This window comes from Mycobacterium colombiense, from assembly GCF_001665835.1.
GTDB classification, from domain to species: Bacteria; Actinomycetota; Actinomycetes; order Mycobacteriales; family Mycobacteriaceae; genus Mycobacterium; species Mycobacterium colombiense_A.
The window spans coordinates 57,672-111,786 of record NZ_LZSX01000085.1 but is presented as its reverse complement, the minus strand read 5'-3'; the positions used below and the strand labels follow the sequence as shown (position 1 = coordinate 111,786).

At 67.1% G+C, this 54,115-nt stretch carries 63 protein-coding genes and 1 pseudogene (2 of these 64 only partly in view); 25 read left to right on the top strand and 39 right to left on the bottom strand.

Annotated elements, in window-relative coordinates:
* Positions 1-182: the end of a winged helix-turn-helix transcriptional regulator gene (locus A5760_RS20755; protein WP_064884236.1), read on the top strand. 307 nt of this gene lie to the left of the window's left edge; 182 of the gene's 489 nt are visible here — the last part of the coding sequence; its start codon lies off the left edge, out of view; it ends in the stop codon at positions 180-182.
* Positions 183-218: 36 nt separating this feature from the next.
* Positions 219-905, top strand: coding sequence for a DUF427 domain-containing protein (locus tag A5760_RS20750; protein ID WP_064884234.1), 687 nt, complete (start codon positions 219-221; stop codon positions 903-905).
* Here A5760_RS20750 and A5760_RS20745 read toward each other — a convergent pair.
* The 3 genes from A5760_RS20745 to A5760_RS20735 are packed head-to-tail and all read right to left on the bottom strand — an operon-like array spanning position 889 to position 3,908.
* A complete protein-coding gene (locus A5760_RS20745) occupies positions 889-2,073 on the bottom strand; it encodes an acyl-CoA dehydrogenase family protein (RefSeq protein ID WP_064884233.1) in 1,185 nt (394 codons plus the stop codon). The two genes, A5760_RS20750 and A5760_RS20745, sit on opposite strands and share 17 nt — an antisense overlap.
* A gap of 18 nt (positions 2,074-2,091) precedes the next feature.
* On the bottom strand, positions 2,092-3,012 hold the full coding sequence (locus A5760_RS20740) for an LLM class F420-dependent oxidoreductase (RefSeq protein ID WP_064884231.1): 921 nt from the start codon (positions 3,010-3,012) through the stop codon (positions 2,092-2,094).
* 5 nt (positions 3,013-3,017) lie between these two features.
* The gene (locus A5760_RS20735; RefSeq protein ID WP_064884229.1) at positions 3,018-3,908 is read right to left on the bottom strand and encodes an acyl-CoA thioesterase; all 891 of its coding nucleotides are present in this window, start codon (positions 3,906-3,908) and stop codon (positions 3,018-3,020) included.
* 131 nt (positions 3,909-4,039) lie between these two features.
* On the opposite strand from A5760_RS20735, the gene A5760_RS20730 reads away from it, so the two are divergent.
* The 4 genes from A5760_RS20730 to A5760_RS20715 all read left to right on the top strand — a co-directional run bounded on the left by A5760_RS20730 (position 4,040) and on the right by A5760_RS20715 (position 6,861).
* A complete protein-coding gene (locus A5760_RS20730) occupies positions 4,040-4,525 on the top strand; it encodes an SRPBCC family protein (RefSeq protein WP_064884227.1) in 486 nt (161 codons plus the stop codon).
* Between the two features lie 73 nt (positions 4,526-4,598).
* Positions 4,599-5,417 (top strand): SMP-30/gluconolactonase/LRE family protein, encoded by an 819-nt coding sequence (locus A5760_RS20725; protein ID WP_064884225.1) that lies wholly within the window; start codon positions 4,599-4,601, stop codon positions 5,415-5,417.
* Between the two features lie 15 nt (positions 5,418-5,432).
* Positions 5,433-6,263 (top strand): thioesterase family protein, encoded by an 831-nt coding sequence (locus tag A5760_RS20720; RefSeq protein ID WP_064884223.1) that lies wholly within the window; start codon positions 5,433-5,435, stop codon positions 6,261-6,263.
* 52 nt (positions 6,264-6,315) lie between these two features.
* Complete coding sequence (locus A5760_RS20715) at positions 6,316-6,861, top strand: TetR/AcrR family transcriptional regulator (RefSeq protein ID WP_064884221.1); 546 nt, start codon at positions 6,316-6,318, stop codon at positions 6,859-6,861.
* Here A5760_RS20715 and A5760_RS20710 read toward each other — a convergent pair.
* Genes A5760_RS20710 through A5760_RS20700 form a run of 3 tightly spaced genes read right to left on the bottom strand, consistent with a single transcriptional unit; the run spans position 6,858 to position 10,078 of the window.
* On the bottom strand, positions 6,858-8,198 hold the full coding sequence (locus A5760_RS20710; RefSeq protein ID WP_064884220.1) for an FAD-binding oxidoreductase: 1,341 nt from the start codon (positions 8,196-8,198) through the stop codon (positions 6,858-6,860). The two genes, A5760_RS20715 and A5760_RS20710, sit on opposite strands and share 4 nt — an antisense overlap.
* Before the next feature lie 21 nt (positions 8,199-8,219).
* Positions 8,220-8,960: a glucose 1-dehydrogenase gene (locus A5760_RS20705; RefSeq protein WP_064884218.1), complete on the bottom strand. Its 741-nt coding sequence runs from the start codon at positions 8,958-8,960 to the stop codon at positions 8,220-8,222.
* Positions 8,961-8,977: 17 nt separating this feature from the next.
* Positions 8,978-10,078 (bottom strand): hypothetical protein, encoded by a 1,101-nt coding sequence (locus A5760_RS20700; protein WP_064884216.1) that lies wholly within the window; start codon positions 10,076-10,078, stop codon positions 8,978-8,980.
* A gap of 112 nt (positions 10,079-10,190) precedes the next feature.
* Between A5760_RS20700 and A5760_RS20695 the strand changes: the two genes are divergently transcribed.
* Positions 10,191-11,081 carry an alpha/beta hydrolase gene (locus tag A5760_RS20695; protein WP_064884214.1) on the top strand — a complete coding sequence of 297 codons (891 nt, stop codon included), beginning with the start codon at positions 10,191-10,193 and terminating at the stop codon, positions 11,079-11,081.
* Here the strand turns inward: A5760_RS20695 and A5760_RS20690 are convergent.
* Positions 11,078-11,713, bottom strand: a complete 636-nt coding sequence (locus tag A5760_RS20690) for a TetR/AcrR family transcriptional regulator (RefSeq protein WP_064884211.1) — start codon at positions 11,711-11,713, stop codon at positions 11,078-11,080. The genes A5760_RS20695 and A5760_RS20690 overlap by 4 nt on opposite strands.
* A gap of 159 nt (positions 11,714-11,872) precedes the next feature.
* Between A5760_RS20690 and A5760_RS26760 the strand changes: the two genes are divergently transcribed.
* Positions 11,873-11,998 (top strand): hypothetical protein, encoded by a 126-nt coding sequence (locus tag A5760_RS26760; protein ID WP_003874194.1) that lies wholly within the window; start codon positions 11,873-11,875, stop codon positions 11,996-11,998.
* A gap of 27 nt (positions 11,999-12,025) precedes the next feature.
* Here A5760_RS26760 and A5760_RS20685 read toward each other — a convergent pair whose 3' ends face one another.
* From A5760_RS20685 to A5760_RS20670, 4 genes are all read right to left on the bottom strand, one after another.
* Entirely contained in the window at positions 12,026-13,450 is a 1,425-nt protein-coding gene (locus tag A5760_RS20685; RefSeq protein ID WP_064884209.1) for an NAD(P)(+) transhydrogenase (Re/Si-specific) subunit beta, read from the bottom strand.
* Positions 13,447-13,785, bottom strand: a complete 339-nt coding sequence (locus tag A5760_RS20680; RefSeq protein WP_064884207.1) for an NAD(P) transhydrogenase subunit alpha — start codon at positions 13,783-13,785, stop codon at positions 13,447-13,449. Before A5760_RS20680 ends, A5760_RS20685 begins: the two co-directional genes overlap by 4 nt.
* Positions 13,786-14,880: a Re/Si-specific NAD(P)(+) transhydrogenase subunit alpha gene (locus A5760_RS20675; protein ID WP_064884205.1), complete on the bottom strand. Its 1,095-nt coding sequence runs from the start codon at positions 14,878-14,880 to the stop codon at positions 13,786-13,788.
* A gap of 368 nt (positions 14,881-15,248) precedes the next feature.
* Positions 15,249-15,710 carry a DUF1348 family protein gene (locus A5760_RS20670; protein ID WP_064884289.1) on the bottom strand — a complete coding sequence of 154 codons (462 nt, stop codon included), beginning with the start codon at positions 15,708-15,710 and terminating at the stop codon, positions 15,249-15,251.
* 116 nt (positions 15,711-15,826) lie between these two features.
* On the opposite strand from A5760_RS20670, the gene A5760_RS20665 reads away from it, so the two are divergent.
* Positions 15,827-17,047, top strand: a complete 1,221-nt coding sequence (locus A5760_RS20665) for an acyl-CoA dehydrogenase family protein (protein ID WP_064884287.1) — start codon at positions 15,827-15,829, stop codon at positions 17,045-17,047.
* Entirely contained in the window at positions 17,040-17,864 is an 825-nt protein-coding gene (locus A5760_RS20660; protein ID WP_064884204.1) for a tyrosine-protein phosphatase, read from the top strand. Before A5760_RS20665 ends, A5760_RS20660 begins: the two co-directional genes overlap by 8 nt.
* A 27-nt stretch (positions 17,865-17,891) precedes the next feature.
* On the opposite strand, the gene A5760_RS20655 is transcribed toward A5760_RS20660, so the two are convergent.
* The 7 genes from A5760_RS20655 to A5760_RS20625 form a co-directional block, all read right to left on the bottom strand.
* Positions 17,892-18,755: an SDR family oxidoreductase gene (locus tag A5760_RS20655; protein WP_064884201.1), complete on the bottom strand. Its 864-nt coding sequence runs from the start codon at positions 18,753-18,755 to the stop codon at positions 17,892-17,894.
* 56 nt (positions 18,756-18,811) lie between these two features.
* Positions 18,812-20,236, bottom strand: coding sequence for an aldehyde dehydrogenase family protein (locus A5760_RS20650; RefSeq protein WP_064884199.1), 1,425 nt, complete (start codon positions 20,234-20,236; stop codon positions 18,812-18,814).
* 162 nt (positions 20,237-20,398) lie between these two features.
* On the bottom strand, positions 20,399-21,964 hold the full coding sequence (locus tag A5760_RS20645; protein ID WP_064884197.1) for an LCP family protein: 1,566 nt from the start codon (positions 21,962-21,964) through the stop codon (positions 20,399-20,401).
* Between the two features lie 111 nt (positions 21,965-22,075).
* Positions 22,076-23,017 carry a class I SAM-dependent methyltransferase gene (locus A5760_RS20640; RefSeq protein WP_064884195.1) on the bottom strand — a complete coding sequence of 314 codons (942 nt, stop codon included), beginning with the start codon at positions 23,015-23,017 and terminating at the stop codon, positions 22,076-22,078.
* A gap of 27 nt (positions 23,018-23,044) precedes the next feature.
* Positions 23,045-23,986 carry a class I SAM-dependent methyltransferase gene (locus A5760_RS20635; RefSeq protein WP_064884193.1) on the bottom strand — a complete coding sequence of 314 codons (942 nt, stop codon included), beginning with the start codon at positions 23,984-23,986 and terminating at the stop codon, positions 23,045-23,047.
* A gap of 75 nt (positions 23,987-24,061) precedes the next feature.
* Positions 24,062-24,697 (bottom strand): TetR/AcrR family transcriptional regulator, encoded by a 636-nt coding sequence (locus A5760_RS20630; RefSeq protein ID WP_064884191.1) that lies wholly within the window; start codon positions 24,695-24,697, stop codon positions 24,062-24,064.
* 2 nt (positions 24,698-24,699) lie between these two features.
* Positions 24,700-25,692, bottom strand: a complete 993-nt coding sequence (locus A5760_RS20625) for a pirin family protein (protein ID WP_064884189.1) — start codon at positions 25,690-25,692, stop codon at positions 24,700-24,702.
* A gap of 451 nt (positions 25,693-26,143) precedes the next feature.
* Between A5760_RS20625 and A5760_RS20620 the strand changes: the two genes are divergently transcribed.
* Positions 26,144-28,039, top strand: a complete 1,896-nt coding sequence (locus tag A5760_RS20620) for a chloride channel protein (RefSeq protein WP_231122688.1) — start codon at positions 26,144-26,146, stop codon at positions 28,037-28,039.
* 9 nt (positions 28,040-28,048) lie between these two features.
* Here A5760_RS20620 and A5760_RS20615 read toward each other — a convergent pair whose 3' ends face one another.
* On the bottom strand, positions 28,049-28,597 hold the full coding sequence (locus A5760_RS20615; RefSeq protein WP_064884185.1) for a Dps family protein: 549 nt from the start codon (positions 28,595-28,597) through the stop codon (positions 28,049-28,051).
* 88 nt (positions 28,598-28,685) lie between these two features.
* A complete protein-coding gene (locus tag A5760_RS20610; protein WP_064884183.1) occupies positions 28,686-29,597 on the bottom strand; it encodes a DNA-3-methyladenine glycosylase family protein in 912 nt (303 codons plus the stop codon).
* 60 nt (positions 29,598-29,657) lie between these two features.
* Between A5760_RS20610 and A5760_RS20605 the strand changes: the two genes are divergently transcribed.
* Entirely contained in the window at positions 29,658-30,059 is a 402-nt protein-coding gene (locus A5760_RS20605; RefSeq protein ID WP_064884181.1) for a nuclear transport factor 2 family protein, read from the top strand.
* Here the strand turns inward: A5760_RS20605 and A5760_RS20600 are convergent.
* From A5760_RS20600 to A5760_RS20585, 4 genes are all read right to left on the bottom strand, one after another.
* Positions 30,053-30,433, bottom strand: a complete 381-nt coding sequence (locus A5760_RS20600) for a DUF427 domain-containing protein (RefSeq protein ID WP_064884179.1) — start codon at positions 30,431-30,433, stop codon at positions 30,053-30,055. The two genes, A5760_RS20605 and A5760_RS20600, sit on opposite strands and share 7 nt — an antisense overlap.
* Before the next feature lie 48 nt (positions 30,434-30,481).
* On the bottom strand, positions 30,482-31,309 hold the full coding sequence (locus tag A5760_RS20595; protein WP_064884285.1) for a class I SAM-dependent methyltransferase: 828 nt from the start codon (positions 31,307-31,309) through the stop codon (positions 30,482-30,484).
* Positions 31,310-31,387: 78 nt separating this feature from the next.
* Positions 31,388-32,407, bottom strand: a complete 1,020-nt coding sequence (locus A5760_RS20590; RefSeq protein WP_064884177.1) for an NAD-dependent epimerase/dehydratase family protein — start codon at positions 32,405-32,407, stop codon at positions 31,388-31,390.
* The gene (locus A5760_RS20585; protein WP_064884175.1) at positions 32,404-32,910 is read right to left on the bottom strand and encodes a nuclear transport factor 2 family protein; all 507 of its coding nucleotides are present in this window, start codon (positions 32,908-32,910) and stop codon (positions 32,404-32,406) included. The genes A5760_RS20590 and A5760_RS20585 overlap by 4 nt, the downstream gene beginning before the upstream one ends.
* Positions 32,911-32,985: 75 nt before the next feature.
* On the opposite strand from A5760_RS20585, the gene msrA reads away from it, so the two are divergent.
* Entirely contained in the window at positions 32,986-33,498 is a 513-nt protein-coding gene (gene msrA / locus A5760_RS20580; protein ID WP_064884173.1) for a peptide-methionine (S)-S-oxide reductase MsrA, read from the top strand.
* A gap of 36 nt (positions 33,499-33,534) precedes the next feature.
* Here the strand turns inward: msrA and A5760_RS20575 are convergent, their stop codons facing one another.
* Positions 33,535-34,854, bottom strand: a complete 1,320-nt coding sequence (locus tag A5760_RS20575) for a cytochrome P450 (protein WP_064884283.1) — start codon at positions 34,852-34,854, stop codon at positions 33,535-33,537.
* Positions 34,855-34,996: 142 nt separating this feature from the next.
* Here A5760_RS20575 and A5760_RS20570 point away from each other — a divergent pair, with 142 nt between their 5' ends.
* Both A5760_RS20570 and A5760_RS20565 read left to right on the top strand, forming a co-directional pair.
* Positions 34,997-35,614 (top strand): TetR/AcrR family transcriptional regulator, encoded by a 618-nt coding sequence (locus A5760_RS20570; protein WP_064884171.1) that lies wholly within the window; start codon positions 34,997-34,999, stop codon positions 35,612-35,614.
* A gap of 105 nt (positions 35,615-35,719) precedes the next feature.
* Positions 35,720-35,932, top strand: coding sequence for a TOBE domain-containing protein (locus A5760_RS20565; protein WP_064884169.1), 213 nt, complete (start codon positions 35,720-35,722; stop codon positions 35,930-35,932).
* A gap of 28 nt (positions 35,933-35,960) precedes the next feature.
* Here the strand turns inward: A5760_RS20565 and A5760_RS20560 are convergent, their stop codons facing one another.
* Positions 35,961-36,848: an alpha/beta fold hydrolase gene (locus A5760_RS20560; protein ID WP_064884167.1), complete on the bottom strand. Its 888-nt coding sequence runs from the start codon at positions 36,846-36,848 to the stop codon at positions 35,961-35,963.
* 29 nt (positions 36,849-36,877) lie between these two features.
* Complete coding sequence (locus tag A5760_RS20555; protein ID WP_064884165.1) at positions 36,878-38,107, bottom strand: sulfotransferase family protein; 1,230 nt, start codon at positions 38,105-38,107, stop codon at positions 36,878-36,880.
* Positions 38,108-38,135: 28 nt separating this feature from the next.
* Between A5760_RS20555 and A5760_RS20550 the strand changes: the two genes are divergently transcribed.
* Both A5760_RS20550 and A5760_RS20545 read left to right on the top strand, forming a co-directional pair.
* On the top strand, positions 38,136-38,711 hold the full coding sequence (locus A5760_RS20550; RefSeq protein WP_064884164.1) for a TetR/AcrR family transcriptional regulator: 576 nt from the start codon (positions 38,136-38,138) through the stop codon (positions 38,709-38,711).
* Entirely contained in the window at positions 38,708-39,811 is a 1,104-nt protein-coding gene (locus A5760_RS20545) for a DUF1214 domain-containing protein (protein WP_064884162.1), read from the top strand. Before A5760_RS20550 ends, A5760_RS20545 begins: the two co-directional genes overlap by 4 nt.
* Here A5760_RS20545 and A5760_RS20540 read toward each other — a convergent pair.
* From A5760_RS20540 to A5760_RS20525, 4 genes are read right to left on the bottom strand one after another with little or no spacing between them, the layout of a single operon-like run.
* The gene (locus A5760_RS20540; protein ID WP_064884160.1) at positions 39,808-40,857 is read right to left on the bottom strand and encodes an LLM class flavin-dependent oxidoreductase; all 1,050 of its coding nucleotides are present in this window, start codon (positions 40,855-40,857) and stop codon (positions 39,808-39,810) included. The genes A5760_RS20545 and A5760_RS20540 overlap by 4 nt on opposite strands.
* Entirely contained in the window at positions 40,857-41,381 is a 525-nt protein-coding gene (locus A5760_RS20535; protein WP_196772153.1) for an SRPBCC family protein, read from the bottom strand. The genes A5760_RS20540 and A5760_RS20535 overlap by 1 nt, the downstream gene beginning before the upstream one ends.
* A 44-nt stretch (positions 41,382-41,425) precedes the next feature.
* The gene (locus A5760_RS20530; protein ID WP_064884156.1) at positions 41,426-42,541 is read right to left on the bottom strand and encodes a fatty acid desaturase family protein; all 1,116 of its coding nucleotides are present in this window, start codon (positions 42,539-42,541) and stop codon (positions 41,426-41,428) included.
* A gap of 37 nt (positions 42,542-42,578) precedes the next feature.
* Entirely contained in the window at positions 42,579-43,682 is a 1,104-nt protein-coding gene (locus A5760_RS20525) for a ferredoxin reductase (RefSeq protein WP_064884154.1), read from the bottom strand.
* Between the two features lie 43 nt (positions 43,683-43,725).
* On the opposite strand from A5760_RS20525, the gene A5760_RS20520 reads away from it, so the two are divergent.
* Positions 43,726-44,427 (top strand): TetR family transcriptional regulator, encoded by a 702-nt coding sequence (locus tag A5760_RS20520; RefSeq protein WP_196772152.1) that lies wholly within the window; start codon positions 43,726-43,728, stop codon positions 44,425-44,427.
* A gap of 34 nt (positions 44,428-44,461) precedes the next feature.
* Here A5760_RS20520 and A5760_RS20515 read toward each other — a convergent pair whose 3' ends face one another.
* Positions 44,462-44,815, bottom strand: a complete 354-nt coding sequence (locus A5760_RS20515; RefSeq protein WP_064884150.1) for a hypothetical protein — start codon at positions 44,813-44,815, stop codon at positions 44,462-44,464.
* A gap of 64 nt (positions 44,816-44,879) precedes the next feature.
* Positions 44,880-45,485, bottom strand: a complete 606-nt coding sequence (locus A5760_RS20510) for a GNAT family N-acetyltransferase (RefSeq protein ID WP_064884281.1) — start codon at positions 45,483-45,485, stop codon at positions 44,880-44,882.
* A 51-nt stretch (positions 45,486-45,536) separates the two neighbouring features.
* Between A5760_RS20510 and A5760_RS20505 the strand changes: the two genes are divergently transcribed.
* Positions 45,537-46,631, top strand: a complete 1,095-nt coding sequence (locus tag A5760_RS20505) for a F420-dependent hydroxymycolic acid dehydrogenase (RefSeq protein WP_064884148.1) — start codon at positions 45,537-45,539, stop codon at positions 46,629-46,631.
* Between the two features lie 85 nt (positions 46,632-46,716).
* Positions 46,717-47,295, top strand: coding sequence for a hemerythrin domain-containing protein (locus A5760_RS20500; RefSeq protein WP_064884146.1), 579 nt, complete (start codon positions 46,717-46,719; stop codon positions 47,293-47,295).
* A gap of 52 nt (positions 47,296-47,347) precedes the next feature.
* Here A5760_RS20500 and A5760_RS20495 read toward each other — a convergent pair whose 3' ends face one another.
* A complete protein-coding gene (locus tag A5760_RS20495) occupies positions 47,348-48,247 on the bottom strand; it encodes a manganese catalase family protein (protein ID WP_064884144.1) in 900 nt (299 codons plus the stop codon).
* Between the two features lie 161 nt (positions 48,248-48,408).
* On the opposite strand from A5760_RS20495, the gene A5760_RS20490 reads away from it, so the two are divergent.
* A complete protein-coding gene (locus A5760_RS20490) occupies positions 48,409-49,110 on the top strand; it encodes a GAF and ANTAR domain-containing protein (protein WP_064884142.1) in 702 nt (233 codons plus the stop codon).
* A gap of 96 nt (positions 49,111-49,206) precedes the next feature.
* The gene (locus A5760_RS20485; protein ID WP_082279547.1) at positions 49,207-50,499 is read left to right on the top strand and encodes an acyl-CoA dehydrogenase family protein; all 1,293 of its coding nucleotides are present in this window, start codon (positions 49,207-49,209) and stop codon (positions 50,497-50,499) included.
* A 10-nt stretch (positions 50,500-50,509) separates the two neighbouring features.
* Here the strand turns inward: A5760_RS20485 and A5760_RS20480 are convergent, their stop codons facing one another.
* Complete coding sequence (locus tag A5760_RS20480) at positions 50,510-50,965, bottom strand: MaoC family dehydratase (protein WP_064884138.1); 456 nt, start codon at positions 50,963-50,965, stop codon at positions 50,510-50,512.
* A gap of 80 nt (positions 50,966-51,045) precedes the next feature.
* Here A5760_RS20480 and A5760_RS20475 point away from each other — a divergent pair, with 80 nt between their 5' ends.
* The gene (locus tag A5760_RS20475) at positions 51,046-51,225 is read left to right on the top strand and encodes an alpha/beta fold hydrolase (RefSeq protein WP_064884136.1); all 180 of its coding nucleotides are present in this window, start codon (positions 51,046-51,048) and stop codon (positions 51,223-51,225) included.
* A gap of 86 nt (positions 51,226-51,311) precedes the next feature.
* A complete protein-coding gene (locus A5760_RS27020; RefSeq protein ID WP_196772151.1) occupies positions 51,312-51,485 on the top strand; it encodes a hypothetical protein in 174 nt (57 codons plus the stop codon).
* Between the two features lie 47 nt (positions 51,486-51,532).
* Here the strand turns inward: A5760_RS27020 and A5760_RS20470 are convergent, their stop codons facing one another.
* The 4 genes from A5760_RS20470 to A5760_RS20455 all read right to left on the bottom strand — a co-directional run bounded on the left by A5760_RS20470 (position 51,533) and on the right by A5760_RS20455 (position 53,679).
* A complete protein-coding gene (locus A5760_RS20470) occupies positions 51,533-52,168 on the bottom strand; it encodes a GAP family protein (RefSeq protein ID WP_196772150.1) in 636 nt (211 codons plus the stop codon).
* Between the two features lie 93 nt (positions 52,169-52,261).
* Complete coding sequence (locus tag A5760_RS20465; RefSeq protein ID WP_064884132.1) at positions 52,262-52,663, bottom strand: DUF302 domain-containing protein; 402 nt, start codon at positions 52,661-52,663, stop codon at positions 52,262-52,264.
* A 48-nt stretch (positions 52,664-52,711) separates the two neighbouring features.
* On the bottom strand, positions 52,712-53,326 hold the full coding sequence (locus A5760_RS20460; protein ID WP_064884130.1) for a DsbA family protein: 615 nt from the start codon (positions 53,324-53,326) through the stop codon (positions 52,712-52,714).
* 32 nt (positions 53,327-53,358) lie between these two features.
* Complete coding sequence (locus tag A5760_RS20455) at positions 53,359-53,679, bottom strand: metal-sensitive transcriptional regulator (RefSeq protein WP_064884127.1); 321 nt, start codon at positions 53,677-53,679, stop codon at positions 53,359-53,361.
* A gap of 89 nt (positions 53,680-53,768) precedes the next feature.
* On the opposite strand from A5760_RS20455, the pseudogene A5760_RS20450 reads away from it, so the two are divergent.
* Positions 53,769-54,115, top strand: a pseudogene (locus A5760_RS20450) (MMPL family transporter); its annotated part runs 18 nt beyond the window's last position; the annotation flags it as partial.

Sequence of the window (54,115 nt, the reverse complement as noted above, 5' to 3'; positions counted from 1 at the left end):
TCATGTCGCTGGTGCAGTGGGGGGACGCCTACCTACAGGACGGTCCGGTCAAGCTGGCGTTCGTCGACGCCGACACCGGCCGGGCCGTCGGGGTGCGTGTGACCGCCGACACCGGTGCACCGGGAAAGCGCTCGGCGGACATCCGGATCCAACGCGCCGCCCCATCGCGGCGACGCACATGATTGGGTAGAGCGAGGGCAAGCAACCGGGAGGAACGCATGACTCTGGTGGCCGGGCGTGGTCCGCTCAGCAGCGATCCCGCGGGGCGCTTCTCGCCCCCGATACCCGACGACGTCGTGTACGTCGAACCGCATCCCCGGCGCGTGCAGGCCGTCAAGGACGGCCGCGTGGTGATCGACACCGAGCGGGCGCTGATGGTGCACCGGCGCGGCCGGCCGCTGAGCTACGTCTTCGCGGCCGACGAGGTCGGCGACCTACCCAGCGAGCCGGAACCCGCGGCGCCCGGTTTCGTCCAGGTGCCCTGGGACGCGGTCGACACCTGGCTGGAAGAGGGGCGCAGGCTCGTGCACTACCCGCCCAATCCCTATCACCGCGTCGATTGCCGTCCGACCCAACGCCGCCTGCGCGTCCGCGTCGCCGGCCACACGCTGGTAGACACCGACGACACGGTGATCGTGTTCGAGACCGCGCTCGCCCCACGGCTTTACGTCGATCCGGCACACGTGCGCACCGACCTGTTGCGGCGCTCCGAGACGGAGAGTTACTGCAACTACAAGGGCTTCGCGACGTATTGGTCGTTCGTCTCGGGCGAGGATGTCGTCTCCGACGTCGCGTGGTGCTATCCCGGCCCGCCGCCGGAAAGCCTGCCCATCAGGGGATTCCTGAGCTTCGACGACACCCGCGTCGAGATGACGGCCGAGCTGCCGGTCAGCGCCCGTAGCTAGGACGCCCGAGCCCCAGCTCGTGCTGGGCGATCATGTTGCGGAACACCTCCATGGTGCCGCCGTAGATGCCGGCGGGCACGCCGTGCCGGAAGATGAACTCGATGGCGCCATTATCAGCGAAGTCCGCGGAACCCGTTGCATCGGTGGGCAATGCCGATGCCGTCCCCAGCAGGTCCATCAGTTCCTGCGAGACCTCACGCATGGTCTGAATGAGCGCCACCCGCCCGTACATTCCCGGAGTCGACATGGCCGCCTCGATGCGGGCCATGCTGCGCCCGAGGCGGTATTTCGTGGCGTCGTCGTCGATCGGGCGCCGCCCGGTCGCATCGGGCGTGGCCAGCACCGCCGCGACCCCGTCGGCCGCCTCGGCCATCAGGTGGCCGTGCTCTGACAGCATCGAAATGTTCTGCAGGCCATGGTCTTCGGCGTCGGTGATGCCGTGTTCGGCGTCGAGGGCGAACCGCATCACCGTCCAGCCGCCGTTGACCTCACCGATCCGATAGAGGTCATCGACCCGCACGTCGCTGTAATACACGATGTTGGTGCGGTCACCGTCCACCGTGCGGATGCCCTGAATCTCGATGCCTGGCGAGTCCAGCGGCACCAGAAACATGGTCAGGTTCTTGTGTTTGCGTCCCTGCGGATCGGTGTTGGTCAGCAGAAAGACGTACTTGGCGTTCTGCGCGTTCGAGGTGAACATCTTGGAGCCGTTGATCACCCAGCCAGATCCGTCCCGCACGGCCCGGGTCTTGCAGGTGGCGACGTCGGAGCCGCCTTCGGGCTCGGTGTAGCCCAGGCAGAGCCGGATCTCGCCGGACAGCACGCCCGGCAGGATCGCGTCGGCGAGTTCGGCCGCCCCGAATTGCTTCACCAACCGCGCGACGACCGCCGTGGTGCCCCAGTGGAACCACGGCGTGTGCGCACGACCGATCTCGAGGTGGAAGATTCGCCGGCGCACCGGATTGAATCCCCCTTCGGACTCCAGCTGGTAATCCGACGTCAGATAACCCTCGTCACCCAGCGCCAAATGCACTTGCTCACTGAAGTTTTCGCCGGTCTCTCGATCACGCCGCCGCACCTCGTCGGTGACGTGTTTCGCAATGAACTCCCGGGTCCGGTCAAAGAAGTCCTGATCCTCGGGCGAGAGCACTACACGGGAGAAGTCCATGAAACGTCTTCGATCCAACTAAGCCGCGTCGACGACCAGGGTGCGGAACCGGTCGAGGGTCTCGAGCGCGTGCGTCATGCTGTCGCCGGGCAGGTGGATGCTGACCCACGTCACGCCCAGCTTCGCCAGCTTGTCCAGCCCCTCGAGGTAGGCGTCGGCGTTGAAGTCGTCGCTCGCCGGGCCGCCGCCCTCGAAGTTGGTGAAGGTGATGTCGATGCCCGACCAATCCCGCTGCGCCACATCGCATCTGCGCCGCAGATCGTCGATGCCGTCGGCGAGCTTCTGCGCCGAGTCGATGACGGCGGTGCCGGCCGTCTGGGCCAGCTGCGGCGGTGCGGGGAAGGGGCACCAGCCGTCACCGTACTGGGCCACCCGCTGCCGCGACGACGACGTATTGCCGCCGATCCAGATCGGCGGATGCGGATCGCTCACCGGCCGGGGATGCGCGGTGATGCCACGCGCACTGAAATGCTTGCCCTCAAAGGAGATATCGTCTCCGGTCCAAATGGCCCGGATCACCTGGAGGGACTCCTCGAACAACTCGGCGCGCTCGTCGAAGCTCACCCCGAGCGCCGCGAACTCGCGCTTGAGGTAGCCCACGCCCACCGCGAGCGTGAACCGACCACCGGAGAGCAGATCCAGGGTGGCACCGGACTTGGCCACCACGAACGGGTTTCGGTACGGCAGCACCACGATGTTGGGGATCAGCCGCAGCGTGGACGTCGTAGCCGCCGCGAAACCCAGCGCGACAAAGGGGTCTAACGCGTCGTGTCCGCCGGCCTCCAGCCATCGCTGTGAGGGCGCCGGGTGATCGGTGAAGCCGAAACCGTGAATCCCGGCCGCCTCGGTCGCCGCGGCCACCTTGCCGATACCGTCCCCGCTCACCAGCTCCGGGTTGTACGGATGACTGTGCATCGGGTGGGTGATGGTGAACCGCATGGCCGTTAGAACCGCGCGCGCGAGTCGATCGCCGTGTCGCTGGTGCGCAGCGGGCGGATCAGCGCCTCCTGGGCGAACGAGGCCAGCAGCTCACCCTCTTCGGAGTGCACGGTGCCGCGCACGTAGGACATGCCCGCGCCGACCTGGGTGCTCTCGTGCGTGTACAGCAGCCACCCGGTCCAGTCCACCGGTTCGTGGAACGCGACGGAGATGCTCATCGGTGCGGTCGACACGGTCAGGTGCGCCTGGGCGGTGCCGATGCCCTCGTGGGCCCGCATCGTGGTGGAGATGCCCAGGTGACCGGTGAAGTACGCGAGCAGCGCCTTGGCCAACTCGTCGCGGGTCGGGATCGGGTCGTAGTGCAACCACGCGTAGAGCTCCGGGGGGCCGACCTCGTCGGGGCTGTTGACGTCGACGACGTCGACGAGGCGCAGTTCGCGGCCCACCATCGGCATCGGCGAGTGGTTCGCGTCCGCCGGGGCGGCGACCTCGGGGCGCGGCAGGTGGTGCCGGATGACATCGTCGGTCGGGACGTCGGCCAGCACGGTGATGCTCAGGCAGCGCCGGCCGTTCTGGTGCACGGCGACCACCGCCGTGGCGGTGGACCGGCCTTCGGACACGACGTCGACGACGAGTTCGATCGGCGGACCGACGACCACCGCGCGCGAGAAGACCGCGTGCGCCGAGCGCACGGACTTGTCGGGGAACCGCTTGGCCACGGCGACGATCGCCTGCGCGAGCACCTGGGTGCCCTCCACCACCTGGCGTTCGTCGCCCGCCGCGATGCCGGTGTCGCCGGTGAACCGGTCGTCCCCGTCGGCCTGCACGTCGAACAGATCCAGCAGGCCCTGCACGGTCCATTCGGTCTGCGCGGATTCCTCAGACGCCTTCGTCAACCCACTCCACCTCTCGCGCTCGCGGCTCAGCGCTCAGCGTGACACTTTGAGTAGGATTTGTAAAGCTCGGCTAACAAGACGGCGGCCCCGCCGATCGACGGGACGACGGAACGCATAGGGAGGCAACACCATTGGGCATCGTGACCACCACTTCAGAGACCGCGTTCACGCAGTCCGCCGAGACGGTGTACGACTTCGTGACCAACCCGCAGAACTGGACGAAGACCTATCCCGGCAGCGCGCACATCGGCAAGTTGCCGGAGCTGCCGCTGAAGGTCGGCGACACCTGGGAGGAAGCCGGTCCCGACGGCGACCGGGTCTTCAGCTGGCAGCTGGCCGCCGCGGTGCGCCCGACGCTGTTCGTGTTCACCTCGATCGGCCGGCTGGGCCATGACCGTGCGGGCGGTATTTTCCAAGGCGGGATGGAGGGCCGCATCACGGTCTCGTACCGCTTCACCAGGCCCGGGCAGGACATCACGCTGTTCTCCCGGACCATGACGATCGAGGCGCACAAGCACGCCCCGCTGCCCGATCAGCTCTTTCTCCAGGCCAATCCGGCCAAGATCGACGCCTACCACGAGGCCGTGGCGCGGGAGCTCGCCCGATCGGCAGATTGACACCGGTACCCGCGGTGCATGACACTTTTTCGGTGTTTTGTAAAGCGGACCGATTTGCCGAAGGCGGGGACGAATGATTCCCGAGCCGGTGGCCAACGGATTCTGCTTCGGCGAGGGCCCGCGCTGGTTCGAGGGCCTGCTGTGGTTCTCCGACATGCTGGGCGAGGCCGTCCACACCGCGACCATGGGTGGCTCCCTGACCACGCTGCCGTTGCCCGGTAATTCGCCGTCGGGTCTGGGCTTCCGGCCCGACGGGTCGCTGCTGATCGCCTCGACCGAGGACCGGCAGGTGCTGCGCTATGACGGCGAAACCGTGGCCACCATCGCCGATCTCGCCGACCTGGCGCCGGCCAGCCTCGGCGACATGGTCATCGACGACGCGGGCCGCGCGTACATCGGCTGCCAGGCGCTGCGCGGTGGGGTCATCCTTCGGCTGGACCCCGACGACGGCGCCACCGTGGTGGCCGAAGGCCTCGACTTTCCCAACGGCATGGCGATCACCCCGGATCGCGGGACGCTGATCGTCGCCGAATCGACGGGCCGGCGGCTGACCGCGTTTTCCATCGCCGACGACGGCGCCCTGTCCGACCGCCGGGTTTTTGCCGACGGCCTGGACGGCCCGCCCGACGGCATCGCGCTGGACGCCGAGGGTGGGGTGTGGGCGTCGATGACGCTGGCCCACCAGTTCGAGCGGATCGTGGCGGGCGGCACCGTGACCGACCGCATCGACATGGGCGACCGGGTCGCGATCGCGTGCGCCCTCGGCGGCCCGCAGCGCCGGACGCTGTTTCTGTTGTCGAGCACGGAGGCCTATCCTCAGCGCCTGGTCGGCACCCGGCTTTCCCGGCTGGATGCCGTCACGGTGACCACTCCCGGCGCCGGCCTGCCCTGACCCGAGAGGTTGACGATGACCGACGCCTACTACGAGCTGATCGACTCGGCCGGTGACGACGCCGGCACTGGCGAGAGGTTCCGGGCGACCGATCTGGCGCGCGGCACCTGGTCGGCGGCCATCCAGCACGGGGGCCCGGTGTCGGCGCTGCTGGTCCGGGCGCTGGAGCGGTGCGAGCAGCGCGACGACACGCGCCTGTCCCGGGTCGTCATCGACCTGTTGGGCGGGGTGCCGGCCGAGGGCGATCTGTGGGTGCGCGCGGAGGTGCAACGCCCCGGCAAGCAGATCGAACTGCTCAGCGCCGAAATGCTGGCCCCCGGTCCTGACGGCACACCGCGGCCGGTGGCGCGCGCCAGCGGATGGCGGTTGCAGCGCCAGGACACGGAGTCACTGGCGCACGCTTCGGCGCCACTGCCCGGCGCACGGGCGGAGGCCTTCGACCGCAACCTCAAGGCGCGGGACTGGGATCGCAACTACGTGCACAGCCTTCAGTGGCTGTGGCTGACCGAGCCGCTCAGCAAGGGGCCGGGCGAATCCTGGATCAACCCGACCGTTGACCTGGTCAATGGCGAATCCATGACGCAGCTGGAACGGTTGTTCGCGGTGGCCGACTGCGCCAACGGCATCGGCAGCAAGCTCGACATCACCAAATGGACCTTCCTCAACACCGATCTGGCCGTGCACGTATTTCGTGTTCCTGACGGCGACTGGATCGGCATTCGGGCGGAGACCAGCTACGGGCCGGACGGCATCGGGACGACCATCGGCACGTTGTTCGACGAGCAGGGCGCGGTCGGCGCCATCCAGCAGTCGGTTCTGGTGCGCCGGCGCCCGCCTCGGGCCTAACGTGGGAGCGAATGACCATGACACCTCGGCGACACTTCGTAAAGTTTGAATCATGAGCCAGCCGGCCCGGGCGACGACGATCGCCGAAACCGACACCTCGACGCGTCAGCGCATCCTGGCGGCCACCGCCGAGGTGCTCGGCCGCAACGGCAAGACCAAGCTCAGCCTGTCCGACGTCGCCACCCAGGCGGGCGTCTCCCGCCCGACGCTATACCGCTGGTTCGCGTCGAAAGAGGAGTTGCTGTCGGCGTTTTCGAGCTACGAGCGCCAGATCTTCGAAAGCGGTCTGGTGAAGGCCACCGCGGGCCTGAAGGGTGTGGACAAGCTCGACGCGGTGCTGCGGTTCATCGTCGAGTACCAGCATTCGTACTCCGGGGTGCGCATGGTCGACGTCGAGCCCGAGCACACCATCGCCCAGTTCTCCTGGGTCATCCCGCAGATGCGCGAGGGTCTGCAGCGCCACCTCCCCGGGCCCAACGCGGCGGTGAAGGCGGCGACGGTCATCCGGATTGCGATATCGCACTACATCGTGCGAAGCGACGACGCCGATCAGTTCCTGGCGCAGCTGCGCCACGCGGTGGGCATCAAGGCCAGCTAGTCGAACAACACCGCGGCGTTCAGATAGCCGGTCGGATCCAGCGCGCCCTTGAGGGTCCGCATCGCGGCGATGTCGGCGGGTCCTCGGGACATGGCGAGGTAGGGCCGTTTGCGGCTGCCGACGCCGTGTTCGGAGCTGACGTTGCCGCCCGATCGCGCGATGAGGTCCATCATCGGCTCGTACAGCGCCCGCTCCCGGTCGGCCGGGCAGCGCAGCACGTTCAGGTGCAGGTTGCCCTCGCCGATGTGGCCGAACAGCACCGGCAGCGCGTCGGGGGCATGCGTGTGAACCAAATCGACCGCGTGGCTTTCGAATTCGCTGATCGCCGACAGCGGCAGCGAGACATCGAACTTCAGCGGCGGCCCGTACACGCCGAGCACCTCGGCCAGCGATTCGCGGACCTGCCACAACCGTTGCTGCGCAGCGAGATCCACGCCGACGGCGGGATCGGCGCGCATCGGCACGTCATCGAGCAGCTCGGCCAGCCGCTCGGTCTGGTCATGATCAGCGGCCAGCTCCACCAGCAGCAGCCACTCGCCGGCGACCGGGGCGCCGACGCCGCGGTGCTCCTGGGTCAGCGCGGCGGCCCTGCCGTCGATCAATTCCAGGGCCGCGATGCCGTCCACGTCGCGGAAGGTGCGCCCGGCGGTCACCAGCGCCTCGAGGTCGGCGAACCCGCAGATCGCCGTCACCCGGTGCGACGGGGTGGCGTGCAGCCGCAGGTCCAGCTCGGTGATGACGCCCAGGGTGCCCTCGGCGCCCACGAACAGCGCGGGCAGGTCGTAGCCGGTGTTGTCCCGGCGCACCCGGCTGTGCCGGCGCAGCAGCGTGCCGTCGGGCAGGGCCACCTGCACGCCGACCACCTGTTCGCCCATGTTGCCGTAGCGGACCGTGCGCAGGCCGCCGGCGTTCGTCGACGCCATGCCGCCGACCGTCGCGGTGTCGCGGGCCGCGAGATCCACGCCGAACACCAAACCGGCCGCGCCCGCGGCCCGTTGGACCGCCGTCAGGGTGGCTCCAGCGCCGACCTCGATGCGGCGTTCGACGGTGTCGACGTCGCCGACGGCGTGCAGCCGCTCGGTGGACAACAACACGTCGTCGTGCTCGGGAACGGTGCCGGCCACCAGTGAGGTCCGGCCGCCCTGCACCGTCACGTGCGCCCCGGCGTCCCGGCACACCCGCAGCACCTCGGCGACCTGCTCGGCCGAGCCCGGCCGCACCAGCGCGCTCGCCTTGCCCCGGTACCGGCCGGTGTGGTCGACGCTGCGCGCCGCCAGCACATCGGGGTCGGTGAGGACGTGGTTCGATCCGACCAGGCTCGCCAGGCTGCGCAGCATGCTCGGTGTTATAGCACCGCCCTAGAACTCCTTGTGATTCACGTCGGTGACCAGGCCGCCGTCCATCACGAACTCGCTACCGGTGGAGTAGGACGACTCGTCGCTGGCCAGGAAAAGCACGAAGGTCGCGACTTCCCGGACCTCGCCCGGACGCCCGAGTGGAATGGTCACCATGTCCTCGGGCAGGTGGGCGGTCATCGGGGTGCGGATGAACCCCGGGTGCACCGAGTTGACGCGGATGTTGTGCGGTGCCAGCTCCAGTGCCGCCGACTTCGCCAGGCCGCGAACGCCCCACTTGGAGGCGACGTAGGGGTGCACCATGGGCGCGCCGCGCAGGCCCTCGATGGACGACACGTTGATCATCGAGCCGCCCCCGGCCGCGATCATCGGCTCGACCGAGGCCCGCATGCCCAGGAAGGTCCCGGTCAGGTTGACGTCAATCACCTTCTGCCACTTGGCAAGATCGAAGCTCTTCAGCGGGCCGAGCGCGACGGTGCCGGCGTTGTTGACCAGCACGTTGAGCTTGCCGAATTCGCCGACCGCGGTGGCCACGGCGGCGTCCCACTCGTCGGGCTGGGTGACGTCGAGGTGCACGTAGCGCGCGGAGTCGCCGATCTCCTCGGCCAGCGCCTTGCCCTGGTCGTCCAGGATGTCGCCGATCACGACCTTGGCGCCCTCCTCGACCAGCAGCCGCGCGTCTTCGGCTCCCATACCGCCGGCGCCACCACTGATCAGCGCTACCTTGCCGTCTACCCGACCCACGTAGGTCTCCTTTCGATTTAGGTGGTCACCAAAGTGCTTGGTGCGTAAAGGCCTTTGCCCGTTACCAGCGGCAAATCAAGTGTGGTCCGAATGCCCGGCGGCGCCGCGATCACCGCGGGGATGGCGTTGACGACGCGGCCCGCGGCGCCCGCGATCGCCGCGTGGTTGTGGTCGCCCTTGCGGCTGCTCGGGATGATGTCGACCGCATACGACGGCTCGCCGGTGATCTCGACGCGGTAGGAGCCGTCGCCGGAGGCGGGCTGGGGCAGGTCGGGGCGCAGGTCCGGCCGCAATCGGGTGACGTGCTCGATGACGATGGCCGGGTGGCCCTTGACCATGCCGCGAATCTCGAACTGCAGCACGGCCACCGTGCCCTTGGCCACGTGGCCGACGGCGATGTCGAAATCTTCCGGCGCCGGCTCGCGCTGGTAGGACTCGGTGATCTCGTCGACCTCAATGCCGAGGCCGGCCGCGAGCTGACGGATCGCGGTGCCCCAGGCGATGCTGAGGATGCCCGGCTGCAGCAGCATCGGGACTTCGTCCATGGGCCGGGCGAATCCCATGTACTCCATGACTTCCTGGCCGGCGTAGCTGGCGTAGTCGTGAATCTCCATGCAGCGCACCTGCTCGATGCGCTGACAGGTACCGGCGAGCGCGAACGGGATCAGGTCGTTGGCGAATCCCGGGTCGACCCCGCTGATGAAGATGCTCGAATTGCCTTGCTTGGCAGCGTCTTCCACGCGGGCGATGTACTTGTCGGGCATGACGCCCCACGGGTACTGCAGCAGGCCCGGCGACGAGCCGACGACGTTGATGCCGGCGGCCAGGATGCGCATGACGTCGGCCATCGCCTCGGGCAGCCGGGTGTCGCCCATCGCGCAGTAGACGACGCAGTCGGGCTTGGCGGCGATGATCGCGTCCAGGTCATTGACGGCCGTGACGCCGGTGACGACACCGGTGTCCAGGCCGACGCCGCACAGCTCGCCGGCGTCCTTGCCCACCTTTTCCGGAGTCGAGACGCACACCCCGGTCAGCTCGAACTGGGGGTTGGTGATGAGTTCGGCGAGTGCCAGCCCGCCGACATTCCCGGTACCGACATGCGCGACGCGGATCGCCATGAGAGTCTCCGTCCCTCGAACGCTGGACAACTTTTCTAGACAGTAGTCCATAAATTTTGGGGAGCATACCTGCCTGACTGACCGCGGCCCGCGGGGGCAGAATCAGTCCCTGATGACACAACGCGAAGACCTTCAGTTCGCCTCCGGCGACGACCTGATCAGCGCCTGGCTGTACCGGCCGCCGGGCGACGGGCCCGCGCCGCTGCTGGTGATGGCGCACGGGCTGGGGGCGGTGCGGAGCATGCGCCTGGACGCCTACGCGGAACGCTTCAGCGCGGCCGGCTACGCCTGCCTGGTGTTCGACTACCGCAACTTCGGCGACAGCGAGGGCCGCCCGCGTCAGGTCCTCGACGTCGGCATGCAGCTCGCCGACTGGGCCGCGGCCGTCGCCTTTGCCCGCACCCTGCCGGGCATCGACCCCGACCGGATCGCATTGTGGGGCACCTCTTTTGCCGGCGGTCACGTGATCGCCACGGCGGCCCGGTTGCCGGGCATCGCCGCGGCCGTCGCCCAATGTCCCTTCACAGACGGTCTCGCGTCGGCGCGCACCGTCACCAACCCGTTGATCGTCGCGCGCATCACCGCCCGGGCGGTGCGCGACCTTCTCGCACGCCGGCGGGGCAGGCCGCCGGTGATGGTCGCCACGGTGGGCAAGCCCGGCGAGGTCGCCTTGATGACTACGCCCGACGCGTATCCGGGCTACCTGCGGTTGGTGCCCGACGGGGTCGAGCTATGCAACGAGGTCGCCGCGCGAATCGGGTTGCAGGTCTTCACCTATCGCCCGGGACGTGACACGCAAAAGATCGCCTGCCCGATCCTGTTCTGTGTGTGCGAAGCCGACTCAGTGGCTCCCGCGTCGGCGACGCTGCGCCACGCGGCCAAAGCGCCCCGCGGTGAGGTCAGGCTGTACCCCGAGGGCCACTTCGCGATCTACGTCGACGACGCCTTCGACCGTGTGGTCGCCGACCAGCTGGCGTTCCTCGACAAGCACCTGCGCGCTTAGGGTCCCAGCGGAGACGTCGTGCGGATGGCTTCGTCGCGGATCAGCCCGCGCAGCAGCGCCGTGCTGAACTCGGCGGCGATCTCCTTGGCCGAACGCCGGCCGCTGGGCCGCAGCCAGCGGTAGCTGCCCAGCGTCATGCCGATGTAGCCCAACGCCAGCACGTGCGAATCGCACGGGTAGAACTCGCCATTGGCGATCCCGCGGTCGATCAGGCCGTGCACATGGTGGTACACCTGGGCTTCTTTCTCGCGGACCTCGGCGACCTGCTCGCTGGTGAACCATTCGGTGATGTACGGCTGCTCCTGGAAGTACACCGCGGCGCGCTCCGGATCGCTGGCGATGCCGGTGAGCAGGCGGACGGTGTACTGGTAGAGGGCTTCGCGCGCCGTCCAGGACGGGTCGTCGTGCACGGCGGCCAGCGTGCCCTCGGCGGCCTGGCGGTAGATGTCGAACAGGATCAGCGATTTGCTGGCGTAGTAGTGGTAGACGGTCGCCTTGTTCAGGCCGATCACGTCGGCCACGTCGTCCATCCGGGTGCCGTGATAGCCGCGCGCCGCAAACAGCTTGGTGGCGACCGCCAGCAGCTCTTCGCGCCGGGTCAGCCCATTCGGGGTGATGCTGTCGGTGGACATCTGTTCTCACTATCGTCGGTATCGCCAGGCCAGGGCCGGTTCGGCCAGAATAGCTATCAATCAACTGGTTGGACAGTTTATGCAAAAATGCCGGGTGTCACGTGCATGCGTATGCGACTAGACTCCTCATCGAACGCGATGAGTCGAGAGGTGGGGCCGATGGATCCGAGTCCGGATTACGACGGAAGCGACGAGATCGAGTTCTTCATGCGCTACCTGACCTGGGGTCTGCGCGGGGTCACCGACGGAAACGGATACCCGCCGCCGGCCTACCCGCCCGTCTAAACTCCCAGCGCACAGGCGCTTTCGTCGCTACAGCGCCTTGAGTTCCTCGGCGACCTCGGTCACCGATTTTTTCGCGTCGCCGAACAGCATGCTGGTGCCCTCGCCGTAGAACAGCGGGTTGTCGATGCCGGCGAAGCCGGAGTTCATCGACCGCTTGAGCACAATCACCGACTTGGCCTTGTCGACGTTGAGGATCGGCATGCCGTAGATCGGGCTGGACGCGTCGTTGCGCGCCGCCGGGTTGGTGACGTCGTTGGCGCCGATGACGATCGCGACGTCGGTGCGGCCGAATTCGTCGTTGATGTCGTCCATGTCCTTCATGGCGTCGTAGTCGACCTCGGCCTCGGCCAGCAACACGTTCATGTGCCCCGGCATCCGCCCGGCAACCGGGTGGATCGCGTACTTCACCGTGACGCCCTTGTTCTCCAGCAGGGCCGCCATGTCCTTCACGGCGTGCTGGGCCTGCGCGACGGCCAGGCCGTAGCCGGGCACCACGATCACCTGGTTGGCGTAGGCCATCTGGATCGCGGCGTCGGCGGCCGAGGTGGCTTTGACGGTCTTGTCGCCGGTGTCGCCGCCGGCCGGGGCGACACCGCCACCGCCGAAGCCGCCCGCGACGATCGCCGGGATCGAGCGGTTCATCGCCTTGGCCATCAGGTTGGTCAGGATCGAACCGGACGCGCCGACGATCATGCCGGCCACGATCATCGCGGTGTTGTTCAGCGCCAGGCCCGCGGCCGCGGCCGACAGCCCGGTCATCGCGTTCAGCAACGAGATGACCACGGGCATGTCCGCGCCGCCGATCGGCAGCACCACCATCAGGCCGAGCACACCCGCGGCGGCCAGCAGCCCGATCATCCACCACAACGGCGCCCCGCCACTGCCGGGGTGCGCGCGCAGACCGATCACCACGGCGGCGGCCACCGCGGCGGCCAGCAGCAGCAGGTTGATCGGCTGCTGCCCCCTGCCGAAGCCGATCGGCGATCCGGAGATGATCTCTTGCAGCTTGCCGAACGCGATGATGGATCCCCAGAACGAGATCGAGCCGATGATCGCGGCGAACAACGACGCCACCACGATGTGCACGGTCGGCGACTCGCCGTGCTGGAAAGCCGAAAAGCCGCTGGTCTCAATGAATTCCGAGAGCGCGATCAGCGCGACCGTGCCACCGCCGACGCCGTTGAAGAACGCCACCAGCTGCGGCATCGCGGTCATCTTGGTGTAGCGCGCGGGCGGGACGCCGAGTACGACGCCCACCACCAGGCCGGCGATGATCAGCACCCACTGGTCGGTGTGGCGGATCTTGATCAGGGTCGCCGCCACCGCGATGGCCATACCCACCGCGGCGATCAGGTTGCCCCGCACCGCCGTCTTGGGACCGGTCAGGCCCATCAGGCCGTAGATGAAGAGGGCGAAGGAAATGATGTAGAGGCCGACTACCAAGTAGTTCATTTGGCCGCCGACCCTTCTGCCTTCTCGGCCTTCGCGGGCACGGGTTTCTTCTTGCCCTTGAACATGCCCAGCATCCGGTCGGTGACGATGAATCCGCCGATGACGTTCAGCGTTCCGAACACCACCGCGACGAACAGGATGATCTGCACCGCCAGCGAGGGATGCTCGACCGAGCCGAACACCACCAGCGCGCCCAGCACCACGATGCCGTGGATCGCGTTGGTGCCCGACATCAGCGGCGTGTGCAGCGTGTTGGGCACCTTGGAAATGACCGCGAACCCGACGAATCCGGACAGCACCAGGATCGCCAGGTTGGCCAATAGCTCGTCGTACATCTACGACTCCTTCCGATCGCGGGTCACACACGAGTCTGCGATCACTTCGTCGTCGAAGTCGGGGGCCAGCTTGCCGTCGGTGAGCAGCAGGTCCAGCAGTGCGGTGATGTTCTTGCTGTAGAGCTCGCTGGCGTGCTCGGGCATGGTGGCCGGCAGGTTCAGCGGCGAGGCGATGGTGACGTCGTGCTTGACGACCGTCTGCCCGGGCTCGGTGAGCTCGCAGTTGCCCCCGGTCTCGCCGGCCAGGTCCACCACCACGCTGCCGGGCTTCATCGCCTCCACCGCGGCCGCGGTGACCAGGCGCGGCGCCGGGCGTCCCGGGACCAGCGCCGTGGTGATCACGACGTCGAATCCGCTGATCGCCTTTTCCAGGGCCTTCTGCTGTTGGGCGCGCTCCTCATCGGTGAGCTCGCGGGCGTAGCCGCCCTCGCCGGAGGCGTCGATGCCGATGTCGAGCCACTGCGCGCCCACCGAGCGCACCTGGTCGGCCACCTCGGGGCGGACGTCGTAGCCGGTGGTGCGCGCGCCCAGCCGCTTGGCCGTCGCCAGCGCCTGCAGCCCGGCCACACCGACTCCGAGCACCAGCACGGTGGCGGGCTTCACGGTGCCGGCCGCCGTCGTCAGCATCGGGAAGAAGCGGGTGGATTCCGAGGCCGCCAGCAGGACGGCCTTGTAGCCGGACACGTTGCCCTGCGACGACAGCGCGTCCATCGCCTGCGCCCGGGAGATTCGCGGGATGGCCTCGAGCGCGAACGCCTGCACGCCGGCCTGCTTCAGTGCGCCGATCGAGTTCTCGGCGTTGCGCGGCGCGAGGAAACCGATCAGCGTCTGGCCGCTGCGCAGCTTGGCGACCTCGGCCTGGGTCGGCGGCGCGACCTTGACCACCACCTCGGCGCCCCACGCGTCCCCGATGCTGGCCCCGGCCTCGGTGTAGAGCTCATCGGGCAGCAGCGCCCGTTCGCCCGCACCGGACTCGACCACCACCGCCACGCCGCTGCCCACCAGCGACGCGACCGCCTTCGGCACCAGCGCGACCCGCCGCTCGTCGGCGCCGGATTCGGCGACCACTCCTACCGTCGTCTGCGCATTTGTCATGGCGCGTACATCTACTTTCCGTACTTTCCCGTACTGTCCCTGCCGATGGGCGTGGCGCCGGCTCGGCCGCGCGCTTCGCTACCTTAACCAGGTTTCACCATGGACGCGCGAACGGCTCCGGACCACCGGAGCGGGATACCCCCGCCCCGGGCGATCGACGCTCCGGTCGATGGTTCGCCGCCACAGGGCGGCGCAGTAGCGCCCGCGCAGTTGTGACGTCACAAGACGGCGTTGTGCACGAGGTCCGGTGGCGGGGCTTGATTGCGCGCCTCCTCCGCACCCGGCTACGCCGGCCGCATCGTCGCCACGCGGCTTGATTGCGCGCCTCCTCCGCACCCGGCTACGCCGGCCGCATCGTCGCCACGCGGCTACCAGAGCGGGAACTCCTGGCCGTGTTCGGACTCCGGGCGCGGCCCGAAGTAGCGCCGCTGCGATTCGTCGATGGGCACGTCGTTGATGCTGGCTTCGCGGCGCGCCATCAGGCCCGACTCGGTGAACTCCCACAGCTCGTTGCCGTAGCTGCGGTACCACTGGCCGGACTGGTCGTGGCACTCGTACTGGAAGCGCACCGCGATGCGGTTGCCGTTGAAACTCCACAGGCTCTTGCGCAACGAATAATCCAGCTCGCGCTCCCACTTGCGAGTCAGGAACGCCACGATCTCGTTGCGGCCGATGATGCGCTCGTCGCGATTGCGCCAGTGCGAATCGACCGTGTAGGCCAGGCTGACGCGCTCGGGATCGCAGCTGTTCCACGCGTCCTCGGCCGCCTGCACCTTCTGCAGCGCGGTTTCGTGGGTGAACGGAGGCAACGGGGGGCGGGATTCACTCATGCCGTCCATCGTGCCGCCCGCGCCGGCGCGTCTTCACCGCGGCGTAAGCATCGCGCTGACGACCGGAAACGCGGCGACTCGACACGTGTCCTATCGTGACGGGCATGGACTTCGCGATGTCGGCCAAAGCCAGCGACTACCACAAGCGACTGTCCGACTTCATGACGGAATACGTCTTTCCGGCGGAGGCCGAATACGACAAATACCGCGAAGAAGCCGGCCCGCACGACCACACGGTCCCGCCCGTCATCGAGGAACTCAAAACCAAGGCCAAGGAGCGCGGCCTGTGGAACCTGTTCCTGCCGGCCGAGTCGGGGTTGACCAACCTCGAATACGCCCCGCTGGCCGAGCTGACCGGCTGGAGCCTGGAGCTCGCCCCCGAGGCGGTCAACTGCGCGGCCCCGGACACCGGGAACATGGAGACCCTGCATTTGTTCGCCACCAAGGAGCAGCGCAAGCAGTGGCTGGAGCCGCTGCTGGCCGGCGAGATCCGCAGCGCCTTCTCGATGACCGAGCCGGCGGTCGCGAGCAGCGACGCCCGCAACATCCAGACGGCCATCGTGCGCGATGGCGCCGACTACGTCATCAACGGCCGCAAGTGGTGGACGTCGGGCGCGGCCGACCCGCGCTGCAAGATCCTGATCGTGATGGGCCGCACCAATCCTGAGGCCGCGAGCCACCAGCAGCAGTCGATGGTGCTGGTACCGATGGACACCCCGGGCGTGAGCGTGCTGCGATCCACGTCGGTGTTCGGCTGGCAGGACCAGCACGGGCACTGCGAGATCGTCTACGACAACGTCCGGGTGCCGGCCACCAACCTGCTCGGTGAGGAGGGCGGCGGCTTCGCCATCGCCCAAGCCCGGCTCGGACCGGGCCGCATCCACCACTGCATGCGCGCCCTCGGCGGGGCCGAACGCGCCCTGGCGCTGATGGTGCACCGCGCGAACAACCGCATCGCATTCGGCCGGCCGCTGGCCGACCAGGGTTTGGTGCAGCAGGCAATTGCCAAGTCCCGCAACGAGATCGACCAGGCCCGACTGCTCTGCGAAAAAGCGGCGTGGACGATCGACCAGCACGGCAACAAGGCCGCGCACCTGCTGGTCTCGCAGATCAAGGCGGTGGCGCCGCAGGTGGCCTGCGATGTCATCGACCGCGCGATCCAGGTGCACGGCGCCGCCGGCGTCAGCGACGACACGGTGCTGGCCCGCCTGTACGGCTGGCACCGCGCCATGCGGATCTTCGACGGGCCCGACGAGGTGCACATGCGGACGATCGCGCGCACCGAGCTCGGCCGCGAACAATCGGCCTTCGTTGCGGCGGTCACACCGAATGACTGAGGCGCTGCGAGAACTGTCCGGCGCGTGGAACTTTCGCGACGTCGCCGCCGGCGCGCCGGCGCTGCGGCCCGGGCGGTTGTTCCGGTCCGGTGAGCTGAGCCGGCTCGACGACCAGGGCCGCACCACGCTGCGCGAGTTGGGCATCACCGACGTGGCCGACCTGCGCGCGAACCAGGAAGTCACAAAACGCGGTCCGGGTCTGGTTCCGGACGGCATCGAGATCCACCGGCTCCCCCTGCCCGACCTCGGCGACGATCAGCCCAGCGACGACGACGCGCCGCACGAGACCGCGTTTCGGCGGCTGTTCGAGGGCGACGCCAGCCAATCCGACGAAGAAGTCAACGAGGCCGCCATCCGGCACATGATCGACGAGTACCGGCAGTTTCCTACCCGCAACGGGGCGCAACGCGCTGTGCGGCAAGTCTTTTCGATGCTGGCCGCCGGGCGTTCGGTGCTCACGCACTGCTTTGCGGGCAAGGACCGCACGGGTTTCGTGATCGCCACGGTGCTGGAAGTGCTGGACGTGGATCGCGACACCATCGTCGCCGATTACCTGCGCAGCAACGCCGCGGTGCCTCAACTGCGCGATCACATCTACGAGATGATCCAGAAGCGGTCTGACGTCGAATTGACCCCGGAGGTCGTCACGTTCACCAAGGCCCGGCTGGCCGACGGTGTCCTCGGCGTGCGTCCCGAATACCTGGACGCCGCACGTCAGACCATCGACCAGAAATTCGGTTCGCTGGACGCCTATCTGCGCGACGCGGGTGTCAGCGAGGCGGACGTGGAACGTCTGCGCGGCGAGCTGCTCGCCTGACTCGCTGACCACCCGGTCGCGACCGGCTTACCCCAGCTTGAAATCAGCCTGCTTTGCCGCGGACAGGTCGGTGATCTCGCCCCACTGCGAGGCGATGTCCTCCACCGTCGGCGGCTTGTCGTAGTTGACGCCCTTGTTCTGGAACAGCGCGACACGCTGCACCTTGCCGCCACCGACCACGAAAACCGAAGCGCTGTTGGGATTTTCCTCGGTGCACAGGTAGGCCACCACCGGGGCGACGTACTCTGGCGTCAGCTTCTCGAGTACTTCCTTGGGGAGGATGTCCTCGGTCATGCGGGTCGCCGCGATCGGGGCGACCGCGTTGGCGTGGATGTTGTACTTCGCACCCTCCAGCGCCAGGCTGTTGATCAAGCCGACGAGGCCGAGTTTGGCTGCGCCGTAGTTGGTTTGGCCGAAGTTGCCGAACAGCCCGCTGGTGGACGTGGCCACGACCACGCGGCCGTAGCTCTGCTCACGGAAGTGCGGCCACGCGGCGCGGATGACGTTGTAACCACCGTAAAGGTGCACCTTGAGCACGGCGTCCCAGTTCTCGAAGGACATCTTGTGGAAGGTGCCGTCGCGCAGGATGCCGGCGTTGCTGACCACGCCATGCACGGCGCCGAATTCGTCGAGCGCGGTTTTGATGATGTTCTCGGCGCCCTCGGACTCGGCGACGCTGTCGTAGTTGGCGACTGCCCGCCCGCCGGCGTCTTTGATCTCCTTGACCACCTCGTCGGCCATGTTGTGGCCGGCGCCCGTTCCGTCACGGGCTCCACCGAGGTCGTTGACGACGACGCTGGCGCCCTCCTGGGCGAGGGTCAGGGCGTACTCCCGGCCCAGTCCTCCACCGGCTCCGGTGACGATGATGACGCGATCCTGCACTCCGGGCATAAGTTTCCTCTCTATTGGTGAAAAACTCGTTCTAGCAACCGAATTGAAGCAATGTGTCAGAACATCCGGCGGGCCATCTTGAAGGCCCGCTCGGTGTACGGAGGATAGATGAAGCTCGACAGATCGGGCCGGGTGGGTTTGGTCAAGACCGACTTGCGGTGGCTGAACTCGTCGAACCCCCACTTGCCGTGGTACGCACCCATTCCCGATGCGCCGACACCACCGAACGGCAGCTTGGCCGTCGAGACCTGGAAGGCGACGTGGTTGACCAGCATGCCGCCGGCCGGCACCTCCTTGATCACCCGCTCGCGGGTCTCACGCCGCTTGGTGAACAGGTAGGCCGACAGTGGCTTGGGCCGCGAGTTCACGAAACGTATTGCCTCGTCCAGGTTTTGGACGGTGATCACCGGCAGGACCGGACCGAAGATCTCGTTCTGCATCAGCGGCCCGTTCGGGTCGGGATCCACCACGACGGCGGGCTGAATGCGCAGGCTCGACGGGTCGCAGGCCCCGCCGACGGTGATCTTGCCGTCGCCTCCGGACAGGTAACCACTGATCCGGTCGAACTGGCGCTGATTGACCACCCGCATGCCGTCCGGCTTGTCGGAGGTGAATTTCGTGATGGCGGCGCTGATCTTGTCGACCAGTTCATCGCGAATCGTGGCGTCCGCCAGGACGTAATCCGGTGCGACGCAGGTCTGCCCGGCGTTGAGCAGCTTCATCCAGGCGATCCGCTTGGCGGCCACCTCCACGTCGGCGTCCGCCGCGACGATGACCGGGCTCTTGCCGCCGAGCTCCAGGGTGCACGGGGTCAGGTGCGGCGCCGCGCCCTCGTAGACCTTGCGGCCGATCTCGGTGCCGCCGGTGAACAGCACGCGGTCCAGGCCCTGCGCGATGAGCTCCTGGCTCGTCGCGCCGTCGCCCTCGACCACCGCGATGGCGTCGTTGTCGAGGTACTTGGGCACCAGCTCGGCCATCACGTGCGCGGACGCCGCGGCGATCTCCGAGGGCTTGAGGATGACGGCGTTGCCGGCGGCGATGGCGCCGACCGCGGGGCCCAGCGTCAGGTAGTACGGGTAGTTCCAGGCGCCGATGATCAGCACGGTGCCGTAGGGCTCGTACTCCACCCAGCCGCGGCCGGGCAGCTGCGGGAGTTCGAGCAGCTGATACTTGCGGCGCGTCCACCGGCGCACCCGCTTCGCCGCGTATTTCGCTTCACCGGCGGTGGTGGCGATGTCGGCGATGTAGGCCTCGAATGGGCTGCGGTCCAAGTCTTCGGCGAGCGCCGCGGCCAGCGCGGCCTCGTTCTCCTCCATCAGCTTCACCAGTTGGAGAAGCTGGCGCTTGCGCCATTCGATGTCGCGGGTGCGTCCGGTGGCGAAGGTCTGGCGAAGCCGGGCAACCGTGGCGGGGATGTCGGTCGGTGCGGTCCCGTTCGTGGAGTCCGGCGTCTTCGATGCAACCGATTCGGTGGTCATCATTGTCCTTCCCGAGCAGGGTCCCGCCGCGTGGCGGCCGCTCGTCGGTGATAACCGCGATACTAACCATCCGGTTGGGAGAGCAATAGGAAGGATCCGGCCAACCCCGGTATTGCCGGTCGGATCGCCCCGGCCGTCGTCCCGCACGGGCGACGACCGGTGCGGTTACTTGACGCAGGGGACGTTCGCGGCGGTCATCTGGCTGAGGTCGGTCGGTGCCGGGGCGCGGTCGCCGGTGCCGGTGGCGGCCACCGCACTCACCTGCCCGGACCCGGACGGGTCGGTCGTCGCACCGGGGTGGGCCAGGTAGTCCCCTGCGGGGAACTGCGTTCCGACCGTCAGCCGCACCGTCCCGGCGGCCACGGCGTTGTTCGCCGTCGCCGGCACGTGCAGTTGATCGGCCAAGACCTGCGCGGCCCGGTCCGCCCCAGGGCCGTATTCGATGACGCTGTCGTCGGCCGGGACCGCCGCGGTCGTGGCGCTGCCGCGGGTGAAGCCGCGGCCGGCGAAGGACTCCTCGATGGCGCTCGCGAGCCCGTCCCGCGAGGTGGCGTTGACGACGTCGAGAATCGCGGGTTCGGCCGGCGCCGGCGGCGGCTGGGTGGGCGGTGATGCGGCCTCCAGCGCCACCGGTGTGTCCGACATGAAGCGCTCGTTGACGATGCGCCGGATGGTGGGCAGGTCGACCTGGTTGATGTCGGACCCGTTGGCGTCTTTGCCGAAGCCGGCGATCGGCAGGGTGTAGAGCGACAGCGGCCGCCCGCTCAGTTGCGAGGCGCGCGAAGCCAATTCCATGATGTCCAGGCCGTCGTCGACGGCGACGTTGTCGCGGGCGACCTGCAGCAGCTTGCGCAGCCCGCTCACGCTGGACAGCGCGCCGCCGCTACGAGCCGCCTCGACCAACGACACGAGGAACGCCTGCTGTCGCCGGGTTCGGTCGAAATCGGTGAAGGAGCCGTCGTTTTCGTCGCGCCGCTGCCGCACAAAGGCCATCGCGTCCGCGGCGTCGATGCGCTGGACCCCCTGGTGGAAGTCCGCACCCGAATAGCTGTCCCGCGTATCGGCATTGAGGCACACCGTGATCGGCTCGACGGCCTTGGCGATTTGAAAGAACGCGCCCAGCGTGACCTCGACGAAGTGGTCGACCGAGATACCCAGAAAGTCGTTGACGGCGTTGATTTCGGCTTTGCGGCCGGCCTCGCGCGCGGTCTGCTCTCGAGCCGTCAGGTTGTTGGCGCCCGCCCCACCCGAATTCCCGGCCGCCTGCGAATTCAGCGACTGCTGGTAGGCCAGGCCGTACGCCTGTTTGATCTTGCCCGCGCAGACCGACCCCGGGCAGCCCGGCAACTCCGCGTAGTCGTCACGCGGGATCGATATCGCGGTGACCGGCCCATCGCCGTCCGAAATGTGCACGACGATAAGGACATTGGCGTTGTAGCCGCCGGAACTCTCGTCACCGGCGTGCAGTGCCTCGTAGATGTCCTGGGGCAGCGGCTTACCGTTTTGGTCCAGCCGGCTGTCCAGACCCATCAGCAGGATGTTCTGGTTGCCGTCCAGCGTCGTCGCCGCATTCGGTAGCGCATGCGAAATGATGATCTTGCCCAGCGCGGTGTGATAGCCCGTCCAGCCCATACCGGTGATCGCCATGACCGAGGCCGAAGCGACGGCGGCAACGAACCGGCCCTTTCGCAGCGCCCAACGGTGCGCTTGATCGGATCCGCCACTGGCCATAATGAGTGACCATTGTCCCCGATGACCAGGCGAATTCCCGGTAACCGCGGCCGCGAGCCAACGGTGGACGTGCGACGGGTGTGCGAGGTTAGGCGCCGCGAAGCCCTGGCTTTACAGCCGCTCGGCGACCACGAAGTCGGAGAAGGCGTCCCTGTCTTCGTCCACCTCGGAACTCTGCACCCCGCGGCCCAGGCGGTGCATCTCGTCGATCGAGTTCTGCGCCGTGGCGCGCCAGCCGTTTTCGTTGAGCCAGTCGGTGAGGTTCGCGCGGTGCTCGTCGCGGTACATCAGCTCGCCGACGTCGACGGTCTCCTCCAGGCCGAGCTCGTCGGCCACCTTCTTGAACCGTTCACGCATCTGCTGGCGCCGCTCCTCGGCGTGCATCGGCGCGGTTTCGGCGGAGACGCGGCTGCCCGCCGGGCTCAGCTCGCCGATCTGGGTGAACAGCTTGTCCTGTGCCTCGGCGGGCAGGTACATCAGCAATCCCTCGGCCAGCCAGGCGGTCGGCTGGGCCGGGTCGAATCCGGCGGCGCGCAGCGCGGCGGGCCAGTCTTCCCGCAGGTCGATCGCCACCTCGCGGCGATCGGCGGAAGGCTTGGCGCCGCTTTCGGCCAGCGTGGTGGTCTTGTAGTCCAGCACCTGGGGCTGATCGATCTCGTAAACCGTGGTGCCGGCCGGCCAGTCGAGGCGATATGCCCGCGAGTCCAGCCCGGACGCGAGGATCACCACCTGCCGGATCCCGGTGGCGACAGCGTCGGCGAAGTATGAGTCGAAGAAGTGGGTCCGCACCGCCTGATAGCCGCGCATGTGCTGCATCCGGGCGGCGGACTCTTCATCGATGGCTTCGATCTTGGCCACGACGTCCGGGTCGAGCATGGCCTCCCACAAGACCTCAGCACCGGCATTGTTGACGAGCAGTCGGGCGTAGGGGTCGCGGATCAGCGCGTCGGGCTGCTCGGTCTCGATCGCCCGGGCAGCGGCCACCATGACCGCGGTGGTGCCGACGCTGCTCTTGATGTCCCAGGTGTCGTCGTGGGTACGCAGTGAACTCATGGCGGTGCTCCTTGGATGGGTGCTCGGTCAGGCGGTGGGCTTGCCGAGGCGAGCTCGCAGCAGTGTGCTGCGGACCGCCTCGTCGGTCAGGTCGTCGGGTACCGGACGGCCCAGTCGGGCCATCTCGTCGCGGTTGCTCACGCTCTGCACGTGCCACCCGTGGTCGGCCAGCCATGCGGCGGCGTCCGAACGGTCCGGCTCGTGGTAGGTCAGCGCCTGGACATTGACGTCCAGGCCGAGCCGGTCGCGCATCCGCAGCCAGCGCTGCGAGTTGCTCCGGGAATTCATGCCGAACATTTCGATGGCGATCTGGCTGTCCGGCGCGCTGAGCGCGGTGACCATCTCGAAGAGCCGGTCCTGCGCGTCGCTGGGCAGGTACGGGAGCAGCCCTTCGGCCAACCAGGCGGTCGGTTTAGCACGGTCGAATCCGGCGGCGGTCAGCGCCGCGGGCCAATCCTCACGCAGGTCCACCGCGACCGGGTGCCGGATGGCGGACGGCACGGCGCCGTGCTGCTGCAGGATGCCGGCCTTGTACTCCAGCACCTGGGGCTGGTCGATCTCGTAGACGGTGGTGCCGGCCGACCAGTCCAACCGGTACGCCCGCGAGTCGAGCCCGGCGGCCAGGATCACGACTTGCCGGATGCCGGCGCCGACGGCGTTCGCGAAGTACTCGTCGAAGAAGTGGGTGCGCACGGCCTGGTAGTCGATGCCGCATCGGTGCGAGCGCTGTCCGTGCTCGTCACCGTCGAGCCAGGCCAGCTCGGGGTCGGCCAGCCGCGCCCACGCCGGGCCGGCCGACGAGACCAGCAGGCGCGCGAAGTCGTCGCGGATCAGCGGATCGGGCCCGGCGGTTTCCGCGGCGCGCGACGCGGCGACGCCCAGCGCGGTGGCGCCGACGAGCTCAGTGATGGTCCAGCTGTCGCCGGCAGACCGTACGGACGGGGGTAACGAGGCATCCAGGTCAGTCATATCCCGACCATGGTACCGGGATAAGTTAGTTAGCCTATACGCTTTGTGCGCAACTTCACTGCGGCCCGAAGCGCGCTAGTCCTCGCGCTTCTGGAATGCACCTTCCAGTAGCCCGCGCATCACTCCGATGAGCGCGAGCAGGTTCTCCGGGCTCTCGACGTAGCCCGCATACAAGCCCACCCCGCAGACGAGAACGAGCAGCGCCTCGGCCAGCACCGTCGCCTCGACGTCGGCGACGATTTCGCCGCGCTCGATCGCGTCGTTGATAACACGCAGCAGAAATTCCCGACTGATCCGTATGGAATCGTTATCGGTTCCTATCAAATCCGGATGTCGCTGCGATTCGAGCACACCGCTGATTAGAAACGCGGATCCGGCAGGGTTCTTCGAATTGGCTCTGGTCGCTTCCGAGATGAATGCCGTCAACCGCGCCACCAGCGTGGTCTCGCGTTCGGCTTGTTTGATGCCGGCCCCGATCACGAATTGGTTTGTGTCATCCAGCACCTCCCGATAAAGCGCCCGCTTGCTCGAGAAGTAATGGTTGATCGCCGGCCGGGTCAGGTCCGCACGCGCCGCAATGGCCTGGAACGTCGCGCCGTCGTAGCCGCGTTCACTGAAGACCAAACGAGCAGCTTGGATAATCCGCTGCCGCGTCTCGTCAGCCTTCGCGGCAGGCGGCCGTCCAGGCCTGCGGTTCCCCCGTGGAAGCATTGCTAGAGTGTGCCACCCCCGTGGTGCGGCATTAGCGCATTTGGCGGAATGGTGCCAAATTTTCCGGCTTGGTAGTCCTCGAGCGCCTCGATCAATTCCGCGCGGGTGTTCATCACGAAAGGCCCGTAGTGGAATACCGGCTCGCGAATCGGGCGACCGCCCAGAAGCAGCAAATCAATGGCTCCGTGAACCACCGTCGGGCCGGAATCCTGGACCTGCCGGGCTCCCACGGTGATCCGATCGCCGGGGCCCAGGACCGCTAGCTGGCCCTGGTGGATCGGATGAGCGACCGGGCCGACGTATCCGCTGCCGGACAACACATAGACCAGCGCATTGAAGTCGCGCCGCCATGGGATGTTGAGCTGGGCCCCGTTCTCGATGGTCGCGTGAGCCAAGGTGATCGGGGTGTGGGTGACACCGGGGCCCCGGTGTCCGTCGATGTCGCCGGCGATGATGCGGATCAGCGCTCCGCCGTCATCGGATGCGAGCAACGCGGCGTCGCCGCCTTCGATGGACTGATACCGCGGGGCCGCGAACTTGTCTTTCTTGGGCAGGTTCACCCAGAGCTGGACGCCGTGGAAGAGCCCGCCGCTATCGACCAGCTCGGCCGGCGGTGTCTCGATGTGCAGGATGCCCGAGCCGGCCGTCATCCACTGCGTCGCGCCGTCGGCGATCAGGCCGCCACCACCGTGCGAGTCCTGGTGCGCGAACTTCCCGTCGAGCATGTAGGTGACGGTCTCGAAGCCGCGGTGCGGATGCCAGTCGGTGCCGCGGGGCTCCCCCGGCTGGTACTCGACCTCGCCCATCTGGTCCATGTGCACGAAGGGATCCAACGCGGCCGTGCTGACTCCCGCGAAAGCGCGCACCACCGGGAAACCCTCGCCCTCGTAGCCACGAGGGCCGGTGGTGATCGATCGGACCGGCCGCTCGGTATCGGCGGGGCCGGGACCGCTGACTCGTGGCAACGTCAGCGTGTTAGCCGTAACTGCAGGCATCTGGCCTCCTCATATAGTGAACACCCCATATAACCGGACTGGGGTCCACTTATTCCGCGGAAACATCACACGCGGCGTGACCGCGGGCAGTAGTGCACTTCCGTTCGCCCGGTCGCGCCGACGCTCCGCCCGGTCCGTTCGATCCCCGACCATCACGGCGGCAGTGCGGGCGATAGTTTGATGAGGCAATATTTGCCGAGAGATATGTCGTCGTCTGTACCGGCTGTTGAGATGGTCGATGTGGCTCCGAAACGAACCCGAAACGAACTGGAAATGACCTGGAACGACGATGCGAGAAGGCCGCCGAGAAACGAGAAGGCCGCCGAGAAAGGCGACGGGAATGGGGCAGAACAAATCGGCGGGTAATCCGGCTCGGCCGCGGCTGACAATGTCCAATGCCGTCGGACAGGTCGCCAGCTGGACGCGGTCGAACCGCCTTGGATTGTTTTGCGTGGCGATTGTGGTGGGAATCGGCGCCGGGCTCGGCGCCGTGGCTTTCCGGTATTTGGTCTTTGGCTTCACCTGGCTGGCAACAGGGCACGACGAGTTCGGTCAACACGGCTGGGTCGCCAGCGATCATCTACCTTGGCTGGGCGTCGGGTTTTATGCGGTCATCCCCGTCATCGGGGGGTTGCTCTATGGCCCGCTGATCAGTCGGTTCGCGCGAGAGGCGCGGGGCCACGGCGTGCCGGAAGTGATGATCGCGGTCGCAGAGAACGGCGGCCGTATCCGGCCCCAGGTGACGGTCGTGAAGGCGCTGGCGTCAGCGATGTGCATCGGCACCGGGGGCTCCGTCGGTCGGGAAGGGCCGATCGTGCAAATTGGCGCCGCGCTGGCGTCAGGCTTCGGTCAATGGGTGCGGATGCCGGAGAACCGGCTGAGGGTGCTGGTGGCCTGCGGCGCCGCCGGCGGCATCTCAGCAACGTTCAACGCTCCCATCACCGGTGTGTTCTTCGCCGTCGAACTGATCCTGCGCGAACTCTCCGTCGAAGCGATCTTCACCATCATGCTTTCGGCAATGGTTGCCGACGTGATCGCCCGCGTGTTCTTCGGCTCCGCCCCCTTCCTCACCCAGCTCCCGGAAGGCATCGAACTCAATCACATCGCCAACTACCTGTTGGTGGCGCTTCTCGCGGCGATCGCCGGGCTGCTCGGGATCGTCTTCAAGAACGTGCTCTACAAGACCGAGGACGTGTGCGACCGGCTATGGGGAGGGCGACCGGACTGGGCGCGGCCCGCCGTCGGTGGGATCGTGCTTGGCCTACTGCTGCTCGCCGTGCCCCAGTTGTACGGGGTCGGCTATCCGGTCATGTACGCCGCCTTCGCCGGCCATTACGCGCTGTGGTTTTTGGTGATCCTCGCCGCCGGAAAGATGCTGGCGTGCAGCTTGACCATCGGGATCGGCGGCTCCGGCGGCGTGTTTGCTCCCTCGCTGTTCGTCGGGGCAACCTCGGGCATGGCCTTCGGGCTCATCGTGCAGCACGTCATCGGCACGGCGGTCGGGCATCCGGCGCTGTACGCCATCGTCGGCATGGGCGCGGTGTTCGCGTCGGCTGCGCGAGCCCCGCTCACGGCGCTGGCCAGCACCGTCGAGATGACCGGCGACTTCACGCTTACCTTGCCGGTCATGTTGGCGGTGGCCGTCGGGACCACCGTGTCGCGCGGGCTTTCCTACGGCACCATCTACACCGCGAAGCTGTTACGCCGGGGCATCGACATCGATCGCCCCGCACCCACGCATGCGTTCGCCGGCCTCACGGTCGCCGAGGCTATGCACTCATTCACCACACCGCTCGACCTGACCCATCCGGCGGGTGATGCCACGCACGACTGGACCGCGCTGCTCGGCCCCGTGACCCGGATCCGTGAACCACAGGCGCTGTTTGCCAACGACAGCCTTGCCCAAGCCTTGCGTCAGCTCGTCCTCTACGGCCGCGATGGCCTGCCGGTGATCGACACCGACGCACGGCATGTTCGGGGGTGGCTGACCAATCAGAACGTGCTGCGGGCGGTCGGCGCGTATGTCACAGATCTCGAATCGGGCATCACCGCCGGCCGTCGGGGCGACGAGTGGGGCGACCCGCAAGCGCCCGACACCGAACACGATCCGCGAAGTCAGCTCGACGGGTACTGCATCGTCGAGCACACTCTGGCAGCCGATTCGGTCGCCGTTGGGCGCAAGCTCCACGACCTCGAATGGCCTGCAGGCCACCTCCCGGTATCCGTGGTGCACAACCGGCGACTCGTCGACGCCCAGCCTGCCGTGAGACTCGCAGCGGGCGACCGGATCAATGTCCTGGTGCCCAAGAATGGTTCACGCAGCGCCGAGTCGGAGCCCCGTCAATAAGGCGGCGCATCAGGATTTGCCACGAGCACTGCTTGCGGCATCCCTCTCGGTGCTCTTACCCTTGTGCGCCAGCTCGCCACCGGCGCTTTCCAGGTGCGCCCGGACGAACCACTGGAACTTCTCCAACTGGCCGGCCTGGCCGATCAGCAGATCCTGGGTCACCTGGTCGAGTTCCTCTGTCTCGTCGATGTATTGGCGGATGTCCTCGATGACACCGGTGTAGACGAGGTCCAGCGCGGCCAGATGCGCCTGAACCGTGTCGCGGCCGACCGAGTAGTCGTCCCACGAGCGGTCCTTCATGATGGCACCGGGCGTTCCCTGCGGCGAAGCACCAAGGGCCGCAATGCGTTCGGCAACATCATCGGCAAACCCGCGAACCGCGTCCACTTGCGGGTCGATCATCTCGTGCACCCCGATGAAGTTGGGGCCGACCACGTTCCAGTGAATGTGCTTCAGCGTCAGATGAAGGTCGTTGTAGGTGCTCAGTTGCTTTTGCAGCAGTTCGGTGAGTCGCACTGCCTGCTTGTCGGTCAATCCCGGAATTGTGAACTGAGTCATCGCTTCTTTCCTCGCTCCCATCCATGGGGTTCGCACACGGTTAGTTGCCCGTTGGGTACCCGATGGCCCAGCTGAAAAACGCGACGGATCAAAGCGAGTGGATTTGCTGCACCGGCAGTCGCGGCCCGCGGCGGGGCTTGTATGCCAGTCCGCTGGCTTCGAGCAGCCGGACCACGCGCTGGCGGTGGGGCCGCATCGGCTCGAGCAGTTCGAGCATGCCTGCGTCGTCGACGGGGCGGCCCAGCAATGTCCAGCCGATCATTTTGGGAATGTGGTAGTCACCCACCGACACGGCGTCGGCGTCGCCGAAGGCGCGTTGTGCGGTCTCGGCGGCGGTCCACTCCCCCACACCGGGCAGCGACATCAACGCCTCACGCGCCTGGATCGTCGGCCGCGACACCAGCCGTTCCAGCGACGGGGCCCGCCGCGCACAGGTCACCACGGTCTGCGCCCGCCGCGGGTCGACGTTGGCGCGATGAAACTCCCACGATGGGATGTTCCACCACACCTGGGCCGGCGGCATGACGCGCATCCCGTCCGGCGCGGGGCCCGGCGCCGGCGTCCCGTACTTCGCCACCAGCACCCGCCACGAGCGAAACGCATCGGCGCCGGGCACCCGCTGCTCGATGATCGCCGGGATCAAGGCCTCCAGCACCAGCCCGGTGCGGCCCAGGCGCAGGTGCGGAACCCGTTGGTAGGCGGCGGCAACCGTCGGATGCCGCGGCACGAAATCCGAGTCATCGTCCTCGAAACCCAACATGGCGGGCAGCATTTCGACGAACTCCTGCGCGCCGCCGCCCCACGCCGCAGCGTGCGCGGCGTTGGGCCCGACGCGGCTGATCCGGGCCGTGACGGGCCCGCTGGGCAGCAGGCTGGTGCGCCAGATCGAGCCGTCACCCAGGGCCCGGAAGCACGGATCCCCGGGGCCGCGGCGAAGGGGCGCCAACGTGTGCCCGAAGCTGACCGCTCCGGGAAACACGACCGTGCGCGCGGTCTGCACCTGATGACTCCCCGACTGCTCTGATTGACCGTGAACTGCGTCCCAGGTCAGTATTGCGTTGTGATGACGCCGTTCGATGACCCGCAGGGTGAACTGGCCTGGATGTTCCTGCAGAGCACCAGCGACGGCGGCGATCTGGACGAGGGCTTCGCCCTGCTCAGTGACGACTTCACCTACTGGACGCTCTACACGCGGACCCCCTGCGACAAGGACGCATTTCGGCGTGGGGTCGAGCGCCGCAAACAAGAACTCGAACTGACCATCGACCTGGAGCGCTGCGTCAACGAGGGAGAGACCGTTGTGGTGGAGGCGCAGGCCACCGGCACCACGTCCGACGGCGTCGAGTACGACAGCCCGTTCGTGTGCATCTTCGACACCCGCGACGGGCTGATCGTCTCGATGCGCGTGTACAGCGACACCCGTGCGGTCGCGGCCGCACTTCCCGGGTGGATCCCCTACTGAGCCGAAACGCTGATGTCGGCCTTGTTGGGGTAGAACGCGACATGCCCGGCAATCTTTTCGACCGCCGGATACGGCTGCTCGTAGGTCCAGATCACATCGTCGACGGTGTCACCGGCCGAGGTGGTCACGCTGTAGTAGCTGGCGTCGCCCTTGAAGGGGCAGTACGTGCTGGTGTCCGTGCGGGTGAGCCGGTCCTGCACCACGTCGGTGATCGGAATGTATTGCACCGCAGGTAAAGTGGCTTCGCGTAACTCCAGCGCGGCGGTGGTGTCGGCGACGAGCTCGCCGTTGACGCGTACCTGCACCCGCCCCTTGGTCGGCTCGATGGTGATCGGGTGCCCTGCGCTGGGTTCTTTGATTTCCGGGTGGGCCATGGTGGTTCCTCCTTAGACGCCTTACGGTTGTGCAACGCGCGTCCGTGGTCAAGGCTTCCCGTCCGGCGGACCGAATGCGTAGCGGTGGTATTGCGACATGTTGGCAACCGCGTGAAACTGCGACATGACCTTGCCCAGGATTCTGGACGAGCGGGGCAACTGCGCGAAGGTGTACGACTCGAACCATCGTTCCCAGGCCAGCAGCCGCACCCCTGGCACGGCTTCGATGATGTCGTCGGGCCCGTTGATCGCCCAGCGCAGCGTGGACCCCGACCGTCGCACCACGGTGTTGAGCCACTGCGACTTGATCCCGAGCCAATTGAACACGTCGAACTGCAGCTCACCCGAACCGAACCGGGCGACCACCCGGCGCAGCAGCGCGGTGCCGTCCTGCTCGGTGAGATACATGGTCAGCCCCTCACCGATCATCAGCGTCGGACGGTCGGCGGGGATTTCGGCCAGCCATGCCGGGTCGGTGACCGAGGCGGCGATGACGCGATAGTGATCGCGGCTCGGGTAAAGCTGGGTTCGCAGCGCCGCGACCTCGGGGTAATCGATGTCGTACCACTGGACGTCCGGTCCCGGCTGCAAGCGGAAGAATCGGCTGTCCAGCCCGCAGCCCAGGTGCAGCACGACCGAACGCGGATGCGCGGCAAGGAATTTGCGTGTCCATTGGTCGAAGTGCGCCGACCGGGTGGTCACCGACGGCGCCCGCCGCGGGGTGATGGTCGTTTTCTTCCAGTCGTAGTCGATGCGATCGACGATCTCCTTCGCATACCGATCGCCCAGGATCGGTTTCGGGAAATCGGCGTCCAGCGCCTTGGCGTAGAACGTCGCCAGCATGGTCTGGGGCGCCCCGCTGAGATCGACGGGTATTCGCGCGGTAGTCACACCGCGAGGCTAGCCCCACACCAAGCGCCCGCGCCGCGTCCTGAACGGCGGTCGGCGTGGTGTTCAGCCTGGGGTTGTGCTCCGACCTTTGGCATCTCGCATCGCGGCCCAGAACCGGGCCGCCTCGCGGATGGATTCCTCGACCGGGCGCGGCTGCCAGCCCAATTCGCGGACGGCCTTGCTGTGGTCGACGGGCGCCTCGGCACGCATCATGCGCACCGACGCCAGGCTGAGCTCGGCGTCCTTGCCGGTGAGGCGCGCCCGCAGGTTGCCCAGCGCGCCCATCGCATACAGCACCGGGACGGAGATCGAGCGCCGCGGCGCCGGCATGCCGGCCTCCTCGGCCGCGATCCGGACCACCTCTTTCAACGCGATCATCCGCTCGGAGATCAGGTACCGCTCGCCGATGCGCCCGCGTTCGGCGGCCAGGATCATCGCCCGGGCGGCGTCGGTTACACCGACGACTTCGAGTTGGATGCCCTCCATCGTGAAGGGCAGCTTGCCGAAGACCGCGCCGGCGATGAACGCGCCATGGGGGGTGCGGCCCCAGTCGCCGCCGCCGTACGTCGTCGACACACACATCGCCACCGCGGGCAGCCCCGCCTCGGCCACGTAGCGCATGACCAGGTTCTCGGCCTGGACCCGGGACTGGACGTAGTCCGACAACCCGCGGGTGCCGACGATGTCCTCTTCGGTCGCGACGTGTCCGTGGCGCCGGCCCACGGTCGCGTAGGTGCTGGTGAAGATGAACCGGCGCAGGTCGGGTTGCGCGACGGCCATGTCGAGAACGTTGCGCAGCCCTTCGACGTTGGTGCGAAACAGCGGCGCGGTATCGCGCAGCCACGCGCGGGTGTCCACGACGCAGTAGTAGACGTCGTCGACACCGTCCATCGCCTCCCGCAGCACGGCGGTGTCGAACACGTCGCCGTGAAACCGGGTCAGCGCAAGGTCATCGATCGAGCGGGTGTTCGCGCCCTCGCGCACCATGGCCCGCACCTGGTGGCCGTCGGCGACGAGTTGGCGGGTCACATGCGAGCCCAGAAAGCCGTTGGCGCCGATGACAAGTTTGGGTTTCGTGCTCACTGGCCGCCTCCGTACTGCTCCATGAATCGCGCGCCGTCCTCGTCGAGGGCGCCGAGTTCCTGGGCCTTGCGGCACCACTTCATCGTGGCCTGCACGAAGCGCAGCGGGTTGTAGATGTCTTCCTGCTGACGCCACAGGCCGTCGCCGGCGTACGTGATGATCGAGATGTTCGTCGCGCCGATGACGGTGCCGTCGCCGGGATCGCGCATCGGGTTGTCGAGTTCCATGATGATGCGCCCCGTGGGCTCGTCGATCACCGACCACAGCGACGGGAACGCGACCATGTGGCTGCCGGGAAAGCTGCCCATCGTCTTGCTGATCCACTCGCGGACCTCGTCGCGGCCGTGCATGGTGCCGGCCGCGTGCTCGATGTACACGACGTCGGGTGTGTAGTGCTGGACCCACGCGTCCCAGTCCTGCGACTGCGCCGCCGCGTCGACGGTCGCTTCGAATTTTTCGAAGGCGGCGGCCAGTTCGCTACGCGAGAACTTTGGCGTGCTCATGATTTCGCGGCACCATTGCAGCTCATCGGCGGAGTGTAACCTGGCGTCATTGTTGCCGGTTATGGAGGACGAACGATGACCAACCAGAAAGCGATTCTCGCCGGCGGCTGCTTTTGGGGGATGCAGGAACTGATCCGCAAGCAGCCGGGCGTGGTTTCGACCCGGGTCGGTTACACCGGCGGCGACGTCCCCAATGCGACCTACCGCAACCACGGCACCCACGCCGAGGCGATCGAGATCGTCTATGACCCGGCGGTCACCGACTACCGCACGATGCTGGAGTTCTTCTTCCAGATCCACGATCCGACAACGAAAGACCGGCAGGGCAACGACCGGGGACCCAGTTACCGGTCGGCCATCTTCTATCTCGACGACGAGCAGAAGCGGATCGCGCTGGACACCATCGCCGACGTCGACGCGTCCGGGCTGTGGCCCGGCAAGGTGGTGACCGAGGTCAGCCCGGCCGGCGACTTCTGGGAAGCCGAACCCGAACACCAGGACTACCTGCAGCACTATCCCAACGGATACACCTGCCACTTCATCCGCCCGGGCTGGAAACTGCCGCGCCGGGCGACTGCTGGCCAGTAGCGACGGGGCTCCTCCGCGGCACTGTGCGGCGCGAGTTCAGCGCCGGCGCACCACAATCCGGCCGCCGTCCTTGGGCGTGAACGCGACGCCGCGGCCATGCCACCGCTCGCCGGGCGCGTCCGTGGTCTCAATGGTCAAACGGCGCAACACCGTCCGCAGCACAACGTCCATCTCCATGTTGGCGAACGCCGCCCCGACACAACGGCGGGTTCCGCCACCGAACGGAATCCATGACAACGCCGACGGTTTGGTCCCGAGGAAACGTTGCGGGTCGAAACGGTCGGGGTCGGGGAACACGTCGGGGTTGCTGTGAATCTGCCCGATTCCGACGATGATCGAATCGCCACGCGGAATCACCCACTCGCCGAGGTGGAAGGTCTCGGGGTAGACGTGGCGACCGGCGAGGTCGATCACCGTCCTGGCCCGCTGGACCTCCAAGATCGTGGCCTGGCGCAGCTCGCTGCCGCCGTTGTCGGCCTCCTCGACGAGCGCCTTGAGCAGGTCGGGGTGCCGGCTTATCCGCTCGAACGCCCAGCCCAGCGTGGATGCGGTGGTTTCGTGTCCGGCGGCCAGCAGGGTGAGCAGCTCATCACCAATGTCCTTGCGCGACATGGCGGAACCATCTTCGTAGGTGGTGCGCAACAGCATCGCCAGGATGTCGGTCCGCTCGTCGAAGTGCGAATCGGCCCGCTCGTCGTCGATCAACTTGTCGATGACCCGGTCATACCGGCGCCGCCATTCGGCCAGTCGGCCCCACGGGCTGTACCGGCCGTAGTCGCGTTTGGGCATCGGCACCGACGCCAATCGCGAGCCCAGGGTGACCCATGGCGGAATGAGCCGGCGCAGCTCGTCGAGCTCGGCGCCCTCCGCGCCGAAAACCGCACGCAGAATGGCGTTCAGCGTGATCCGCATCATCGGCGGCAGCGTGGCAAACGGGCCGCCTTCCGGCCAGTCGGCGATCTCGCGCAAGGTCTCTTCTTCGATGATGCTTTCGTACTTCTTCATGCTCTTGCCGTGGAACGGCGGCGCCAACAGCCGGCGCCGTTGGCGATGCGCATCACCCTCGAGCGCGAACACCGACCCGGTGCCGAACAGCCTGCCCAGGTTGGGCTGGATGTTGCCGAGTTCCTCGGGGCTGGTCGTGAAGATCTGCTTGGCCAGCTGCGGGTCACCCACGGCGATGACGCGCCCGTACATCGGCAGGTTGAGGGTGAAGACGTCGCCGTGGCGGCGCGCCAGCCGTTGAATCATCCAGCGACGCGACATCGCGAAGCCAAAACCTTGAAGCACCTTGGGAATTCGGGCGGCCGGAGGCAGTTTGACGGCGGTCGGCGGGGCGGCGACTTGTTGGCTCATGACGATGGTTTCTCCCAGCATCTGCCCCGGCTCCGGGGTGGTACGTCGATGTACCGCAGCATCTTCTGAGTACGGTACCCTGAAGTACCAAGCCTGACAAGGTGCCGCACTCACCGAAAGGGGCGCCCGCGTGACATCAGCGGTGACAGCGACGGCCGCCGACGCGGTCGCGGGCGGGGCACCCACCGAGCCGGATCCGTTTCGGCAACGGCTGCTCGACGGACTCGCCACCTCGATCACCGAGCGCGGCTACCGCGCCAGCACGGTCGCCGACGTCGTCCGCTCCGCGCGCACCTCGAAGCGAACCTTCTACGACCACTTCGCCGGCAAGGAAGAGTGCTTTCTCGAGCTGCTGGCCGTCGACATCGAGAAACTGGGCGCCAAGATCACGGCCTCGGTCGATCCCGAGGCCGATTGGCACGTGCAGATCCGCCAAGCCGTCGAGGCCTATGTCGGATACATCGAGGCCCGGCCGGCCATTACATTGAGCTGGATCCGCGAACTGCCATCGCTGGGTGCGGCCGCTCGCCCGGTCCAGCGCCGCGGGTTGCAGTTGCTGACCAGCCTGCTGATCGACCTCAGCGCCAGTCCCGGGTTCCGGCGCGCCGAGCTGCCCCCAGTGACGGCGCCGTTGGCCGTGATCCTGTTGGGGGGCCTGCGGGAGCTAACCGCACTTGCGGTCGAAGACGGTAAACCGGTCCGAGAAATCGTGGAACCGGCCGTGGATGCATCCGTAGCCTTGCTCGGCCCGCGCCATTAGCCCCGTGCGTCCCCGTAAGTGAAAGTCTCACAAGCCATTCCAGGTCCGGCCTGGTAGGGCTAGGCTCACCGCAGACCCACCCGTTCCGACTTGGAGGATCCTGCGATGCGGCTCTCGACTCGAAACCAGCTCAGGGGGACCATCACCGAGGTCGAACTCGGCACCGTGATGGCCGTGGTGAAGGTGGCGCTCGACGGCGGCGACCAGGTCATCACGTCGTCAGTCACCAAGGATGCCGCGACGGACCTCGGCCTCAAGGTCGGGCAGACTGCGACCGTGTTCATCAAATCGACCGAAGTCACCATCGGCGTCGACTAAGGGCGGCGCCGAAAAGCCTTCACCTGCTTCACTTTTCGGCGAGAAATGTGCGAACACGGTCCAGGACCAGATCGGGACGCTGGTCGACGATCCAATGGCCGACGCCGTCGACCAGCTCGACCTCGAAATCATCGATGTGATCGGCATATCCGTCGGTGAGGTCCGCCGTGATCACCGGATCTTCGGTGCCTGTCAGCCAGCGGACCGGGACGTCGACGCGAGCATCGTTGTATTGGCCGCGCATCCACTTGCGCATCTCTTTGGTTTGGAAGCTGCGGTACCACCGCGAACCGGCCTCCGCGTGGCCGGGCTGTTGCATGCACTCGATGTACAAGCGGGTGTCGTCCTCGGGCAGGGTGTAACCACCGCCGACCCATGACCCGAGCATTCGGACGAACCTGGAGTTGGGATCGCTGATCACCCGCGGCCCGATGACCGGCAGCGAAATCGGGATCTGATACCAGAACCGCCAGATATTGCGCAGCGTCGACAGACTCGGCTTCACCCACGGCGCAACGGTATTCACGCCGAAGAATCCGGTCACCCGCTCCGGGTGGCGCAGCATCATGATGAACGCGACCGGTCCGCCCCAGTCGTGGGCCACCAGCTTGACCGTCGCGACGCCCAAGCGGTCCAGCACCCCGGCCAGATCGTCGGCCATCTCGTCCTTGGTGTAGCTGGTGCGCGGCGCCGAACTCCAGCCCGAGCCGCGCAGGTCCGGACACAACACCCGGTAGCCGTCGGCGGCCAGCGGCCCGATCAGCTCGCGCCATTCCCACCAGTTCTGCGGGAAGCCGTGCACCAACATCACCGCCGGCCCGCTCGCCGGCCCCGCGTCCGCGACGTGGATCGTCACGTCGTTTCCCAGGTCGACGTACCTGTGTTCCACACCGTCCAGCGCGGGCATAGTGACCATGAATTGAGAACGTAGCGGGTCGGAAAGACTTAGGCCAGAAACCGCTCGACATACGGCGCGAAGCGCTCGCGCAGGTTGCCCTCGTCCAGCCCGAACATCTCGTAGGACGTCTCGACATTGCCCAGTCGCCCGCGCCGGTGGCCCGCGAGGTAGTCGCCGATGGCCGCGCGCGCCTCATCGGTGAACGGTTCGCCGGCCAGGGCGTATACCCGCTCGGCAACGCCGAGCTGGTCCGCCATGAAGTCGTCGAACCGGATGTCGATCGAGCGGTCCGGGCCGATGGTGTCGCGGTCGCGGATGAGCGCGGTGAGCATCTGGTCGAGGCGGTCGATCCACGAGTTGGCGATCTGCTCCACCGGCACCGGCGAGCGGTGCATGCGCGCGGAGTAGGTGATCATCGCGATCATCGACAGCGCCACCGGCACCGGGTCGCGGTGGGTGAACACGACGATGCTGTCGGGGAACACCCGATCCAGGACGGGCACCTGCTCGAGATGCTGAGGCGATTTGAGCAGCCAGCGCCGTCCGCCGCGCAGGAACTGCATCGCCCGGAGTTGAGTGGCCAGGTACTGGTAGTGCGGCGTCTGATCGTGAGCCTGGTAGTAGTCACGCCAGCGGGGCACATCGGCGAGCGTCTCCAGCAGCATCGTGGACACATCGTTGGCCAGCAGCTGGATCTCTTCGTGGACGTGGTCGGTGGTCATCTCGTGCATGAGCGGGAAATGTGGCATCACCATGTTGATCACGCCGACCGCGACGTCCATCCGGGTTCGCCGCGGATCTGGTTGCACGCCAGCTTCATTCGGCATCGGGAACGGCTCGTTGCTTTCCCAGTACGGCATGGTGCGGAAGGTCGGCGGCGCGGCCAGCAGGTTGTGCAGGTGCGTGGTGCCGGTGCGGGGCAGCCCGGCGATGACCACCGGCGAGCGCAGTTCGATCTCGTTGATCTCGGGATGGCGCTTCAGTAGGTCGGTCAGCAGCAGCCGGTTCTTGAGGACCTGCAGCAGCTGACCGTAGAAGTTCACCACTCCGGCGCCGTGCAACCCGTCGATCTCGCGCAGTGCCGCGAGGTAGACATCGAGGCGTTCGCGGTAGTCGTCGGGGCCGAAATCGTGCAAACCGGTGTCGGCACTGGCCTTTGCGTGCAGCGCGCCGGCATCCAACGGGCACTCCGGGGCCATCATGGTCATCATGTCCAGAATCTGCTGACCCTCGGCGCTGAACCGGGGTGAGGCGAGGTCGTCAAGGCGAACGGTCACGGCGACTTATGTTACTCTGAGTTTCGTAATGGTAGTGGATTTTGGCAGACCCCGTGACCCGCGGATCGACGCCGCGGTACTGAGCGCGACGGTCGAACTGCTGGCCGAAACCGGTTACCCCGGCTTACTGGTCTCCGCCATCGCCGAGCGGGCGGGCACCAGCAAGCCCGCGATTTATCGGCGCTGGCCCAGCAAGGCGCACCTGGTACACGAGGCGGTGTTCCCGATCGGCGCCGGAACCGCCATCCCCCATACCGGGTCCACGGCCGACGGTCTGCGCGAGATGGTCCGCCGCACAATGGCTTTCCTCACCACGCCGGCCGCCAGGTCGGCCCTGCCGGGGCTGATCGGCGAGATGGCCGCGGATCCGACGCTGCATTCGGCGCTGCTGGAGCGCTTCGCCGGCGTCATCGGCGGCGGCCTCGCCGACTGGCTGGCGGCGGCCGCGGCGCGCGGTGACCTGCGACCGGATGTGACCGCCGCCGAACTGGCCGAGACCATCGCCGGCATCACGCTGGTAGCCCTGCTCACCCGCGCCACCGAACTCGACGATGCGTGGGTCGATCGCACCACCAGGTTGCTCCTGAAAGGAATCAGCGCATGACGCACCAATCGACCGAGGCGTGGCAGGACCTGCTGAAAACCCTTGGCGAACTGGGTCACTCATTCCTGGAGGGTGACCGCGCGGTCACCGACGACCGACACATCGCCGACGGCTACCGCATGCTGGCCGCCACCCTTGGTGTGGCCATGGACACCTACCTGTTTCCCGAGCCGGGCCGGCCGCAGTTCGTCGCGGTCAACACTCCCTTTCGCCGCGACCGCCGCTGGGGCGGGGACAACACCGATGCCTACTACTTCATCTGCCCGGTCGATCCCGCCCGCCGGTACCGGATCAGCGGGAACAAGGGTGACAGCGTGTACTTTTCGGTGACGGCCTACAACGAGCCCACGCCGGGCGCCTGGTCGGATCGGGTCGTCGCGATCGTCCGCGACACCGACCTCGATATCGACGCCGACGGCAACTTCACCTTCGAATTTCCCGCCACGCCCGACGCGGCCGTGCTGATGACCCGCGACTATCAGGCCGATCCCCTGACCGGGCGCCCCGTCACGTGGCACATCGAGGCGCTCGACGAGCCCGACCCGATCCGGCACGGTGACGCCGAGACCGCGGCGAGCCTGCGCGCGGCCGCCACCTGGTTGCGGACCATGTTCGCCATCGTGCCACTGGCGGTTGGGAACCGGGTTGACGAGCAGCATGCCCTGGGACACGAAACCGCCCATGCCGCCAACGCTTTCGCCGACCCCTATCAGGTGCCCGACGCCAACTTCGGCTGGTCGGCGCGCGACGCCTGCTACTCCTACGGCAGTTTCGTGCTAAACGACGACGAGGCGCTGGTGATCACGCACCGGCCGCCGCCGTGCAGGTTCTGGAACCTGGTGGTGTGGAACCAGTTCATGGCCACGGTCGGCCCGGAGGACGCCCGATGCTCCCTGAACGGTCACAGCGCCGTCCTCAACAGCGACGGTTCCGTGACGGTCGTCTTGTCCGCCGGCAAGACGGCGCACCCGAATTCGCTCACCACGCTGGGCTATCCGCGCGGCAACCTGGCTTTTCGGTGGTTCCTTGCCGACGGCGTGCCGCAGCGGCCCGAGGTGCAACTCGTCAAGGCGGCCGACGCCCCCACCGACGTGAGCTAGGTCTGGCGGACCAGTTCGATCGCCCGGCCCAGCGTCTCCAGCTTGGCGTCCAGCGTCTCGCCCGCGGGATACAGCCGCACGGTGTTCACGCCGGCGTCGCGCCACACCGCCAGGCGCGCGGAGACCATCTCCTCGGTCCCGATGAGCGTGGTGGCCAGCACCATCTCGTCGGTCACCAGGCCGGCCGCCCCGTCCCGGTCACCGCGCTGCCAGCGCTCGCGCACCTCGGCGGCAACGTCGGCCCAGCCCTGCCGGCTGTAGGCGCGGTTGTAGAAATTCGTGCTCGACGAGCCCATGCCGCCGAGGCTGAAGGCCAGCTCCTTCTTACGGCCCGCGACCATGCCCCGCAGCTGGTCTTCGTCTGCGGCAAAGGCGACTTCGGCGCCCTGGCAGACGTCGATGTCGGCGCGGGTGCGGTCGGCGGCGGCCAGCCCGTCGTCGAGGTGCGAGAAGTAGGCGTCGCCGGCGCCCTCGGGGACGAAGCTGGTTCCCAGCCAGCCGTCGGCGACCCGTCCGGTCAACCGCAGCATCGCCGGTGACAGGGCGGCCAGGTACACCGGAATGGGGTGCTCAGGGCGGTTCGACAACCGCATGGGCACCGCCTCGCCGCCGGGCCGCGGGATCTCGAATTCCCTACCGGCATAAGAGATTTTCCCGCCCGCGAACGCCTGCCGCACGATGTCGATCGTCTCGGCGACGCGTACCAGCGGTCGGCTGAACGAGGCGCCGTGCAGGCCCTCGATCACCTGCGGGCCCGAGGCGCCCAACCCGAGCAGGAATCGCCCGTTCGAGAGATTGGACAGTGTGATCGCGGTCTGGGCGACCATCACCGGCGACCGGGTGCCGACCTGCAGCACGCCGGAACCCAGCAGCATCCGCTCGGTACGGGCCGCCAGATAGCCCAGCGCTGACGGCGCATCCGCGCCCCACGCCTCGGCTACCCAGCAGACATCGAGACCCAGCTTCTCCGCCTCGACGGCCAACGCCACGACCTCAGCGGCCTCACTCCCCGCCCCGGACAGCTCGACCGTCGTGGCCGTCCGCATCAATGCACTCCGCGTTCGGCCAGCCGTTTGATCGCCGCCAGGGTCTTGCCGATCGCGCCCTCGAATTCGCGCAGCCGCACGAACACGATCTTCTGCTCCTTGTCGGGCATCGACTCGATGGCCACCGACAGGCCCGAGCGGCCCGGCCCCATCTGCATCCAGTAGCTCAGGACCGTGCCGCCGTCGCGGGGCGCCAGCCGGAATCGCCACATCGCCGCGGGGTCGTCGGCTTCGCCGACGGCCCAGGTGAATTCGTGCGGCTGATCGCAGGCGACGATCTGTGAGGTGGTGCTCCACTGCCCGAACGCGTCGTGCTCGTTGTGTCCGATGAAGCGCGCGCCGACCCGCGGGCCGTCCGATCCCTCCGCCCATTCCACGGACTTCAGCTCGCTGCTGAACGCGGGCATCAGCGCGATATCGGAGACCAGGCTCCAGACCCGGGCCGGGTCGGCGTCGATCCACGTCGAAGCTTCCACTGTCGGGGTATCCGCATAGCGCGCGCCGGTCCATTCCACGGACCTCATTGTCCCCTTGTCCCGGCGCGAGGCAATGCCCCGCCCGCGTGGATTTACGCGGCGACCGGCTCGGGCTCGGGCGACTTCTCGGAACCGGCCTTCTGCACCCAGGAGTCCGGGAAGGTCAGCCGGACAATCTTGCGGACGACGGTACCGAACTGGCGCAGCAGCGGACCGCGGTTGTACGGGATGCCGTAGCGTTCGCAGATCTCCTGCACCTCGGCCGCGATCTCGGAGTACCGGCGGGCCGGCATGTCGGGGAACAGGTGGTGCTCGATCTGGTGCGACAGGTTGCCGGACAGCAGGTGAAAGAGCTTGCCGCCGGTGAGGTTCGCCGAACCGAGCACCTGGCGGAAGTACCACATGCCGCGCGACTCGTCCTTGGTCTCTTCGACGGTGAATTCCTGTGTGCCGTCCGGGAAGTGGCCGCAGAAGATGATCATGTACGACCACACGTTGCGCATCAGGTTGGCGGTGAGGTTACCGGTGAAGACGAACGGCGCGACGGGCCCGGCCAGCAGCGGGAAGGCGACGTAGTCCTTGAGGGTCTGGCGACGGGTCTTCTTCCAGATGGCCCGAAGGACTTCGCGCTTGTCCTCGAGCCGGATCTCACCGGAGCGGATGCGCTCGGTTTCCAGCTCGTGCAGCGCGACGCCGTACTGGAACAACACCATCAGCAGGAACGCGTAGATCGGGTTGCCGAGGAAGTAAGGCTGCCACCGCTGGTCCTCGCTCATCCGCAGAATTCCGTAGCCGATGTCGCGGTCCATCCCCACGATGTTGGTGTGGGTGTGGTGCATGTAGTTGTGCGAGTGCCGCCATTGATCGGCCGGGCACGCCGTGTCCCACTCGAAGGCGCGTCCGGAGATGGCCGGGTCGCGCATCCAGTCGTACTGGCCGTGCATGATGTTGTGGCCGATCTCCATGTTGTCCAAGATCTTCGACAGGCCCAGCATCGTGGTTCCGGCCAGCCATGCAGGCGGCAGGAATCCGGCGAACAACAGCGCCCGCCCACCGACTTCCAGCGCGCGCTGCGTCTTGATGACGCGGCGAATGTAGTCGGCGTCCTGTTCGCCGAGTTCTGCCATCACGCGTTCCTTGATGGCGTCGAGTTCCCGGCCGAATGCATCGGCCTGTTCGTGCGTCAGGGTGATCTTGTCGTTTGACATTGCTCGTCCTCCAAGCGTTTTGGGCTGTGATGGCCTTTTACAGCGACAGGTCCACGTCACCGACCGGAACGGACACGCAGATCTGCACGTCCTCATCGGGAGCGGTCGAGACCGCGCCGGTGACCAGGTTGCGCACGGTGCCGGCGGTTTTGCGCCGCGTGCAGGTGTGGCAGATGCCCATCCGGCATCCGTTTTCGGGCGTCAGGCCCACCGATTCGGCCTGCTCCAGCAGCGGCCGCCCGTCGTCGACGATGTCAACTCCGCTGTCGGCGAACGTGACTCGTCCGCCAGACGGATTCGCCGGCGCATCGAAGCCCGGCGGCACGAAGCTCTCGGTGTACACGTTGTCGCAGTGCGACTGGACGGCCTCGACCAGAGGCGTTGGACCGCAGACGAATACCGCATCGGGTGACGGCATCGCGGCGGCCAGGTGCTCCGGACCGAACCGCCCGGTGAGGTCGCCGTCGTCGGATCGGGTATAGCCGTGCAGCACCCGCACCGAGGCCATCGCGGCCAGCTCGTCGCGGTAGCACGCCTCGGCGGGCGTGCGGGCGTACTGGATGAATGCGATCTCGCCCGGATGGCCCCGGGCGATCAGGGTGCGCGCCATCGACAGGACGGGGGTGATACCGCTACCCCCGGAAACGAAGAGGATGCGCTGCGGGCTTTGCGGTCCGCGCGCCGGCAGCGTGAAGTCACCGCCGGTGCCCGTCAGACCCACCACCATGCCGGGGCGGGCGTGTTCGTACAGATAGTTCGAGACCAGGCCGCCCTCGTGCCGGCCGATGGTCAACTCGAGGCTGGCCGTTCCCTCGGCATTGGCGGGCGAATAGCAGCGGCTGTGCCGGCGGCCGTCGATCTCGACGGTGAGGTTGACGAACTGGCCGGCCTTCAGGCTGTGGGCGGACAGGAAGGTGTCGTTGGGGGTCAGGGTCAGGGTGACACTGCGCGGGGTGCTCCGGCGCACGTCGGTCACTTTGGCGCGGGCTTCGCCCAGCGTCCACGTCGGCGCCACCAGCTCGGTGTAGCGGTCGACCCCGTGTGGACCGGTCAGCAGGTCCAACAGCTCTGAACCCAACACGCGCTGCCGAAGGGTCCGCGCGAGGACTCGGCCAGAAGCTTGAGCGGTTTGAGTGAACATATGTACACCGTGCTGCCACGGCACCCATGCAGTCAAGGGTTTAATGCCTAGCTGTGGTAGGGTTCACACAGTGAACAGCCGTACTCCTAGCTCACGCGGGCGCGGCTCCGTCCGCGAGCGCTCGCGCGAAAGCCAGTCACGGGAGGAGCGCAAGGAGGCGACCCGGCGGGCCATCATCGCCGCGGCACTCAAGCTGTTGCAGGACCGCAGCTTCTCCAGCCTGAGCCTGCGCGAGGTGACCCGCGAGGTCGGGATCGTCCCGGCCGCGTTCTACCGGCATTTCGAATCGATGGAGGCCCTCGGCCTGGTCTTGATCGACGAGTCGTTCCGCAGCCTGCGCGACACCCTGCGTGATGCCCGTGCCGGCAAGCTCGACCCGAACCGGGTGATCGAGTCGTCCGTCGAGATCCTGGTCGCCAGCGTCGCCGACAGGCGCGAACACTGGCGGCTCATCGGCCGCGAGCGCAACAGCGGCTTGTCGGTGCTGCGGTACGCCATTCGCACCGAGATCCGGCTGATCACCTCCGAACTGGCCACCGACCTGGCGCGATTCCCCGGGCTGAACAAGTGGACCACCGAGGATCTCAACGTGCTGGCGACCCTGTTCGTCAACGCCATGATCGTGATCGCGGAGGCCATCGAGGATTCGCAGAGCACCGCGGCGACCGAAGACATCCGCCGGCTCGCGGTCAAGCAGCTGCGGATGATCGCGACCGGCATCGCCGGCTGGCGCAGCACACCCTGAGTGCGATAGCTGCAGTAAACAGCCGAACACTGACTTACTCGTCGACGACGTCGTACAGCGAGTCACCATCTTCGGGCGTGCCGTCGATCTGGCCCCGATGGGCGCGCCGCGGTTTGTCGTCGACCGGCTCGATGGCATCGGGGACGTCGGGCTCCTCGGCCGCCAACCGCGAATCGAGGGATTCGCCCTCGCGCTCCTCCCTGGCCGTCATGCCGAACCGGTTGGCCTCGCTCCAGTCCTCAGGGGGGTCGACGACGATGTCGCCGTCGTCATTGCGCAGCTCGTCCGAGTCGGTACCTTCGCTCGCATTCAGGGTGTCACCCGGGCCGCCCTCTTCGGGGAAGTCCGCCGGATCCACCAGCTCGTCCGCCTGGGGGTTATCGCTCATGCCAAAACGGTTGCCCGCCCCATCGGGGGGTTAAACGCGGGCAGAGCGCCAATCCGTCTATCCGCTAGCGCGGCGGGCGCCACATGGCCCACAGGGTCGGACCACCATCGGGCAGGGCGATCTCGCGGGTGACCGTGAAGCCGAATCGCTCGTAGTAGGGCACGTTTTCGGGCTTGCTCGACTCGAGATAGGCCGGGCAGTACTCGGCGTCGCAGCGGTCCAGCCGCGACCTCATCAACGCCCGACCGAATCCCTTGCCACGGACGTCCGGATCGCTGCCGATCACGGCCAGATACCAGTGCGGTTCGGCGGGGTGCACGCTCTTCATCAAGTCCTGGATCGCGCGTCCTCGCATCGAGTGCAGGCCGAACACCCGGATGAATGTCGGGGTCATCGCCAGCTGCGCGCGAGACGTCTCCTGCCACTGGTCGGGCGGATCCCACAGCGCCGCAGCGGCGATACCCGCGTCCGCGCAGGCCACCTCCACGCCCGCGCGGGACAGGTGGTGGTGGCGCGTCATCGTCGCGAACAGGCGGGCCAGGTGCGCGGTCCGCTTGTCCTGATCGGGAATCAGCCAGATCATCACCGGATCGTCGTAGAACGCGCGCGCCAGCGTGCGCGACAGCGCGCGGACATCGCCTTTGACTGCCGGTCGGACCTGCGGGGTCATCCGCAACACGCTAGTGCGTGTGAGGCCCGGTGGGACGGGTATGCCGATCCGGTGACCGGCATCTCGCGGCGAGCGTTCGGGCGGGTGGCGGCCGGTGCGGGCATGCTCGGGTCCGTCGGGGTGGCCGACGGATGCGCGAAACCGGCCGGCGACCATGGCAAGTCCAGCGGTCCACCACCGGCGGGCAAGGGCGTGGGATTCGTGCTCTCCCACGAACAGTTCCGCACCGATCGGCTGGTCGCACAGGCTCAGGCGGCCGAACAGGCGGGCTTTCAATACGTGTGGGCCAGCGATCACATCCAGCCGTGGCAGGACAACGAAGGCCATGCGATGTTCCCCTGGCTGACGCTGGCGCTGGTGGGCAGCGGCACCAGTCACGTTTCATTCGGCACCGGGGTGACGTGTCCGACCTACCGGTATCACCCCGCCACGGTCGCCCAGGCGTTCGCCTCCCTGGCGATCCTCAACCCGGACAGGGTGTTTCTGGGGGTGGGCACCGGCGAGCACCTCAACGAACAGGCCACCACCAACGCCTACGGCAACTACGCCGAGCGCCACGACCGGCTGGCCGAAGCGATCGACCTCATCCGCCAGCTGTGGAGCGGCACGCGAATCTCGTTCTCCGGCCGCTATTTCCAGACGAACTCGTTGAAACTCTACGACGTTCCGACCACGCCACCACCGATCTTTGTGGCCGCCGCCGGCCCGAAAAGCGCGAAGCTTGCCGGACAGCGCGGGGACGGCTGGATCACCCAGGCCCGCGATGTCACCAACCCAAAACTGTTGGCGGCCTTCGCTACCGGTGCGCAGTCGGCCGGCCGTGACCCGTCCACGCTGGGCAAGCGCGCCGAACTGTTCGCGGTCGTCGGCGACAACGCCGAGGCCACTCGGGCGGCCACGCTCTGGCGTTTCACGGCCGGGGCCGTCGATCAGCCCAATCCCGTTGAGATCCAGCGCGCGGCCGAGTCGAACCCCATCGACAAGGTGCTGGCCGGCTGGACCGTCGGTACCGACCCGGCTCCACACGTCGACGCCGTGCAGCGGGTGCTGGACGCCGGTGCCGTCCCGTTCCTGCACTTTCCCCAAGACGATCCCGTCGTCGCCATCGAGTTCTACCGCGCCAACGTCTTACCGAAGTTGCGCTGAACGAACCTCGGCCGCCTAGCGTTTCGGCGCCGCCGCTCCGGGTATCCGCACGCAACTTCTAACAGCCCCAACTGGAAGGCACGGCATGGACGCAATCACTTTTCTTCGTCAGGACCACAAAAGTGTGCTCGGTTTGTTGGAGACGCTCGACGGCGCGCCGTCGGGCTCCGGTGCGCAGGCGAGCGGCCTGGAGACCATGGTGAACAACCTCATCATCGCCGAGTCGCAGCACGAAGCGATCGAGGAGCAGTTCTTCTGGCCCGCGGTCCGCGAAGCGATCGGTGACGGACTCGTCGACAAGGCGCTCGAGCAGGAACAGGCCGGCAAGAAGCTGCTGCAGCGCCTCGAGGACGGTAAGCCGGGCGATCCCGATTACCACGATGCGTTGCAGGAATTCGTCAAGGCGGGCCGGGAACACATCGCCTACGAACAGAACGAGGTCTGGCCACAAGTCGAAACAGTGCTCAGCCGTGCGGATTTGGAGAAGATCGGCGAGAAGCTGGAGGCCGGGAAGAAGATCGCCCCGACCCGGCCGCATCCCGGCACCCCGCCGAACCCCGCGGTGCTGAAAACGGTGGGCATGGGTGCGGCGGTGGTCGACCATGTGCGCGACGCGGTGACCGGCCGCGGCGAGGACAATCCGCCCGATCCACAGATGCACTGACACCGGAGGCCGGGCGCCGACTACTTTGGCGCCCGGCCTTTTCCGGTTCCAATTACCCTGTGGGAACGTGCTGTTCGTGGGTGAACGGCTTCTCGGCGTTGACGGCCGGTGAGCCCTGCGGGTTCTCCGCGGCGCCGGTGTTCTTGCGCGTGGTGCCGCCCAGCCATTGTTCTTCGGGCTTTTCTACGTACTCCCATTCCATGCCCTCGGGCCAGGGCCCCTGGCCTTGGTTCCACGGGCCGCGGATCGACTCGCCGCCACCGTTGGACATGTTGAATGCCACGTTCTGGAAGCGCGGGTCACCCGGCAACTGTCCGGGCGGGAAGTTCACCGGCAGCTCGTTGAGTGCGGCGCTGAATTGCTGATAGTGCGCCACCTCACGCGTCATCAGGAACGTCAGCGTGTCCTGCACGCCGGGGTCGTCGGTGAATTGCTTGAGGTATTCATAGACGATCTTGGCGCGCGATTCCGCCGCGACGTTGTTGCGCAGGTCCACGGTCGGGTCACCGTTGGCGTCGATGTAGGCGCCGGTCCAGTTGTTTCCGCCGGAATCCTTGACGTCCGGCCCACCGCCGCTGAGGACCAGGAACAGCGGGTTGACCGACACCGAGTGGATGAGGCCGTCCCGCCCGCCGCCGTTGGACGCCACCGCCGGCATCCAGTCACATTTCTCGTTGGCGATCTTGAGGTCGTCGTTGAGCCCGTCGAGCAACATCGTGATCATCGATCCGACCATCTCGAGGTGGCTCAGCTCCTCGGTCGCGATATCCATGAACAGGTCGTACATCTTCGGATTCTTTTGCCGCAGCACGAAAGCCTGCGTGAAGTACTGCAGCGCGGCGGTCAGTTCGCCGTTGGCGCCACCGAACTGCTCCATCAGCAGCGACGCGAAGCGCGGATCGGGTCGATCGACCCGAACCTCGAATTGAAGATCTTTGTTGTGCACAAACACTGGGGCCTCCCTGGAGGATCGAGATCGGGTTGTCGACGGCGGATACCCAGGGCCTTTTGCACCAAACTCGGGGGGCGGGCAGTTTTTAAACGCGCGACTTATACGCCGATCTCGACCGTACGGTTACGGGTACTAGGCAAATCATGCAGAATCGGGGTCCTATGGACGTTTCAGACCCGGGCTCCCACCACGACCTGGCCGTGCGAATGGCCGAGCTCGCCCGCGGGATCGCCGCGCCGCGCCGACTCGAGCAGGTGCTCGCCGAGGTGACCGCCATGGCCGTGGAGGTGATACCGGGCGTCGACATCGCGGGTGTGCTGCTGGTGAGAAAGGGCGGCGAGTTCGAATCGCTGGCCGACACCGACGGCCTGGCCGCGGAGCTCGACAAGCTGCAGCACGACTTCGGCGAGGGGCCCTGCGCCGAGGCCGCCCTGCAGGAGACGATTGTGCGCAGCGATGACCTGCGCAACGAGTCACGCTGGCCCAAGTACGCGCCGGCCGCGGTGGAGCTCGGTGTGCTCAGCAGCCTGTCCTTCAAGCTGTACACCGCGGACCGCACCGCCGGCGCACTGAACCTGTTCAGCCATCAAGCCAATGTGTGGGACGCCGAAGCCGAGACCATCGGCTCCGTGTTCGCCGCGCACGCCGCCGCGGCGATCCTGGCCGGAAGCCAAGCGGAGCAATTGTATTCGGCGGTGTCTACGCGAGACCGGATCGGTCAGGCCAAGGGCATCATCATGGAACGCTTCGGCGTAGACGACGTGCGGGCCTTCGACTTGCTCCGGATGCTCTCGCAGGAGAACCAGATAAAACTGGTCGACATCGCCCAACAGATCATCGACACCCGCGGCGAGCACGAATAGGTCCTTGCCGGAACCGGGGTGAACCCCCCGCACTAGGATGGGATGGCTTCATCGACGAGGCCGGCGCGGCGTTGCGCCGGGGATTGGTTGGCCGCCGTGTGGGACTTCGAAACGGACCCCGAATACCAAGCAAAGCTGGACTGGGTCGAAAAATTCATGACCGAAGAGCTGGAACCGCTCGACCTGGTCGCCCTTGATCCCTACGACAAGCAAAACCCCGAGATGATGGCCGTCCTGCGGCCGCTGCAGCAGCAGGTGAAGGACCAGGGGCTCTGGGCCGCGCACCTGCGCCCGGAGCTCGGCGGCCAGGGCTTCGGCCAGGTAAAGCTCGCACTGCTCAACGAGATCCTCGGGCGCTCCCGTTGGGCGCCTTCGGTGTTCGGCTGCCAGGCACCGGACTCCGGCAACGCCGAGATCCTCGCGCTGTTCGGCACCGACGAGCAGAAGGCCCGCTACCTGCAGCCGTTGCTGGATGGCGAGATCACCTCGTGCTACTCGATGACCGAACCCCAGGGCGGTTCGGATCCGGGGATGTTCGTGACGAGCGCGACCCGCGACGGGGACGACTGGGTCATCAACGGGGAGAAGTGGTTCTCCAGCAACGCCAGGCACGCGTCGTTCTTCATCGTCATGGCGGTGACCAAGCCCGACGCGCGCACATACGACAAGATGTCGCTCTTCATCGTCCCGGGCGAGACGCCGGGGATCGAGATCATCCGCAACGTCGGCGTGGGAGGCGAGTCGAAGCACGGTTCGCACGGGTACGTCCGTTACAACGACGTCCGGGTGCCGGCCGATCACGTGCTCGGGGGTGAGGGCGCCGCGTTCATGATCGCGCAGACCCGCCTGGGCGGTGGCCGCATCCACCACGCGATGCGCACGATCGCGCTGGCGCGCAAGGCCTTTGACATGATGTGCGAACGCGCTGTGTCACGCAAGACCAGGCACGGCCACCTGTCCGACTTCCAGATGACGCAGGAGAAGATCGCCGACAGCTGGATTCAGATCGAGCAGTTCCGACTGCTGGTGCTGCGCACCGCCTGGTTGATCGACAAGCACGACGACTACCAGAAGGTGCGCCGCGACATCGCGGCCGTGAAAGTCGCGATGCCCCAGGTGCTGCACGACGTCGCGCAGCGCGCCCTGCACCTGCACGGCGCGCTCGGCGTCTCCGACGAGATGCCGTTCGTCAAGATGCTGGTGGCCGCCGAGTCGCTGGGCATCGCCGACGGCGCCACCGAGCTGCACAAAATGACGGTCGCCCGCCGGACCCTGCGTGAATACGAGCCGGTGTCAACGCCTTTCCCCTCAGCCCACATCCCGACCCGACGCGCCGAAGCGCAGGCGCGACTGGCCGAGCGGCTGGAACACGCGGTCGCCGAGTTCTAGGGACCAGGCGTCAGGCGACGAAACGAACCACGCTTTCGGCCACACACGCCGGCTTGGCCGAACCGTCGATCTCGACGGTGGTCGAAATCGTCGCCTGCACGGCGCCGTTACCCACGTCGTCGACGCTGAGCAACGAACTCTGCGCACGCACCTGAGAGCCGACCGGGACCGGGGCTGGGAAGCGAACCTTGTTGAGGCCGTAGTTGATTGCGAGCTTGATGCCGTTGACGGTGTAGATCTGGTGCTGCAGCCGCGGCAGCAACGCCAAGGTCATGAAGCCGTGGGCGATGGTCTTGCCGAACGGACCCGAGGCGGCCCGCTCCGGGTCGACATGGATCCACTGGTGATCGCCGGTCGCATCGGCGAACAGGTTGACGTCTTCCTGGGTGATGGTGACCCAGTCGCTGTGCCCGAGCGTTTCGCCCGCAGCGGCGGCAAGCTCGGTGACTGATTCGAAGGTGCGCATTGAAGTTTCTCCTTGGTTTCGGCTGCTAACGATAGCGCCGGGCGTCCACGCTCCGGCCGTCCGGCCGATGCACCGCCGGTTTGTCCGCTGTCATCGACGGCGACGGTGACGAATCCGTGCCGCGCAACGGTTCGGCCCGGCGCCCGCACCATGCGATCCCCGGCAGCGAACTGCGGATCATCGCGAACGGACCTCACGGCTGTCACATCAACCATCCCGACGAATTCAACGCGGCCCTGCTCGACTTTTGGGCGCGCTAGGCGGCCGCGGGCCCGCGTGACCGTTTCGCGCGAGCCGTCGGGGGAATCCCCCGCGGTACGTTGTCTCCACAGAAAAGGAAGCCACCATGTCAGATCACAAGGGCCACAAAGCCGAGGAAGACGTGGACGCTGAAACGCATCAGACTCAGTCCCGCGCCACCGCCGGCGAGGAAGACGGCTCGTATGTGGGTGCGGCGGGTTCCGACGATTCCTTCGACGCCGGTGAGTCGGGCGCCGAGGCCCGCAGCGAACAAGACTGACGCCGCACAGTAGATCACGCACGTTTTGGTTTGTCGCTCGGCGGCTCTCACGAGAGGCCGTACAGCACCACCGCGATACCCACGATCACCAGCGTCAGGGCCGTTATCGCTCGATGTCGATGTTGAATCCACCGTCGCAGCCGCTCAAGTCGTGAATCGATTCGTGGCCCGACCACGAAGTAAGCCAGAATGGGCGCGGCAACAGTCGAATTCGCGAGCAGGGCATAGTAAGCGACGGCGATCACCGGGCCAGCGCCGGTGAAGCGAACGGATGCGATCTGCGTTCCGACGGCCGCGCTGGCCGCCAGCACTTTGGGATTGGCCAGCATCGGAAACATCCCCATGCCCGCCGCTACCGCGGGGGTGATCGTGCCGGCCCTGCCGTCCCACCCCCGGCCGCCGGCCGCGCGCTCGCCGCGCCACCACAGCCGCACCCCCACCGCCACGAGAATCACACCGCCAACCGTGACCGCCCAGTCCGCCCATGGCGGCGCGGGGCCGACCAGCACGTCGAACAACTGCGGGACGTGCATGAACGCGGCCGCGAGCGCGCCCAGGGAAACCAATCTCCCCAACACGTAAGAGACGCTGGATTTGTACGGCCGCTCGTTGTGAACGAGCAGCACCAATGCCACCACAACAGGCACGGGCGAAAACGCGATCACCAGCGCAGGTGCGGTCAACCTCGCCAGCACCAGCCCTGAAAGCATCGACAGGTCAACACCTTTCAGGTAGATAGCGCGCTAGGGCCCTGCGGCGCCGCATTCGGTAGCGACTTACCCCAGTGCGCCGATAGCGGCTTGGAGCTTGGCGGTGGCCTGGTCGGCGACCTCTTGCAGAGCCGCCTGGTCGCCGGTCACCCTGACCATGAGTTGGGGATCCATCGCCTCGACCAGAACCGCATCGGCATCGCCGGCGGGGTCGGACCGCACCACCACGTTGCACGGCAACAACTGGCCGATCTGGCGGCGGATGCCCAGGGCGCGATGCGCGAGCGTCGGGTTGCAGGCACCCAGGATGAGGTAGTCCTCCATGTCTTCGCCGAGTTTCTGCTTCAGCGTGGCCTTCACGTCGATTGTGGTCAGCACGCCAAACCCCTGATCCGCCAGCGCTTTCGTGGTTCGCTCCACCGCATCCTCGAACGAGGTGTGCAGCGTGGTGCTCAATGCCGACGTCATTCTTTCCTCCTCATTTCAGCGTTGAACCAGGTCTCGCCGCGTGCCCTGTTAGGCCGCGGTGCGCGGCCGTTGCAGCTGGGCGAACTCCGGAGTCGCGGCCAAAGTGGCAACCGCGTCGAACACAGCGGTGGCGGCCTGCGCCTCCGGCAGCGCGGTGAGCACCGGCCCGAAGAACGTGTGCTCGCCGATCCGCAGTATCGGGCTGCCCCCCGTCTCACCCAGCGCCTGTTGGCCGGCCTCATGCTGGGTCCGGATGTAGTCGTCCAGGGACGTGTCCGAGACCGCCGCCGCCGTAGCACCACGGGCTCCGGCCGCCATCAAGACCTGTGCGACGAGGTTGGCGCTGACGGGTTCTGAGCGGTCGAAGTATCGCTCACCGAAGGCGAAGTACGCGGCGGTCCACCCCGCGACGCCATGCTCGCGCGCCACGGCGGCCATCAGCCGACCGATCTGCTGCGAATCACGCATGCGGGCCTGCTGCGCGGGTGGCAGTTCGCGTCCCTCGCTGAGGACCGCCAGGCTCATCAGCCGCCAATCGATCACCAGCCCGGTCCGCTCGGCGACGGCACGCAGCCACCGTGCGGTGTTCCACGAGAACGGACACACCGGGTCCAGCCACAGCGTCACCGTCGGTGCGGTGCGATCAGTTTCGGTGGGGGACATCTGCCCTCTCCCCTTCCTCAACGCCCGGGCCCTCAGGCCAGGCTCAAAAACAGTTTTTCCAGCTCATCCATCGACAGTGGCGCAGCCCCGGCCGGCTGGCTCCCTGCCGGCATGATGCAGTCGCGCAGACCCGACGCGATGATTTTGAAGCCCGCGCGATCCAGGGCCCGCGATACCGCCGCCAACTGGGTGACGACGTCTTTGCAACTGCGCCCCTGCTCGATCATCGAGATGACGCCACCAAGCTGACCCTGCGCCCGACGCAACCGGGCGAGGACGGCATCGATGTCGCCCTGGTTATGTCCGGCGATGTCGCCATCAAGCGCAGAACCGTCGTGTACTTCGGTTGCCATAGCTCCTTCATACCATACCCGGCGGGGTATACGCGGGCGCTTGGTGGATACCCTGGGGGGTATGGCATTATTTGACTGTGGTTCACGCCATGGCCTGCGGGTTGAAGACCGGCATCATCCGCTCGATGGGCGAGACCGGTGGTGTCGTCACCTCGGCGGGCCTGGTGTTCGCCTTCACGATGATGTCGATGGTCGCCAGCGACCTGCGCTCGATCGGGCAGGCCGGCAGCACAATTGGTCTCGGCCTGCTGTTCGACACGCTGATTGTGCGTTCGTTGATGACACCGTCGATCGCGGCCCTGCTGGGGCGCTGGTTCTGGTGGCCGCATATCGTGCGGACCCGCCCCGCCAGCCATATGCTCCGGCCCTTCGGATCGCGGCGCCTGTTCGTTCCCTGCTGCTGGGTGAGGAGGCGGACACGCCAACGACCAGGCGC

Excerpts from the sequence above, each read along its gene's own strand:
- A5760_RS20655 (WP_064884201.1), bottom strand. The coding sequence starts at position 18,755 with ATGCCCGGAGTGCAGGATCGCGTCATCATCGTCACCGGAGCCGGTGGA.
- A5760_RS20480 (WP_064884138.1), bottom strand. The coding sequence starts at position 50,965 with ATGCGCACCTTCGAATCAGTCACCGAGCTTGCCGCCGCTGCGGGCGAA.
- A5760_RS20530 (WP_064884156.1), bottom strand. The coding sequence starts at position 42,541 with ATGTCAAACGACAAGATCACCCTGACGCACGAACAGGCCGATGCATTC.
- A5760_RS20665 (WP_064884287.1), top strand. The coding sequence starts at position 15,827 with ATGTCGGCCAAAGCCAGCGACTACCACAAGCGACTGTCCGACTTCATG.
- A5760_RS20710 (WP_064884220.1), bottom strand. The coding sequence starts at position 8,198 with ATGCTGCGCAGCCTGGCGAGCCTGGTCGGATCGAACCACGTCCTCACC.
- A5760_RS20510 (WP_064884281.1), bottom strand. The coding sequence starts at position 45,485 with ATGACCCCGCAGGTCCGACCGGCAGTCAAAGGCGATGTCCGCGCGCTG.
- A5760_RS20720 (WP_064884223.1), top strand. The coding sequence starts at position 5,433 with ATGACCGACGCCTACTACGAGCTGATCGACTCGGCCGGTGACGACGCC.
- A5760_RS20675 (WP_064884205.1), bottom strand. The coding sequence starts at position 14,880 with ATGACAAATGCGCAGACGACGGTAGGAGTGGTCGCCGAATCCGGCGCC.
- A5760_RS20740 (WP_064884231.1), bottom strand. The coding sequence starts at position 3,012 with ATGCGGTTCACCATCACCCACCCGATGCACAGTCATCCGTACAACCCG.
- A5760_RS26760 (WP_003874194.1), top strand. The coding sequence starts at position 11,873 with ATGGATCCGAGTCCGGATTACGACGGAAGCGACGAGATCGAGTTCTTC.
- A5760_RS20535 (WP_196772153.1), bottom strand. The coding sequence starts at position 41,381 with ATGAGGTCCGTGGAATGGACCGGCGCGCGCTATGCGGATACCCCGACA.
- A5760_RS20670 (WP_064884289.1), bottom strand. The coding sequence starts at position 15,710 with ATGAGTGAATCCCGCCCCCCGTTGCCTCCGTTCACCCACGAAACCGCG.
- A5760_RS27020 (WP_196772151.1), top strand. The coding sequence starts at position 51,312 with ATGTCAGATCACAAGGGCCACAAAGCCGAGGAAGACGTGGACGCTGAA.
- A5760_RS20680 (WP_064884207.1), bottom strand. The coding sequence starts at position 13,785 with ATGTACGACGAGCTATTGGCCAACCTGGCGATCCTGGTGCTGTCCGGA.
- A5760_RS20630 (WP_064884191.1), bottom strand. The coding sequence starts at position 24,697 with ATGCTTCCACGGGGGAACCGCAGGCCTGGACGGCCGCCTGCCGCGAAG.
- A5760_RS20625 (WP_064884189.1), bottom strand. The coding sequence starts at position 25,692 with ATGCCTGCAGTTACGGCTAACACGCTGACGTTGCCACGAGTCAGCGGT.
- A5760_RS20695 (WP_064884214.1), top strand. The coding sequence starts at position 10,191 with ATGACACAACGCGAAGACCTTCAGTTCGCCTCCGGCGACGACCTGATC.
- A5760_RS20660 (WP_064884204.1), top strand. The coding sequence starts at position 17,040 with ATGACTGAGGCGCTGCGAGAACTGTCCGGCGCGTGGAACTTTCGCGAC.
- A5760_RS20455 (WP_064884127.1), bottom strand. The coding sequence starts at position 53,679 with ATGGCAACCGAAGTACACGACGGTTCTGCGCTTGATGGCGACATCGCC.
- A5760_RS20460 (WP_064884130.1), bottom strand. The coding sequence starts at position 53,326 with ATGTCCCCCACCGAAACTGATCGCACCGCACCGACGGTGACGCTGTGG.
- A5760_RS20650 (WP_064884199.1), bottom strand. The coding sequence starts at position 20,236 with ATGATGACCACCGAATCGGTTGCATCGAAGACGCCGGACTCCACGAAC.
- A5760_RS20465 (WP_064884132.1), bottom strand. The coding sequence starts at position 52,663 with ATGACGTCGGCATTGAGCACCACGCTGCACACCTCGTTCGAGGATGCG.
- A5760_RS20690 (WP_064884211.1), bottom strand. The coding sequence starts at position 11,713 with ATGTCCACCGACAGCATCACCCCGAATGGGCTGACCCGGCGCGAAGAG.
- A5760_RS20615 (WP_064884185.1), bottom strand. The coding sequence starts at position 28,597 with ATGACTCAGTTCACAATTCCGGGATTGACCGACAAGCAGGCAGTGCGA.
- A5760_RS20490 (WP_064884142.1), top strand. The coding sequence starts at position 48,409 with ATGGACGTTTCAGACCCGGGCTCCCACCACGACCTGGCCGTGCGAATG.
- A5760_RS20635 (WP_064884193.1), bottom strand. The coding sequence starts at position 23,986 with ATGACTGACCTGGATGCCTCGTTACCCCCGTCCGTACGGTCTGCCGGC.
- A5760_RS20600 (WP_064884179.1), bottom strand. The coding sequence starts at position 30,433 with ATGGCCCACCCGGAAATCAAAGAACCCAGCGCAGGGCACCCGATCACC.
- A5760_RS20745 (WP_064884233.1), bottom strand. The coding sequence starts at position 2,073 with ATGGACTTCTCCCGTGTAGTGCTCTCGCCCGAGGATCAGGACTTCTTT.
- A5760_RS20500 (WP_064884146.1), top strand. The coding sequence starts at position 46,717 with ATGGACGCAATCACTTTTCTTCGTCAGGACCACAAAAGTGTGCTCGGT.
- A5760_RS20520 (WP_196772152.1), top strand. The coding sequence starts at position 43,726 with ATGCCTAGCTGTGGTAGGGTTCACACAGTGAACAGCCGTACTCCTAGC.
- A5760_RS20715 (WP_064884221.1), top strand. The coding sequence starts at position 6,316 with ATGAGCCAGCCGGCCCGGGCGACGACGATCGCCGAAACCGACACCTCG.
- A5760_RS20725 (WP_064884225.1), top strand. The coding sequence starts at position 4,599 with ATGATTCCCGAGCCGGTGGCCAACGGATTCTGCTTCGGCGAGGGCCCG.
- A5760_RS20750 (WP_064884234.1), top strand. The coding sequence starts at position 219 with ATGACTCTGGTGGCCGGGCGTGGTCCGCTCAGCAGCGATCCCGCGGGG.
- A5760_RS20700 (WP_064884216.1), bottom strand. The coding sequence starts at position 10,078 with ATGGCGATCCGCGTCGCGCATGTCGGTACCGGGAATGTCGGCGGGCTG.
- A5760_RS20515 (WP_064884150.1), bottom strand. The coding sequence starts at position 44,815 with ATGAGCGATAACCCCCAGGCGGACGAGCTGGTGGATCCGGCGGACTTC.
- A5760_RS20550 (WP_064884164.1), top strand. The coding sequence starts at position 38,136 with ATGGTAGTGGATTTTGGCAGACCCCGTGACCCGCGGATCGACGCCGCG.
- A5760_RS20540 (WP_064884160.1), bottom strand. The coding sequence starts at position 40,857 with ATGCGGACGGCCACGACGGTCGAGCTGTCCGGGGCGGGGAGTGAGGCC.
- A5760_RS20565 (WP_064884169.1), top strand. The coding sequence starts at position 35,720 with ATGCGGCTCTCGACTCGAAACCAGCTCAGGGGGACCATCACCGAGGTC.
- A5760_RS20585 (WP_064884175.1), bottom strand. The coding sequence starts at position 32,910 with ATGAGCACGCCAAAGTTCTCGCGTAGCGAACTGGCCGCCGCCTTCGAA.
- A5760_RS20545 (WP_064884162.1), top strand. The coding sequence starts at position 38,708 with ATGACGCACCAATCGACCGAGGCGTGGCAGGACCTGCTGAAAACCCTT.
- A5760_RS20645 (WP_064884197.1), bottom strand. The coding sequence starts at position 21,964 with ATGGCCAGTGGCGGATCCGATCAAGCGCACCGTTGGGCGCTGCGAAAG.
- A5760_RS20560 (WP_064884167.1), bottom strand. The coding sequence starts at position 36,848 with ATGGTCACTATGCCCGCGCTGGACGGTGTGGAACACAGGTACGTCGAC.
- A5760_RS20640 (WP_064884195.1), bottom strand. The coding sequence starts at position 23,017 with ATGAGTTCACTGCGTACCCACGACGACACCTGGGACATCAAGAGCAGC.
- A5760_RS20525 (WP_064884154.1), bottom strand. The coding sequence starts at position 43,682 with ATGTTCACTCAAACCGCTCAAGCTTCTGGCCGAGTCCTCGCGCGGACC.
- msrA (WP_064884173.1), top strand. The coding sequence starts at position 32,986 with ATGACCAACCAGAAAGCGATTCTCGCCGGCGGCTGCTTTTGGGGGATG.
- A5760_RS20575 (WP_064884283.1), bottom strand. The coding sequence starts at position 34,854 with ATGAGCCAACAAGTCGCCGCCCCGCCGACCGCCGTCAAACTGCCTCCG.
- A5760_RS20685 (WP_064884209.1), bottom strand. The coding sequence starts at position 13,450 with ATGAACTACTTGGTAGTCGGCCTCTACATCATTTCCTTCGCCCTCTTC.